Origin of the sequence: Candidatus Ponderosibacter sp. Uisw_141_02, from assembly GCF_048087665.1 — a bacterium.
Taxonomy (GTDB): domain Bacteria; phylum Pseudomonadota; class Alphaproteobacteria; order Puniceispirillales; family Puniceispirillaceae; genus UBA3439.
This window is the reverse complement of record NZ_CP159807.1, coordinates 1,954,387-2,012,057: the sequence shown is the minus strand read 5'-3', so window position 1 is coordinate 2,012,057 and position 57,671 is coordinate 1,954,387. Positions and strand designations below refer to the sequence as shown.

Sequence of the window (57,671 nt, the reverse complement as noted above, 5' to 3'; positions counted from 1 at the left end):
GGTAACAGCCTGTTCGAACGTGAAAATGCCCGCATCTCAGCCTCGCTTGACAAGGTCTATGAGGGAACAAGGCCAGCGGTTCTGAAACGGTTTGGCGAAACTGATGACCGAAGCGATGAAATGATCTGATCACGCCGATATCAGGCTGAAAGGCAATAAAGGGACTTGGCCGTGACAGATCAAAAAATTCTGATAATTGGCAGTGGCTTTGCCGCCGCGGCAAATCTGATTCATCTTGTCGAGGCGGGCATTAAGCCGTCAAAAATCACAATTGTTGGGCCGGGCCAGCTTGGCAGGGGCAATGCCTATGGTTGTGATGATGATGATTTCCGGTTGAATGTGCGCGCCAATCTGATGTGGATATGGCCTGACCGGCGTGATGATTTCGGCAATTGGGCCAAAACCCATATCAAAGATGACAAAGATGCGATGCGCCGCAGCGGCATGTTTTACCGCCGCCGCGATTTTGGGCGCTATGTGGCAAGCCGTGTTGATGCCGTCTTGGCCGGTGCTAACGAGCACGATAATACCATCATCCATTATCCGCAAATCGTCACAAAGCTTGGCAGGATGGATCAAGGCGGCTGGCAGGCCGAATGTTCAGACGGGCGTTTGATCAAGGCTGATCTGGTGTTGTTGGCAACGGGTAATCCGCCGCCGCAATGGCCATGCCCAATTCATGGCGAAAAGGCGCAATTGCTCGAATTGGAAAATCGGCTTGTGCAAAATTCGTGGAATGGTCAATGGCTTGATCATTTGCCAGCGCAATCACGCCTTGCCATTATTGGCGGCGGGTTAACCGCGCTTGATGCCGTCATTGCCTTGGCACGGCGAGATCATCAGGGGTCGGTTTTCTTGCTGGCACCGCATGGCAGCTTGCCACCCGAACAGGCCGATTGGGTGAAACAGGCACCGCCAACATGGCCAGATGCGCCGCGCCCGTCAAAAATCTTGCGCCGGTTTCGAAGCTATCTTCCCGGTTTGCCACCCGAAGATCCCGTTTGGCAGCAGGCATTTGAAGAATTGCGCATTGATATCAACCAACAATGGCAGGCCTTAAGCGATCGTGACCGGCGGGGGCTGATGCGGCGGCTTGGCTGGCTATGGTCGCGCTATCGCTATCGGGCGGCACCGCAAACGATTGCCGCGGCAAACCGGTTACAGCAAACTGGCATTCTTGAAATCTGCCATGCCAGACTTGGTGCCATTCATCTGGAAATGGCTGGTGATGATGCGCCTTTGCGGCTGGAGTTGCATGATGCCAAAACCGGCGCACGCCACCTCGCTGTCGATCATGTGATTAATTGCACCGGTGTTGGGCATGACCCACTTTTTGCCAATCTTGTGGCAGATGGCATTGGCCAGCCCGATGCGTTTGGACAGGGGCTTCGGGTGAATCAGCAAAATGAAGTAATTGATCCCAAAGGTCAGGCGATTACAACGCTGTTACTGGTTGGCCCCGCAATGGCAAGCAGTCTTGGTGATGTTGTCGCGGCGAGTGAAATCTCACTCGCCAGCATGCGGGTGGCGGCACGGCTTGCTAGTTAGATTCGCTAGCTGATCAGCGATTTTGCCAGTCTGATTTTACCAGTCTGATTTTGCCAATCTAATCTTTTGGTGCGCCAAATCTTTTGAAACCATTTTAATCGGCGGCGGCAAAGGTCATGATGGTTGCATCGACGCTCAGGATATCGCCTTCGCCTGAAAACAGCTTTTCAATTTTGCAGCGTTTTTCGGCGATCAGCGCATTTTCCATTTTCATCGCTTCAACAATACATAGCGTTTGACCAGCCTCGACAATTTCGCCTTCGGCAACAAATAATTTAATCAGGCTTCCGGGCATGGGGCAAAGCAGCATATTGGATGTATCGGGCCGCTCAACCAGTTTCATGTGATGGGCAAGCGCGGCAATATGCGGCGCTCGGACATGCGCACAAAGGCTGATTCCCCGATAATATAGATGCCAGCGATCTTGCTGCCGCCATAATTCACATAAATATTCACTCGTTTCGCCATCTTCAGTCAGCACAACATGCAGGCGCGGATGGCTTGGGTCGCGGTCAAAAACCAGATGAATATTGGTTTCGACCTCTGGCGGTGCGGTGATGTTAAAGCTGCCATCATTTGCCCTGATGATGCCAATCTCAAGATCTTCATCTGCGTCATGCGCGCCGGTGTCGGCATTGGCAAATTGCACGATCTGGCGGTTTGAATTGTCATCATGGCGGGGATGTGTCGGGGCGGTTTCAAGACTGGCAAGCCGGTACATCTCGTCATATGCCGCCGCCGCCATGATCATGCCAAGATGGCGTTTGCGGGCAGGCGAAGCGGTGACGCCGCAAAACCCGTCTTGATATTCTTCATCAATGAAGGCGGTGGTGATGTTTCCGCTGATAAAACGGTCATGTTCCATCACGGCTGATAGAAACGGAATATTATGCCCGACTCCGCGCATGGTAAACGCATCAAGCGCGGTTTGCATGCGGCCAATAGCGGCGTTGCGGTCACACCCCCAGCTGCATAATTTGGCAATCATCGGATCATAATAGATTGAGATAACATCGCCTTCGCCAACGCCGGTATCATTGCGGGTGATCGTGCCATCATCATGCGTCTGTTCGGCAGGCGGGCGATACAGCGATAACCGGCCAATGGCTGGCATGAAATTACGATAGGGGTCTTCAGCATAAAGCCGGCTTTCCATCGCCCAGCCATGAATGCCGATATCGATTTGTTTGTGGCGAAGGGTTTTACCGGCGGCGATCAAGATCATTTCTTCAACAAGATCAAGGCCGGTGATCATTTCGGTTACTGGATGTTCGACCTGAAGACGGGTATTCATTTCCAGAAAATAGAAATTGCGATCACCATCAACGATAAATTCGACCGTACCGGCACTGTAATAGTCAACCGCCGCGGCAAGCCAAATCGCTTCGGTGCCCATTGCCTGACGGGTGGCATCATCCAAAAAAGGCGATGGTGCTTCTTCGATGATTTTCTGGTTGCGGCGCTGGATCGAACATTCGCGTTCGTTCAAATGGATGCAATTGCCGGATTTGTCGGCCAGAATTTGAATTTCGATATGGCGTGGGCTGGTGATGAATTTTTCGATAAACACGCGATCATCACCAAAGCTGGATGCAGCTTCGCGCATGGCGGTGGCGTAACCATCAGCCACTTCGCCAGATGAATGGGCAATCCGCATGCCTTTGCCACCGCCACCAGCGCTTGCCTTGATCATAACTGGATAGCCGATTTCATCGGCAATTTTGACCGCTTCTTCGGCGGTTGCGATCACCCCGATATGGCCGGGGACGGTGCTAACACCGGCAGCCTTTGCCAGTTTTTTGGATTCGATCTTGTCGCCCATTGCCGCAATGGCATTGGCTGGCGGCCCGATAAAGGCAATATCGGCTGTCTCAAGCGCAGCCGCAAAACCGGCTTGTTCAGACAGAAATCCATAGCCCGGATGCACCGCCTGTGCGCCGGTTTCGTGGCAGGCTGCGATAATCTTGTCGGCCTGAAGATAGCTGTCTTGTGCGGTCATGCCGCCAAGGGCGACGGCTTCATCGGCAAGCTGCACATGTTTGGCTGCCCGATCAGCATCGGAATAGACTGCAACAGTGGCAATGCCCATTTTGCGGGCCGTATGGATGATCCGGCAGGCGATTTCGCCACGATTGGCAATCAGGATTTTTTTAAACATGGCGAACTCTCTAAATGAATTGCGCGGCAACCAACCACAGGTTAAAGCGGAATATTGCCAAATTTCTTGGCAGGATTTTGTTGGCGTTTGCCGCGCAGCTTTTCAAAAGCCTGAATGATGCGAAACCGGCTGTTCTGCGGAATGATAACATCATCAACAAAACCACGCTCAGCCGCGATAAATGGATTGGCAAACCGCGTTTCATAATCAGCCGTACGCGCCGCAATTTTTTCAGCATCGCCAAGCTCGGACCGATAGAGAATTTCAACCGCACCCTTTGCCCCCATCACCGCAATTTCGGCGGTTGGCCATGCGTAATTTGCATCGCCGCGAAGATGTTTTGAACTCATCACATCATAGGCACCGCCATAGGCCTTGCGGGTGATCAGGGTCACTTTGGGAACGGTTGCTTCGGCATAGGCAAATAATAGCTTGGCACCATGTTTGATGATGCCGCCGTATTCCTGCGCGGTTCCAGGCATGAATCCCGGAACATCGACAAGCGTAAGAATGGGAATGTTAAACGCATCACAAAACCGGACAAATCGCGCCGCTTTGCGGCTGGAATCAATATCCAGACAACCGGCAAGAACCATCGGCTGATTGGCAACAACACCAACTGGCGATCCGTTCAGCCGGACAAAGCCGGTTAGGATATTTCTGGCAAAATCTTCCTGCAATTCAAAGAAATCACCATGATCGGCAAGGCTTGTCACAAGCTCGCGCATATCATAGGGCATATTTGCATTTTCGGGGATCAGGCTGTCGAGCGCTGGAGTGGTACGCGCTGGATTATCATCGCACGCCAATTGCGGTAAACCGGCAGCGTTATGCGATGGTAAAAACCCTACAAGACGGCGAATTTCGGCAAGCGCTTCAAGGTCATTGTCAAATGCGCCATCGGCAACCGAAGATATTGTTGTATGGGTTTCGGCACCGCCAAGCTGTTCGGCAGTCACCTCTTCACTGGTCACGGTTTTGACAACATCGGGGCCGGTAACAAACATATAGCTGCTGCCCCGAACCATGAAGGTGAAATCGGTCATTGCCGGCGAATAAACAGCACCGCCAGCACATGGCCCCATGATCACGGAAATCTGCGGCACAACGCCTGACGCAAGCGCATTTTGCAAAAATACATCAGCATAGCCACCAAGCGAATCAACACCTTCTTAAATCCGCGCCCCGCCACTGTCATTCAGCCCGATGACCGGCGCGCCATTCTGAATTGCCAATTTCAAAACCTTAACAATCTTGCTGGCATGGGCAGCTGAGAGCGAGCCGCCAAAAACGGTAAAATCTTGCGAAAATACATAAATGAGACGGCCATTGATGCGGCCTGATCCGGTAATCACACCATCACCGGCAATCGTATTGCCATCCATGCCGAAATCGCGGGTGCGATGCACGACGAACATATCAATTTCTTCAAACGATCCGGGGTCAAGCAGAACATCAATGCGCTCACGCGCGGTTAGCTTTCCGGCGGCGTGCTGGCGGTCAATGCGGGAAGTTCCGCCGCCAAGTCGCGCCTGTTCGCGGCGATCCTGCAATTCTTTGATAATGTCCTGACCTGTATGTTTCATGTTCTATCCAATCGTTGCGCCCTGCGGCCATCGCATCGGTGATGTGATGGCGGCCATTGATCACAATGGAGTATGACAATACAAAGCCAAAAGCCAAACGTCACCAGCTTATATTCTGATTTTCCACCAAGCGGCCGAACAAACAGGTCAGATTGATTGATTTTCGCCGGTAAAAGCGGCATTCTCGGCCGGTCTTTTGAGGAGCTGCTATGCTGCGATTTTCTGCCAATCTTGGGTTTTTATGGACTGAACTGCCCCTGCCGGCCGCCGTTATGGCCGCGGCAAAGGCCGGATTTGACGCGGTTGAATGTCATTGGCCTTTTGACGTGCCGCGATCCGAAATTCTGGCAGTATTAACAGCGACAAAATTGCCGATGCTGGGGCTGAATACGCGGCGCGGCAATGTCGATGCTGGCGATTTTGGCCTTGCCGCCTGCGTTGGGCGCGAAGATGAGGCACGGCGCTATATTGACGAGGCGGTTAATTATGCTGCCGCGATTGGCGCTGGGTCGGTTCATGTGATGGCGGGGCGAACCGATGGCGATGTTGCGGCTGAAACCGCCTATTGCGATGCGCTTGCCTATGCTGGTGCTGCTGCTGCGCGCCATGATATGATGGTTTTAATTGAACCGATCAATCAGCGTGATGTTGCCAATTATCATCTTTCAACGGTCGAAGCTGGCGTTGCCACGATCAAACAGGTTGGACTTGGCAATATCAAATTGATGTTTGATTGCTATCATATCCAGATCATGCAGGGCGATTTAATCCGCCGGATCGAGGCCAATCTGGATTTTATTGGCCATATCCAAATTGCAGCTGTACCTGACCGCGCCGAGCCAGATCATGGCGAACTTGCCTATAAGGATATTTTGCTGGCGCTTGATGCAGCTGGATACGACGGGTTTATCGGTGCCGAATACCGTCCGGCACAATCAACCGAGGCCGGACTTGGCTGGCTTGAAACGGCAAAAGGTTGGCAGAAATGACTCGGCTTATCGCTGATATTGGCGGCACATCGCTGCGGTTGGCGCATCAGAATGGTGATGATCCGGCGCTTTGCGACCCGGCCATTATGGCCTGTGCTGACTTTGCCACAGCCGAAGATGCATTTGCCGGTTATTGCGCCAAACATAGGCTTGATATCGATATGCTTTGTCTGGCGGTCGCCGGCCCGGTAAATGGCGGAAAGGTCGATATCACCAATAATCATTGGCAATTTGATGTCGGCAAGCTGGCGGCGGCGATAAATCTACGTGCCTATTTGCTGATCAATGATTTTACCGCGCAAGCAATGGCGCATCGTGATCTGTTGCAAAATAATAGATCAATGCCGGCAGACCGCCGGCAGATTTTGCGCGATGGAACGGCTGATCAAACCACGCCTTTGCTTGTAATTGGCCCTGGAACCGGTCTTGGTGTGGCGGCGTTGGTACCCGCCGGTGATGATATTCAGGTGATTGAGGGCGAGGGTGGTCATGTCAGCTATGCCCCGCGCAACCCTGCCGAATTTATGGTTCTGGCGCATCTGGCAAAAGAATTTGGCCATGTTTCGGCTGAACGGATTGTCAGCGGGCCCGGCCTTGAATCGATTTATCACTGCCAGACAGGTGATCATAAATCAGCGCCGGACATTGGAGCTTTGGCACTTGCGGGTGATGCGGCGGCTTTGTCGGCGGTTCGATTGATGCTGCAAAGCCTTGGCACAGTTGCAGCGAATGCGGCGCTCAGCCTTGGCGCGCGCGCTGGCGTGGTGATTGCTGGTGGTATTGCTGGTAAATTATCGGCGCTTCTTGGCGATAGTGGGCTTATTGACCGGTTTGACGATCATGGTCGCCGCCGGTCTTGTCTTCATGCATTGCCAATTTATCTATCGATTGATCCGCTTGCCGGATTGCGCGGTGCAGCGGCGGCATTTGATAATCGCTATCTGGCGCGGCGCACCACTTTGCTTTAATTCAGATCCATTACCGCAAATCGTCCAATCAGATTGCGTTGCTTTATGATGGCACGCTTGCCATGCCTGACCCAACGCCCTAGATTATATCTAACCTTCTTTTTACAGGAAGGTTAGGCTTGTCAAAAGAAGGTCTGGCCTTCTGGCGATCGGCGGCAATGGGATAAACCAAAACAGAGGCGATCATGTATAAAATCAGTGATGCGGCACGGCGCGCGGCTTTAACGGTGAAAACCGTTCGTTATTACGCCGATATCGGACTTGTAAAACCGGCAGGCCGATCGGCAGCCGGATACCGGCTTTATGCCGAATCAGACATTGCCAAGCTGGGATTTATTGGGCGGGCACGCCGCTACAGCTTTTCGATTGAGCAATGCCGTGATCTTCTAAGCCTTTATGAAGATGACCAGCGGCCAAGTGCCGAGGTAAAGCAAATCACTCTTGAGAAAATTGCTGAAATTGATCGCAAGCTTGGTGAATTGCAGGAATTGCGTGACGAATTAAGCCATTTAGCCGGAAACTGTCATGGTGATTCACGCCCTGATTGCCCGATTATTGGCAATCTTGCCAGCGGTTTGACGGTTCAATGATGGCACAATACAGCCAAGATAATATTTGAAGTTTGGCTTTTGTCATATTTCTATAACAATTCAGCAGCATGATATGGTCAGATGTCCGTCCACCAGAAATGTAACGAAATGAAAAGCAAAAAAACCGATCCGATCATTGACGGGTCAACCGAAGATGAGAGCTTTTTTAACCGCGAGCTAAGCTGGCTTGCGTTTAATGAGCGTGTTTTATCTTTGGCCGAGGATGACGATAAACCGCTTGGGGAACGCATTCGGTTTCTGGCCATTTCGGCAGATAATCTAAATGAATTTTTCATGGTGCGCGTTGCCGGTCTTCGCCAGCTTGTGGATCGCGGTTTCAAGCGTTTGCCAAAAGATGATGTTGATATTGATCAATTGCTGACGCAGATCATGGCGCGAAGTGCCAAATTGATGGCGCGCCAAAATCAGGTTTTGCCCGAATTGATTGGCTGTCTTCGCGATGAAAATATCCATGTTATGTCGGATATTCCCGATGATGAGCAAGATCGGCTTTGGCTTGAAGATTGGTTCATTGATAATGTTCTGCCATTAATCACCCCGACAACGCTTGACCCATCTCACCCGTTTCCGTTTTTCCATAATGACGGCAAGGGAATGATGCTGGAATTGACCAGCCCGGACAGCAAGCCGATGCAAAGTGTGATTTTGCTGCCGGCGAATTTGCCGCGTTTTGTCAAATTGCCCGGTGATGGGTTGCGGTTGCTTCTGGTCGAGGCGGTGATCCGTGCCAGCATTGTTAAAATCTATCCGCGCCATCAGTTTGTGTCGGCAGCGATGTTCAGCATTTTGCGTGACTCTGAAATCGAAATTGATGATGAAGCGAATGACCTGATTCATGAATTTGAAAATGCGCTTCGGGCGCGTCAACGTGGCAATGTGGTTTTATTGACCCTGTCAAAAGATGCGCCAAAACCAATCCGGCGTTTGCTGAAATCAGCAATGGGTATTGATGAAAATAACTTCTTTAATACCGATGGGCCAGTGGCGTTGAATAATTTTTCCGAATTGCTGCATTACATTCCCAAACATTTGCTGTTTCCGGCTTTTACGCCGCGCTTTCCCCAGCGAATCAGGGATTTCAATGGTGATTGCTTTGCCGCAATCCGCAATAAGGATATTATCGTTCATCATCCTTATGAAAGTTTTGAAGTGGTGGTGCGCTATCTCCAGCAGGCTGCAACTGATCCTGATGTTTTGGCAATTCGCCAGACACTGTATCGAACCACGTCAAATTCACCAATTGTAAAGGCGCTGATCCAAGCGGCCGAAAATGGCAAGACCGTTACGGCCGTGATTGAATTAAAGGCACGGTTTGACGAGCGCAATAATATTCAGCTAGCGCGGGCGCTTGGCCGTGCTGGTGTGCAGGTTGCCTATGGTCTGACTGATCTGAAAATTCATCTTAAAATGTCGCTTGTTGTAAGGCGTGAACATGGCAAGCTGGTATCTTATACGCATGTTGGCACTGGCAATTACCACCCGATCACCGCTGGCATCTACACGGATCTGTCCTATTTCACCTGTGACAAGGATGTGGGGCGCGACGCCTATGAAATTTTCAAATATCTGACAAGTCATGTGCAGCCAGATAAATTGAAACGCAGCTTTATTTCGCCGCATCAATCATTTCCCCAATTAAAACTTATGATTCGTGCCGAGATTGAAAATTGTAAAAATGGTCTTCCCTCGGGTATCTGGCTGAAATGCAATTCGCTTGTCGATCATCGCTTGATCGAATTGTTGTATGAGGCCTCGCAGGCAGGCGTGCCGATTGAAATTTTGGCGCGTGGCATTTGCTGTTTGCGACCGGGCGTGGCTGGCTTGTCTGAAACCATTACGGTTCGGTCAATCATTGGCCGGTTTCTCGAACATGGGCGGATTTATGTTTTTGCCAATGGTGGTGAATTTCTATCTGACAAAAACATCGTGATGATTTCTTCAGCCGATTTGATGCCGCGTAATCTGCGCCGCCGTGTTGAGTGTTTTATGCAGCTGGAAAATCCGACCATTCGCAAACAGGTGCTTCACCAAATTATGGTGGCGCTTCTTCGTGATGAAAAAAACGCTTGGTACTTGCAGCCTAATGGAAGTTATGTGCATCCTCAAACCGATGAGACAAGCTTCTCATGCCATGATTATTTCATGTCAAACCCCAGCCTGTCAGGGCTTGGCAGTTTGTCAGCCACGCAGGATAATGGTTAGGGAATTGGGATCGAAGCAATGAGCTCTTCTGCAAATCAATCACCCATGACTGTTGCCGAACGGCTGTCGCATATCGCCTATCAAGATGCTGTGCCACCAACCGCGCGCATTGCGGTGATTGATATTGGCTCAAACTCGGTTCGGCTGGTGATCTATGGCAAGAATGGTGCTTATCCGGCACCATTATTTGACGAGCGATCAAATTGCCGGCTTGGTGCGGGGCTTGATGAAACCGGCATGCTTGCCAGTGACCGTATTGCGGTTGCTCTTGAAACCTTGGCGCGGTTTGCCGCCATCATTCGTGCGATGAAGGTTGATAGCTGTTATCCGGTAGCAACCGCGGCGGTTCGACGGGCTGGCAATGGTGATGAATTTCGCCGTCCTGCCGAGATTATTCTTGGCCAGCCGATTCAGGTTTTGTCGCAACAAGAAGAAGCAACCCATGTGGCGCGTGGCCTGACCTTGAACGTGCCTGAGGCGAGTGGGTTGGTCGCCGATCTTGGCGGTGGCAGCATCGAAATTGTGGCACTGAAAAAAGGCGAGATTCGGCATTCGGTCAGTTTGAATTATGGCCATTTATCAAATGCCGATGAGGCCGAAATCATCGCAGCATTCACGCAAATTGGCTGGATCAAAAGCTTTGCCGCCAAGCAGCTATTCGGCGTTGGTGGTAGTTTTAGAGCGCTCGGATTGGCTTTTATCGGACGCGAGGATTATCCCCTGCCGGTGCTTCATGGTCTCAAGATCAGTAGCGAGATGGCGATGACGCTATGCGATGATTTTATCCAGCCCGACTCAGCGCTTGACGGTGTGCCGATGGCGCGGCAACGCACCATGCCGATGGCGGCAAAAATCATTCGGGCGCTGGTTGATATTGCGGCGGTGCGTCGGGTAGTTGTCAGCGGCACCAGCATTCGGGATGGTGTTGTTGCCATCAATGAGTTGAACGAAACCCAAAGAGCCGATTTTCTGGTGGCGATCAGTCAGGAAATTGCTGGAGCTGGCGGCCGGTTTGTTGGTGTGTCGGATGCGCTGAAACAGTTTTTGCAGCCCTTGACCATTGGCCGCAAACCCGGCTTTGCGCGGTTGCTTGATGTGGCCTGTAATCTTGCTGATATGTGTTGGCACGAACATAGCGATATGCGCGGTGATCTTGCCGCACGGCGGGTGCTTGGTCTGCCAGTGAATTGCATGACGCATAAGGAACGTATCTGGTTGGCGATGGTGCTGTATCACCGCTATGTTGGGCTAAAGCAGAACAAGCCGCATCCTGAAGAAATGGATAGCCTGCTTCGCGCGAAACGGCGTGGCGAGGCGTTGACCGTTGGGCTTGCCTTGCGCTTTGCGCTGATCTTCAGTGCCGGAACATGCGAATCTCTGAAAAATATCCGGCTTGAATGCCAACCAGATGTGATGCAGTTGCATATTGATCCATCGGTGCGTGGCCTGTTTGATTCGCATTGCCAACGCCGGTTCGTTGATTTTGCAGCATCGGCAAATTGCAGTACCGAAGTGATTTATGACTAGGTTTTTGTGGCTTGTCGATGACCCGTCCAATACCCCCGGCTCAACACCAAATGAGAAATGATCATGTCACAAGATAGCCATACGCAATCGCCTATCAGCCAGATTGGTGACATGCTTGATGATGGGTTGATCCTGACTAATCTTGATGGGGTTATCCGGTCGGCAAATCCGGCGGCGGTGCGCTGGTTTGGCGAAAATCTGACCGGACAGATGATCTTTGATGTGATCAATCACCCCAATATTGGTGACTTGTTTACCAAGGCAGCGGATGATGCTAAGCGGTGCGAAATGCGCTATGAGCCAACCAATATCATACAGCGCGAATTTCGAATGCGTCTGCAGCGGATTGGCGATCAATCGGTTGCGCTATTGTTTCTGGATATGACCCTGCAACGCAATCTGGAAAAGGTGCGGCGTGATTTCGTTGCCAATGTCAGCCATGAATTACGCTCGCCGCTCACCAGCCTTGCTGGGTTTGTTGAAACCATGCTGTCGGATGAAGTGCCCGATCCGGCGATGCGGATGCGGTTCTTGACGATCATGGATGAAGAAGCCAAACGCATGTCGCGGCTGATTGATGATCTATTGTCATTATCGCGCGTCGAGGTGGATGAACATATCATTCCCGACAATCGGGTGAATCTAGCTGAATTGCTGCATTCGGTCGGCGATAGCATGAGTGGTCGCGCGATGAAAAAGAATATGAATATCAAAATTACCCAGCCCGATGATGCACAATCGCAAGCCGCGCTGCCGGTGATTTTCGGCAAACATGATGAGATTACCGAAGTGTTTGTTAATCTTTTGGAAAATGCGATCAAATACGGGTTTGATGGCAGTGATATTACGCTTGCCATCACGATGGTGGCACCGCGTCATGTGCGTATTGACGTTACCAACTTTGGTGAGGGAATCGAAGAGCGCCATTTGCCACGCTTGACCGAACGTTTTTACCGTGTTGATAAAGCCCGATCACGCCAGATTGGCGGTACGGGTCTTGGGCTTGCCATTGTGAAACATATCGTCAACCGGCATCGCGGCAGCCTGTCAATCACCAGCACGCTTGGTGAAACAACAAAATTTTCGGTTGATTTGCCGCTGGCACCTGTGGTGACCCCGCAGTGATGATCCCGCAGTGATGATCCCGCAGTGATGATCTCCGTTTAACGCCCCGATCATGCTGCTAATCGGCACTAAATTTTCAAAAAAACCGACTTTGTCATAAAACTGTAACATCGCTGTCATTTAACTGTCGCACTTAGGCGCTAAATCTGAACGCGATCAGACGATATGGATCGTTTGACGGATTGTGTATATAGGAGAATGAGATGCGTTTCACCCCTTTGATTGCAGGCATGATTGCCAGCCTTGCCCTGTCAACCGCAGCGCAAGCAAGAGACCAGATTTCAATTGTCGGCTCGTCAACTGTCTATCCGTTTTCAACGATCGCTGCCGAAAAATTCGGTCAATCAAGCGGTTTTAAAACACCGGTTATCGAATCCACTGGGACTGGCGGCGGCATGAAGCTGTTCTGTAAAGGGATTGGTGTTGAATATCCCGATGTAACCAATGCATCGCGCGCAATCAAAAGCAAAGAAGCCAAGATGTGTGCTGACGCTGGTGTCGCTTTTCAAGAATTTATCGTTGGCAATGATGGAATCGCTTTTGCCAACAGCCTAAAGGGACAGCATTTTAAGATCTCGATTGCACATGTTGCCGCCGCATTGGCCGCTGAATTGCCATTTCAGGCCGATGGCGCATCAGATGCAACCCCGAACCAGCTAGAGACTTGGGCCGATGTTGATGCCTATACCGCCAAACGAATTGGCGGCGATCTTGCCGGTTTGCCAAATATTCCGGTTTCAATCATGGTTCCTCCGCCAACCTCAGGCACCCGTGATGCGATGGGCGAATTATTCATGAAACATGGCTGGAAAAAGCTTGGGCTTGACGGAAGCGGATATAAAAAGCTGCGCGAGGACGGTGCCGCCATTGAAGTTGGCGAAAATGATTCACTGATCATTGAAAAGCTTGTCGCTGACCAGAATATGTTTGGTGTCTTTGGCTATTCATTCTTTGATCAGAATCGCGACAAGGTGCAGGCCGCCCTTCTTGATGGTGTTGAGCTGAATTTTGAAAATGTTGCCTCATACAAATATCCGGCAGCTCGCCCGCTATTTTTCTATGTGAAAAAAGCACATGTTGGCGTGATTCCGGGTCTGAAAGAATTCATCAATGAATTTGTTTCGGAAAAAGCGATGGGACTTGATGGCTATCTGTTCCCAGCAGGTCTGGTGCCTCTATCAGAAGATGATTTTGCCAAGCAGGTTGCGGCGCGCGACGCGCTCTAGGCAAAGCCTAAAATAAAAACGGCATGCTACAAACGATGTTTCAGTTTGTGGCATGTCTTTTGTTTTGACCATTGGCATGCTAGGCAAAGATAGACGCTTGCCTGCCGTCAATGACCCAGGGTCTAGATGGTAATGCGGGCATTGTAAAATAGGGTAGGCGCCGGAATAGGCATGTTTGATTTTAGGTTATGTAGGGCAGTATGAGTGATTTTCTTTCACCAAAACTCGTGGTTTTTGCGGCGACAATTGCGGCCGCATTTCTGTCATTTTATCTGGCAACTGGACGTGTTCGCAAACAAGCTATTGCCAGCCAGACCAAATCGCACTCGCTAAATCAATATTACGGATTCTATGTATCTCTATGGGTTCTGGTGCCGGCAATTTTACTGGCGTTGATCTGGATGTTTGCCGCTGATCCGATGCTGACAAGCGCGGCCAAGGCGCGGATGGTTGCCGCCTATCCGAATCTGCCGGACTCGTTTTTGAATTTGAAAATGGCACAGCTTGTCAATATCGCTTCAGGCTATATCAAAGCACCTGACGCGGTGATGGCTGCGCAGGCCGAATTGCTTCGTGCCGCGCAGGCCTCGGCTGACCGCGCCCGTAGCCTGACTTTGGCGGCGGTGATGTGTGTCGGCTTTTTCTATGCCTTCCGGCGGGTGTCGCCCGAATTGCGCGCCCGCGTGCTGTGTGAGGCATTTTTACGCCGCTTATTCTTTTTATCGGCAGTTGTGGCAATTCTGACAACGATTGGCATCGTGGCGTCACTGCTGTTCGAGGCCGTTCGGTTTTTCCGCGAAATTTCGCTGTTTGATTTTTTCTTTGGCACGCATTGGTCGCCAATGACCGCGCTTCGCCCGGCTGACGCTGCGGCTGCAGACGAATTTGTGGCCGGATCAACAGGGTCATTTGGCATGGTTCCGGTGATGGCTGGCACCTTGCTGGTGGCGGTAATTGCGATGGCGGTGGCGGTGCCAATCGGGTTGTTTTCAGCCATCTATACATCTGAATTTGCCTCGCGGCGGGTGCGTAATATTGTCAAACCAACGCTTGAGGTTCTGGCCGGTGTGCCAACCGTTGTTTACGGGTTTTTTGCGGCGCTTACGGTGGCTCCTTTTTTCCGCGATCTTGGATTGTTTGTCGGGCTTGATGTGTCATCGCAAAGTGCGCTTGCCGCTGGCGGTGTGATGGGAATCATGATCATTCCGTTCATTTCCTCATTATCGGATGATGTGATTACGGCGGTGCCGCAATCATTGCGCGATGGTGCTTATGGGTTGGGAAGCACGCGAGGCGAAACCATCATAAGGGTTGTTTTGCCGGCCGCGTTCCCTGGCCTTGTCGGTGCCTTTTTATTGGCCATCAGCCGTGCGATCGGCGAAACCATGATTGTGGTCATGGCGGCAGGTGTTGCGGCAAATATGACGATAAACCCGCTAGAATCCGTGACCACTGTGACCGTTCAGATTGTCATGCTTTTGACTGGCGATAACGAATTTGACTCGGTGAAAACATTATCGGCCTTTGCGCTTGGCATGACCTTGTTTGTGATTACTTTGCTGCTGAATATTGCCGCGCTGACCGCGTCACGCAGGTTAGGACAACGTTATGAATAACCCTATCGAAATGATCCAGCCTGATGCCGAAACCCAAGCGCGATTTGAAAAAATTGCGCAAGGCTTGAAAAAACGTCATGCCGCATCACGGCGGCTGAAAACCTATGGCATTATGGCGATTGTGACGGCGATCAGCTTTCTTGCGATCCTGCTGACAACGATCATCAGCAATGGCTATACCGCAATCCAGCAGACCGAATTGCAGATTGCGCTGACCATTCCAGCCGAAAAACTGCAAAATGATAATGGTACAATTGATCCGGTGAAGGCGCGTAAATTTAACTGGAACGGCCTGATCAAAAAAGCGTTCCGCGCCGAATTTCCAGATGTGACAGCGATGCTTGACCAGCGTGCGCTTGTTGAGATTCTGTCGAAAAATGCAGGCTATGACCTTCGTCGCCAAATCGAGGCAAAGGGGTCTATCCCCATAGGCGAGACAAAGCTGTGGATCAAAACATCGGATGATGTCGATATGCTTATGAAGGGCCGGCTTGACCGCAACCTTCACGAATCCCAGCGCCGGTTATCCGATCAGCAAATTGGCTGGATTGATAATCTTGTTGCGGATGATCGTATCCGGCTTGTGTTTAATGATACATTTTTCACCGCGGCAGATTCGCGTGAGCCAGAAAGCGCTGGCGTCCTTGGTGCGACGGTTGGGTCGGCAATGGCATTATTCGTGACGGTGTTGCTGGCTTTGCCACTAGCTGTTATGGCGGCTGTCTATTTGGAATATTTTGCCCCGCCTGGCCGCGTGACCGATTTTATCGAAGTGAATATCAATAATCTGGCAGCGGTACCGTCAATCGTTTTTGGCCTTTTGGGGCTTGCGGTCTTTCTTGGGTTTTTTGGCATGCCGCGATCAGCCCCGCTGGTTGGCGGGATGGTGCTGGCGCTGATGACCTTGCCGACCATTATCATTGCCACACGCGCGTCAATTCGTGCGGTGCCAACCTCGATCCGTGATGCTGCGCTTGGGCTTGGGGCGTCACGCATGCAGGCCGCAATTGATCATGTTTTGCCGCTTGCCGCGCCGGGGATTTTAACCGGAACCATCATTGGCATCGCGCAGGCGCTTGGTGAAACCGCGCCGCTGATCATGATTGGCATGGTTGCTTTTATCGTTGATGTGCCAGCCACCCTAACCGATCCGGCAACGGCATTACCGGTACAGATTTACATCTGGTCAGATAGTGCCGAACGCGCTTTTTACGAACGGTCGTCACTGGCAATTATGGTGCTTTTGACCTTTTTGATTACAATGAATATTTCGGCGGTTCTGTTGCGCCGGAAATTTGAGAAGAAGTGGTAACAAATTCGATGGATCCAGTCGTGGATATGGCAAATGCCATCAAGATTCAGGCCAAAGATGTCAATGTGTTTTATGGTGAAAAACAAGCCTTGAACAATGTGTCGATTGATATTGAAGATCGGTCGGTAACGGCATTTATTGGCCCGTCAGGTTGCGGCAAATCAACCTTTCTGCGCTGTTTTAACCGCATGAATGATGTCATCCCTAGCTGCCGTGTTGAAGGGTCGATCATGATGGGTGATGTTGATGTGAACAGCCCACAAACCGATCCGGTTTTGCTTCGGGCGCGCATCGGGATGGTGTTTCAAAAACCGAACCCCTTTCCCAAAACAATTTTTGAAAATGTGGCCTATGGGCCGCGCATTCATGGGCTGGCACAAAGCAAAAGCGAGCTTGATGACATGGTTGAAGACAGCCTGAAAAAAGCCGGTCTTTGGGGTGAGGTTGCTGACCGGCTCGCCGATCAGGCAACCGGCCTCTCGGGTGGCCAGCAACAGCGGCTTTGCATTGCGCGTGCGATTGCGGTTGGGCCGGATGTTCTGTTGATGGATGAGCCTTGTTCGGCACTTGATCCGATTGCCACCTCGGTGATTGAGGAATTGATCAGTGAATTACAGCAGCGCTTTACCATTCTGATTGTCACCCATTCGATGCAGCAAGCGGCAAGGGTGTCGCAGAAAACCGCTTATTTCCATCTTGGAACGCTGGTTGAATATGGCGATACCAAAGACGTGTTTACCTTGCCGAAAAACGAACAGACCGAAGCCTATATCTCTGGTAAAATTGGTTAGGAAAAATTATGGATACACAAAAACATATCAGCTCGGCTTTTGATCAGGATTTGATGATCCTGAATGACGCATTGCAACAGCTTGGCGATTTGGCATGCCAACAGCTTGAAGGCGCCATCGAAGGGCTGGCAATGCAAAATCAAGCCAATCTTGATAAGGTTATTAAAGGCGATGCCGCGCTTGATGCGCTTGAGGCCGAAATCAATGAAAAGGCGATTGAGGTCATTGCAATCCGCTCGCCGCGTGCCAAGGATTTGCGCTATGTTTTGGTGGCGTTGAAAGTGGCAACGATTCTTGAGCGCATGGGTGATTATGCCCGCAATATCGCCAACCGCACCAAGGTGATTATGACCGCTGGCAATGAAAATATTCCGGGTGTGAATATTGGCCGTATGGGTCAGGTGACGCAAGAAATGGTGCGGGATGCAATGAAGTCCTATCAAAATCGCGATGCGGAAATGGCGCTTGCCGTTTGGCGCCGTGATATCGAGGTGGATCACATGCATACCGCATTCCATAAAGAGGTCTTGGCCTCGATGTCGCGCAACCCGAATATGGTTGGTACTGGCGCACATCTTTTGTTTATCGCCAAAAACATTGAACGGATTGGTGATTATGCGACCGGCATAGCCGAACAGGTGCATTTCCTTGTTGAAGGCGCAATGCCTGATGAAGACCGGCCAAAAGCCGATAAAACCAGCAAGGTCGTTGGAACCTGATTTTGAGATAGAGATTGATGCCGGTAAAAATCCTGATTGCCGATGATGAGCTGAACCAGCTGGAGCTTTTGTCCTATAATCTGGTGCAGGCCGGTTTCGACGTTGCGCAGGCGCATGATGGTCAGGCCGCGATGACAATGATTGAGGATTGGCACCCTGATTTGGTAGTTCTTGACTGGATGATGCCGCATATGTCGGGTATCGAACTTTGCCGGATATTGCGGTCACGCGCCGATACGAAATTACTGCCAATCATCATTCTCAGCGCCCGCGGTGAAGAAGGCGACCGCACGCTTGGGCTGGATACCGGGGCTGATGATTATATGTCGAAACCCTTTTCACCGCGCGAGCTGGTGTCGCGGGTCAAGGCGCTTTTACGGCGATCGCGCCCCGCCTTGATGAATGATGTTCTGGAATTCGAGGATTTACAGCTATTCCCAAGCCGGATGGAAGTGTTTCGTGGCGGCGTTCGGGTGGCGCTTGGGCCAAAGGAATATCAGCTTTTGTCGGTCTTGATTGAACGTCCCGGTCAGGTGTTTAGCCGATCCCAGCTTCTTGACATGGTTTGGGGGCATGGCGTTTATGTTGAAGAACGCACGGTTGACGTTCATTTAAGCCGGCTTCGCAAGGCGCTTGATCAGGCAGGTGATGCACCTTTGCCAAATCTGATCCGCACCGTGCGCGGCAGTGGCTATGCCCTTCAATCTGGATGATTGAAAATGCGGGGTGATTGCCAATCCTCGATAAAAACATTAGCAAGATCATCAGAATATTGTATCACCGGTCTAGACGGCGTGATGACAGGCCAACCAGAGATCAGCACCCGCCAGATTAGTATCGCCAGATCGGCAAATAACAAGGTTTGAAAATATGGCAAAGACAACAAAGCGCGGCGCATCACATCACTATAGCGACGCGCCAGCGCATTTCGTGCCGCTGGCGGTGATCATTGATGAATATGATGGCGTTCTTGACCAATATATCAGCGCGACTGGTGCGGGTGATGTTGTGGTGACAATGCCGGTTACGGTTGATGTGGCACGCGAAGGCAAACAGAAATTTTTTGTCGCGGTTGCGGTTACAACGGCATTTGATGACCCCGAAGCCTTGTCGGATGAAATTGAACGAACCGCCCCAAAGGGGCATCGGCCAGTGTTTGCATGGGTTCCGGCCAATCTTTTCGGCCGCGATGATTTTGGTATTTTTATTGATGAAGTGCCAATTGGCGAAGTGTTGAAAAACAGCCTTGTGAATGAAGTGATCGAACAGGCCGCGATTGAAGCAACTGTTGTTGCACTCAGCAAGTAACCAACAATTGGCCGTTGCGTAATAACCTGTCATCCTTGGGTCATGTGAAAGAGCGGATGAAAATGCCAACCATCTATATTGATGCAGATGCTTGTCCGGTAAAAGCCGAAGCCGAAGCGATTGCCAGTCGTCATCAGCTTCGTCTTGTGATTGTTGCAAATGGGGGCATTCGGCCATCGGCAAACCCGCTTGTCGAGCTGGTGATTGTCAGTGAAGGTGCCGATATGGCTGATAAATATATTGCTGATCAAGCGCATGAAGGCGATATCGTGATTACGGGGGATATTCCGCTTGCGGCCAAGGTGCTTGGCAATGGCGCGGCGGCAATCCGGCATAATGGCGATATCTTTACCAGTGCCAATATTGGTGGCCAGTTGGCAACCCGCGATTTGATGGCTGATATTCGGGCGGCTGATCCCTTTTTGGCGCAATCTGGTCGCAAAGGCGGCAATGCGGCTTTTTCAGCCAAAGACCGGTCGCGGTTTCGCAATGCGCTTGAGGCGGAAATTCGCAAAGCCCAATCTTTAGCCTTGCGGCGACCGTGATGATGGCGCGGCACCAACGCCTTGACAGCGTTTCGAGCAATAGCGCACCTGTTCCCAATCACGCGCCCATTTTTTGCGCCATTGAAATGGCCTGCCGCAGCTAGCGCATATTTTTTCTGGCAGATTGGCTTTTTTTAACATTTTTGTCATATTCACAGGCTATGCATCGTTGCGGTTCGCGGCAAGGCCTATCATGCTCACTCATGGTCATTAGAGCCCATCACGCTCATAAGGAAAAACAATGTCATCCATGCCGTTACATGTTTTATTTCTCTGCACGGGGAACTCGGCGCGGTCATTGATTGCCGAAGGCGTGCTGCGCGCGTTAGGTCATAATCAATTTCGTGCCTATTCGGCTGGCTCGCAGCCAACGGGAAAACCAAACCCCTATGCGCTTCTGATTCTTCAAGACCATGATATTGACGTTGATTTTGCCGCGTCGAAACGATGGGATGTCTTTGCCGGCGATGATGCGCCGAAGATGGATTTGATTGTCACGGTTTGCGATAATGCGGCTGGCGAGACCTGTCCTATTTGGCCGGGCCATCCGCAGGTGGCCCATTGGGGCGTTGCCGACCCTGCCGCCATTGATGGCAGTCATGAAAAGATTGTTTCGGCCTTTCAAACCACCTATGAAGAAATGAGCAGCAGGATTCGTGCCTTGATCGCCAGCAACCCCACGGCTGAAACAATTGGTGATCTGGCGCGGTCAATCGGCCAAAGTGAGGCAGGGCATAATGACCCGAAATGATCTTTCAAAACGGCTATTTGCTGAATGGTTTGGAACATTGGCCTTGGTGGCGACGGTTGTTGGTTCGGGAATCATGGCCGAAACCTTGGCAAATAATAATGTTGCGCTGGCGTTGCTTGGCAATACCATTGCAACTGGCGCCATTCTTGTGGTGCTAATAACCATGCTTGGGCCGGTATCTGGCGCGCATTTCAATCCGGCGGTTAGCGCTGCCTTTGCCCTGAAAGGGGCCTTGTCAGGCAGGGTGGCACTCTTTTACATCACCTGTCAGGTTGCTGGTGGCGTTTGTGGCACCTTGTTGGCGCATTGGATGTTTGCCGCGCCAATCTTGCAGGACGCAACGAATTTGCGCAGCGGGATTCATCAATATGGATCTGAATGGGTTGCCACTTTTGGCCTGTTAATGGTGATTTTTGGCGGCATCAGGCACCGGCCGGATGCGGTGGCATGGATGGTTGGACTTTATATTACCGCCGCCTACTGGTTCACCGCCTCAACAAGCTTTGCCAATCCAGCCGTTACCATTGCGCGGTCATTGACCGACAGCTTTTCGGGCATCGCTGTAGGCGATATGCCGTTTTTTATTCTGGCGCAAATGCTGGCTGTTTGGCCTGCTTGCCGTCTTGCTGGCTGGTTATTTGCACCGCATGAGCAAAGCGATGGTAAAGCCGCTTCGTAAAATAATGCTTTCCATTCGGGCGCATTGGCTATAGGAATGCGGCGCGGATAGAAATCGCCAACCCAAGAGACATTATATGACCCAAGAGCTACGCAATATAGCCATCATTGCCCATGTTGATCATGGCAAAACAACGCTAATTGATTCGATCATGAAACAAAGCGGCATGTTCCGCGAAAACCAGCAGGTCGATGAACGGCTGATGGATTCAGGTGATCTTGAAAAAGAACGCGGCATCACCATTCTTGCCAAACCAACATCTGTTACTTGGAAAGATGTGCGTATCAATATTATTGATACGCCTGGCCACGCTGACTTTGGCGGAGAAGTCGAACGCGTTCTCAGTATGGCTGACGGGGTGATTTTGTTAACCGACGCTGCCGAAGGGCCAATGCCGCAGACAAAATTTGTTCTTGGCAAAGCTCTGGCGCAAGGGCTGCGCCCGATTGTGATTATCAACAAGATTGACCGAAGCGATGGCCGCCCTGAAGAGGTGGTCAATGAAGTGTTTGACCTGTTTGTTGCGCTTGATGCATCAGAAGAACAGCTTGATTTTCCAATTCTCTATGCATCGGGTCGCAGTGGTTGGTGTGTTCGTGAACTGGAAGATCCGCGTGACAATTTGCACCCACTTCTTGATGTTATTCTCGAGCATGTTCGTCCACCGCAAGTCGATCAGGACGCGCCTTTTGCGATGCTGGCAACTTTGCTTGATGCTGACCCCTATCTTGGCCGCTGCCTTGTTGGGCGGGTTGCGCAGGGCAGTGCTTCAGTCAATGACAGTGTTCGGGGTTTGAACCTTGATGGTAAGGTTATTGAAACAGGCCGTTTGACTAAGCTTCTTAAATTTGAAGGTGCATCCCGTATTCCTGTTGACAAGGTCCAAGCTGGAGACATCATCTGCATTGCTGGTTTGGCCAAAACATCTGTTGCAGATACGATTTGCTCACCTGAAGTGACCGCACCATTGCTGGCAACGCCAATTGATCCACCAACGATGTCAGTTACCATTATGGTAAATGACTCACCGTTAGCGGGTCGCGAAGGCAAAAAAGTGACATCAACTGTCATCCGTGAGAGGCTTTTGGCTGAAGCGGAAACCAATGTGGCGATCACATTTGCCGAAAGTGGCGGCAAGGACTCTTTTGAGATTGGTGGCCGCGGCGAATTGCAATTGGGTGTGTTGATCGAAACCATGCGCCGGGAAGGGTTTGAAATGACCGTCTCGCGGCCCAAGGTCTTATATCAAAAAGATGAGTCTGGCCAGAGGTTAGAGCCGATGGAAGAGGTGACGATTGATGTTGATGAGGAGTTCTCCAGTGGTGTTGTTGACAGTTTGAACCGCCGCAAGGGGGAGATGCTCGATATGCGGTCTGCTGGTGCCGGGAAAACCCGTCTTGTATTTCGCGCACCGTCGCGTGGTCTGATTGGCTATCAAAGTCGGTTTTTGACCCAGACACGAGGCACTGGTGTTTTAAACCGCATTTTTGACTCCTATGCGCCGCACAAAGGTCCTATAGAGAGCCGTCGCAATGGCGCGTTGATCTCGACTGACTCAGGGGTTGCTGTTGCCTATGCTTTGTTCAATCTTCAGGATCGCGGGCAAATGTTCGTGACGCCCCAGACACCGGTATATCAGGGCATGATTGTTGGTGAACACAACCGTGACAACGATCTTGAAATTAATGTCCTCAAAGGGAAACAGCTTACTAATGTTCGTTCATCTGGCACAGATGAGGCTGTCAAGCTTGTGCCGCCGCGTCGTATGTCTCTTGAACAGATGATGGCCTATATCAACGAAGATGAATTGCTTGAAGTCACGCCGCTGAATTTGCGGCTTCGCAAGATGTATCTTTGCCCGCATGAGCGCAAGCGGGCAGCGCGCGCCTAAAGGCTTTGCCCGACCATGATGGTTGACGGCGTGCCGCGTATTGGTACGCCGCGTCAACTGGCATAATGACAAGCCGCGAATTAGCCGATATGATTCCATCCCAATAAACTGGTGGCTTGTCTTAGCCAAGATTAGCCGCTTGTTGCTCTATTTTTTAAAAAAAACAGACCGAGGATAAGATGATGGCAGGTGACGGTTTCAAGCATGTTTATGACAAGGCTGCGATGGCTCGGTCGGTGGCACGGATGCTTCTTGAAATTGACGCGGTTCTGTTTCGTGCGGATGAGCCGTTTAAACTGACCTCTGGCATGATGAGCCCCGTCTATATTGATTGCCGAAAGATCATTTCTTTCCCGCGGATGCGGTCGGCCATGATGGATTATGGCGCAACGGTCATTTTAAATGATATCGGCTATGAATCACTTGATGCCTTGGCGGGCGGCGAGACAGCTGGTATTCCGTTTGCGGCATGGCTTGCCGAGCGAACTCATCTGCCGATGCAATATGTCCGCAAAAAGCCAAAAGGCTTTGGCCGTGATGCGCGGATCGAAGGCTATATTGCCGAAGGCCAGCGTATTTTGCTTGTCGAAGATCTGACAACCGATGGCGGCAGCAAGCTGAATTTTGTTGAGGCCATGCGCACCGCCGGTGCAGAGGTCGCGCATACATTCGTGATTTTCTATTACGATATTTTCAAAGATACACCCGCCCGCCTTGCCGAAGGTGGCATCAGCCTTCACTATCTGGCAACATGGTGGGATGTTCTTGCCGAATGCAAGGATTCAAAAAGATTTGATCCAAAAACATTGGCCGCTGTCGAAGATTTCCTGAATAATCCGCGTGAATGGTCAAAGGCACATGGCGGCGTCTAACTAATTTGATTTATCTTGCGCCTGTTTTGCATTTCCATTTGCAACCATGGTTAAATCAAGCCAATGCTTTGCTGAGATTTTTTGCTAGCAACCAAAAGTGATTGTGCAGAATAATCGGGCAAAACGGGCGGGAACCTTTTTCCCGCTGCAAGCATATTAGGTGCGGCCAATGGCGGATTTCGATTATATCATTATCGGTGCTGGATCGGCGGGATGCGTTCTTGCTAACCGCCTTAGCAGTAGCGGCAAATTCAAGGTGTTGCTGATCGAGGCTGGGCCGACCGATAACCGCTTTTGGGTCAAAACCCCGATTGGTTATGGCATGACCTTCCATGATGAAACGATCAATTGGGCTTATCATACGATTCCTGAAACCGGCCTTGGCAATCGCCAGCTATATTGGCCGCGTGGCAAAATTCTTGGCGGGTCAAGCTCGATCAATGCGCTTGTCTATCATCATGGCCAACCAGCCGATTATGATGATTGGGCGGCGGCAGGAAATCCGGGCTGGGACTATCATGCTATCAAACCGGTCTATGATGCGTTTGAAGATATTATCCGCGTCGATATTCAGCCCGCACGAATGGGCAAATTGACGGTTAGTGATGTTGCCGATGAATATCACCCGCTAAAATCATATTTCTTTGCAATGGCAAATGAGATGGGCTTGCAAAGCGAAGCTGCCTGCCAACTGAGTGGTGTGGGCATCTATCCCTATTTTATCACCACCCGTAAAGGCCAGCGTTGTTCATCATCACAAGCCTTTTTGACGCCAGCCCGTGGCCGCCCAAATTTAACCATTATGACCGACTCGATGGCAACGCGTATCGAAACTGCCGATGGGCGGGCTGTTGCGGTGCATGTGATGCAAAAGGGCAAGGCGATCCGTTTGGCGGCATCATGTGAAATCATCTTGTCGGCTGGCGCGGTAAATTCGCCGCAGATTCTGCAATTATCCGGCATTGGTCCGGGCGCGATCAGCCAACGCCATGGCATTGAAGCTGTTCTTGATCAGCCAAATGTAGGGCTGCATTTATCTGATCATCTTGGTATCAATTATTACCAAAAGGCGAACCAGCCAACGCTGAACGCCATTCTTGGCAGTTGGCCGCGGGTGGCACTTGCTGGATTACAATATCTTTTGCAGAGAAAAGGCCCGTTATCGCTTGGCGTTAACCAGCTTGGTGGGCTGCTTTGTGCGAAACCCAACGCGCCAAGACCCGATATGCAGATCTATATCAATCCCATCACCTATCGCCCCAACCCGCAAGGCGGGCGTCAGCCCATTTTGCCCGACCGTGAATCAGGCTTTGTTTTCAGCTTTAACGCATGTCGTCCCTTTAGTACTGGCCAGATTGAAATTACCAGCCCTGATTGGCGGCAACCGCCGCGCATTGATGGCAATTACCTGTCAGATCAGCGTGATGTGGATGATGTGGTGGCGATGGCGCGTTTGATTGGCAAGATGCAGGATAGCGCCACAATAAAGGGGCTGTTGGCAGCGCCGTGTGAAACCGGACTATCGGCCATGTCAGGTCAGGCCATCATTGATGATTTTCGGGACCGAAGCGGCACGGTTTTTCATCCTTGTGGCACTTGCCGGATGGGGCCAGATGCAGCGCATGCTGTTGTTGATCCATCATTGCGGGTACATGGCATTGACCGACTGCGCATTGCTGATGCTTCGGTGTTTCCGAATATCACCTCGGCCAATTTGAATGCGCCAACGATCATGCTGGCGTATAAGGCCGCCCAGCTAATCCTTGCGGCACAAACCGGCTGACAAGACCAAGATTATTGGCAAAACTTGTTTAACGCTGGTTATTAAGGGTTGTTGGATGATGGTTTGGCTCAGGCGGGTCACCTTGCGACAAAGGTAAAATACGCCTATATAAACCCCATTGATAACTCTCGCGGGTGCCGCGAAAAAAGCAAGGCTTTAACAATGAAATTAAAATCCTCTTACCTGTTGGCAGGCGCGGTCGCGCTGGCGGTTGCTGGCTGGATGCTGTCGGGTGATTTGTTTGGCAAGGCTGATGGCACCGCATTACAAGATTCGGCATCGGCCACGTCAACGATTACTGCGCCAACGGTAACCACCGAATCTGGATCACCAGAAAAGGGGTTATTGGTGTCGGCTGTAGAGGTCAAGAATCAACCAATCACCCGCATTATTCGGGCAAGCGGTGTCAGCAAGGCCAAATTTGAAATGACCGTTTCGGCAAAGGCTGATGGACAGATCATTTCGCTTGATGCGATTGAGGGCAATGATGTTGCCGCTGGCGATGTTTTGGTGCGGCTTGATACAGGCACGCTTGCCGAACAGATCAACGCTGCCAAGGCCAATCTTGAAGTTGCCAAACGCCGCCGCGAAGTGACCGAGCGTCTTGCCAAGGAAAATTTCAGTGCGCCGCTTGAGCAGGCCGAGCGTGCGGCAGCCTATGCCACGGCCAAGGTCAATCTTCGGAAACTTGAAGAACAATTGAGCGATACGGTGATTGTTGCGCCGGTCTCGGGTCTTCTTGAAACCTTGCATGTCGAAAAGGGCGAGCGCGTGCGTCGCGATACTGCTACCGCAACGATTCTTGGCCTTGATGTTTTATCGGTAGTTGTTGCGGTTCCGCAAAATGAAGTGAGCCGGATCAAAATTGCCAGCAAGGTGAAAGTGCAAATCGCGGGCAATGGATCGCGTCACGGAACCGTGTCAAAAATTGCGTCAAAGTCAAATCCAGCAACCCGTACATTTGATGTGACGATTGATCTGCCGAACCAAGACCGTAAATTACGCGCCGGAATGAGTGTCGAGGCAACAATTGATGCTGGCATTTTGCAGGCGTTTGCCATGTCACCAGCGCATTTATCAGTTGCTGAAAATAGCATTTTAACAGCCAAAATTGCCGTTGATGGCAAGGCGGTGGCATTGCCTGTCGAGGTTGTTCGGGCCGGGGCGGAAACTGTGTTTGTATCTGGTCTGCCGGATGGTGCCATTTTGCTAACAGTTGGTCAGGGCTTTGTCGAGGATGGCGGAGCGGTCAATTACAAGCTTGCGAGCGCATCATGAATCAAATCATCGAGGCGGCATTTTCACGCGCAGGCGCCGTTTTGGTGGCGATGGTGATGCTGTTTGCCGTTGGTGTTTCTTCTTATCTCAGCATCCCCAAAGAAGCCAAACCCGACATTGATATTCCCGTAGCCTATGTGTCGGTATCTTATGATGGCATTTCGCCTGAAGATGCTGAACGGCTTTTGGTCAAGCCGCTAGAAAAACAGCTTCGTTCGGTTGAAGGTCTAGATAAAATGACTTCGGTTTCAGCTGAAGGCTATGGGTCGGTATCGCTGGAATTTGCCGCTGGTGAGGATATTGACAAAGCCATTGCCGATGTTCGCAAGGCGGTTGATGACGCCAAACCTGATTTGCCGCCGGATGCTGATGAACCAAAAGTGGTCGAAGTTAGCCTGTCGCTATTTCCAGTTTTGACGGCTGCTCTTTACGGGCCGGTTCCTGAACGCGAAATGGTACAGGCGGCACGCCGTATTAAAGATCGGCTCGAATCCTTGCCGGGTATTTTGAAAGTCGATATTGGCGGTGACCGCAAAGAGGTTTTGGAAATTCTGGTCGATGCGGCAGCGATGGAAGCCTATGGGCTTGATCCGGCAGCGGTAACCCAGCTTGTTCGCAATAACAACCAGCTTGTGACCGCCGGTGCAATTGATGATGGCGGTGGACGTCTTGTGGTCAAAGTCCCGGGCATTTTGGAATCGGTTGATGATCTGATTAATATGCCGATCAAGGCAAAGAACGGAAACAGCATCCGGTTTGGTGATGTTGCCGTTGTGCGCCGGACATTCCAGCAGGCGCAAGGCTGGTCACGGGTCAATGGCGAAAAAGCCATTGTTCTTGATGTTCGCAAACGGGTGGGGTCAAACGTCATTGAAGTGGTTGAGGCGGCGCGTACGATCATTGATGCGGCTGCCCCGCAAATCAGCCCCGAAGTGAAAGTCAGCTATTTATTTGATGATTCAAAACAGGTTCGCAATCTGCTTCGCGACCTTGGAAATAATGTTGGCGCCGCGGTCATTATCGTGATGGTTGTTGTTCTTGCCACTTTGGGGCTTCGCAATGCAACCCTTGTTGGTCTTGCCATTCCCGGATCATTCTTTGTTGGCATCACGGCGCTAAATGCGCTTGGCATCACGATGAATATCGTTGTTTTGTTCTCTTTGATTCTTGTTGCCGGCATGCTTGTTGATGGGGTGATTGTCACCACCGAATATGCCGATCGACAAATCGCCATGGGGAAAAACCGGCGCGAGGCCTATAAGATTGGCGCGCAACGCATGGCATGGCCGATTATTTCGTCAACAATCACCACCTTGATGGTGTTTATGCCCCTATTATTCTGGCCAGGCATTGTTGGGCAATTTATGCAATATCTGCCAATGACGGTGATTGCGGTGTTGATTGCATCACTGCTGATGGCGCTGATTTTCATTCCGGTGCTTGGTGGTTTCATTGGAAAAAAGCGCATTGATTCAACTGCGATTTCAGCAACGGCACCGCGATTTTATCGGGCGATTTTGAAATTTGCCATCCACCGGCCAGCCATTGTGATGGTTAGTGTTGTTGGGTTTATGGTTGTGTCATTTTATGGCTATGCTTTGGCTGGTCTTGGTGTGTCTTTCTTTCCTGATATCGAGCCGGATCAAGCACAGGTACAAGTGCTGGCGCGCGGTGATTTGTCAGCCAAAGAACGCGACAAGCTGGTCAAAACCGCCGAAGACAGCATTTTGACGCAGCCCGGGATTCGTGATTTCTATGGCAAATCTTTCCGGTCGGGCGGGGCTGGTAATCAGGCACCGCGTGATTCAATTGGTACGATCCGTACCGTTTTCGCCGATTGGCAGGAGCGCGACAAGGCCGAGGTTCTAATTGACGAGATGCGGGCGCGTGTTACCGCGCTTGCTGGTGCCGATTATAATATCCAGAAACAGCAGCAAGGCCCGGGGTCATCCCAGCCAATCCGTATTGATATTGTCGGCATTTCACTTGATGAAATCGGCGCGGCGACAAGCGATATGATCGCCAGAATGAATGAAATTGGTGGTTTCATTGATGTAACGGACAGTCGTCCCTTGCCCGGAACCGAATGGTCACTTGTTACTGATCGCGACGCTGCCAGCCGTCATGGTGTTTCCATTTCCGGCCTTGGCATGATGATTAAAATGCTGACCCGCGGCATGCGCATTTCAGATTACAGGCCAGATGATTCAGAGGACGAATTGGATGTCGTCATGCGCTTTATGGGCGATCAGCGTAATCTTGACCGGTTAAAAGAATTGCGCGTGCCAACAATTGATGGGTCTTATGTGCCGCTTTCAGTATTTGCTAGCCTTGAACCACGAATCAAGGGCGGTGATATCGAACGCAAAGATGGCCAGCGTTACATGTATATTCAATCGAGCGTAAAAACCGGATTATTGCCTGCCGATATGATTGAAAAATTGCGCCAGTCCTTGGCGGAAAATCCGATCAAGAATGCGGTTGATGTCCAATTTGGTGGCGAGGGTGAAGATATTGCCGAAACGCAGAGTTTTCTTGGCAAGGCGTTTGGCATTTCACTGTTGTTGATGGTGATCGTGCTGATGGTTCAGTTCAATTCGGGCTGGCAGGCGATTGTCACAATGTCGGCAATCATCCTATCGACAGGCGGGGTGTTTTTGGGGCTGTGGATTAGTGGCCGCCCCTTTGGTATTGTTATGTCGGGGCTTGGCGTGATCGCGCTTGCTGGTATAGTAGTGAATAATAATATCGTGTTGATCGACACGTTTAACGAATATCGCAAACGCGGCTATTCCCCGTCTGAATCGGCGTTCCGGTCAGGGCTGGTTCGATTCCGGCCAGTTATTTTGACCGCGATTACGACCATTCTGGGTTTGATTCCGATGGTGTTTGAAATGACCATTATTTTGGTTGATCGGGAAATTCTGATTGGTGCGCCATCATCGCAATGGTGGACACAGCTATCAAGCACGATTGCTGGCGGCCTGACCTTTGCCACCATGCTTACTTTGGTGGCGACACCGGCAATGCTTGTTCTTGGCGCAAAACTGCCTGTTCTGCTTGACAATGGCGCGCGCTTTTTCCAGCGCCAGCCAAAATCGGTATAAATCGACCCTTAATGTGATTTAGCCGCGGATGATCGACTCGCTTGCGGCGGCAATCGCCAATAGCCGGCGGTCATGCTGGCGTGATCCGACAAGCGAAACACCGACAGGGCCAGTGCCTGCCGGATGGCAGGGAATGGTGATTGTTGGCCGGTCAAGATAGTTAGAGATGGCCGTATTGCGAAGGCATTTGGCATTTTGCGTGGTCTTGGCCTGAATATCACTTAGCGATGATAAGGCTGGTGGCAGTGCTGGTGATGTTGGCAGGATAAGCGCGTCATAACCTCGAACAGCCGTTTGCACAGCCGCCCATATCCGTTTGCGTGTTGCGAACATCTCAATATATTCACTTGCCAGAATATCTTTTCCGCCTTGAATGCGAAAGGCGATCAGCGGGTCATATTGGTCGCCCTTGCCAGCTTCAAGATTTGACTGATGAAGATGATAGGCCTCGGCAGCGACAATGCTTTTGGTGTTGTTGCTTGGGCGCAAGGCTTCGATTTCGGCAAGGGTGATATCGCTGATATCGGCGCCCGCAGCAGATAACCGGTCAATTGCCGCGGCAAAGCTGCTGGCGACATGCGGGTCAAGATCTTCAAACAGATATCCTTTAGGAAGGGCAAGCCGAAGCCCCTTCACCGCAAAAGCCGCCTCATCTTCGCCCAATCCGCCAGCCATTAAACTGTCTAAAATGGCGCAGCACGATACCGTATTTGCCATTGGCCCCGCCGCGTCAAAAGACCGTGATAGCGGAAAAATACCATCAGATGGCATGCGTGTTGTTGTTGGTTTCAGGCCAACAATACCGCAAAAGGCGGCTGGGGCGCGGGTCGATCCGCCAGTATCTGATCCAATCGTTGCTGGCGCCATACCATCGCTGATTGAAACGGCGCTTCCAGATGATGACCCACCCGCTACACGGCCTTTGGTGATGTCATTCGGATCGCGTTCAAACGGGCAACGCGCATCACCATAATGGGCATTGGTGCCAAGACCAGAAAAGGCAAATTCGGTCATATTGGTGCGGCCAATCACGATAAATCCGGCGGCCTTTAATCGGGCCAGAACGGTTGCGTCACTGTTTGCCGGGGTGGCATCTTGCAAAATCTTTGATCCGGCGCGGGTGACAATGCCCGCCTCATCAAACAGATCTTTGATCGACAGCGGAATCCCGGCAAAGGCCGGAAGGCTCCATCCCTGTTTGCGGGCATGATCAACGGCATCAGCCTCTTTGCGCGCGCGGTCGTGATAGACCTCGATAAAGCTGCGCTGGCCTTCGCCATTTGGGTCATCAATCGCGGCCAGACAATCTTCGACAAGGGCGCGGGCGCCTTGTGAACCGGTTTGAAGCTGGGCGGCAAGGTCTTTTATAGAATAGGTCATGGCAAGATATGGCTTTGCTGAAGGTGAAAATCACGCAATTTCTGATGCGGATGGGTTTTGTGAAACGCACTTGTGTTAGGTAAGTTTATTATGCCATCGTTTTGCGAGGCAAGATGTAAAATCAAAAAGGCCGATCGGGCCTGTAAAAGGGGAATCATTATGAAAACACGCGCCGCAGTTGCAGTGGCAGCAGGCCAGCCGCTGGAGATTATGGAAGTTGATCTTGATGGCCCGCGCCAAGGTGAAGTGCTTGTTGAAATCATGGCAACTGGCATTTGTCATACTGATGAATTCACCCTGTCAGGGGCTGATCCTGAAGGCATGTTTCCGGCCATTCTAGGCCATGAAGGGGCAGGGATTGTCCGCGAGATTGGCACTGGTGTAACCAGTGTTGCCGTTGGTGATCATGTGATCCCACTTTATACGCCTGAATGTCGCGAATGTGATTACTGTCTTCACCCGAAAACCAATCTTTGTCAGGCCATCCGCAGCACCCAAGGCCAAGGGGTGATGCCCGATGGTACCAGTCGCTTTTCGCTAAAGGGCAAACCGATCCTGCATTATATGGGAACATCGACCTTTTCAAATTTTACGGTTCTGCCGGAAATTGCACTTGCCAAGGTGAACAAGGCCGCGCCGTTTGACAAGATTTGCTATATCGGTTGCGGCGTTACAACCGGCCTTGGCGCGGTGATCAATACGGCCAAGGCTGAACTGGGCTGCGCTGCGGTGGTTTTTGGGCTTGGCGGTATCGGGCTGAATGTGATTCAAGGGCTTCGCATGATTGGCGCGCGGATGATCGTTGGCGTTGATATGAATGACAGCAAAAAAGCCTGGGGCGAAAAATTTGGCATGACGCATTTTGTCAATCCGTCAAAGATCAAAGGCGATCTTGTTGGCCATCTTGTCGAATTAACCGGTGGCGGTGCTGATTATTCATTTGAATGTATCGGCAATGTCGAGGTTATGCGTCAGGCGCTTGAATGTGCGCATAAAGGATGGGGTGAATCGATTATCATCGGCGTTGCGGGTGCGGGTCAGGAAATCAGCACCCGCCCGTTCCAGCTGGTGACTGGACGAAGCTGGCGTGGCACCGCCTTTGGAGGGGCGCGTGGCCGAACTGATGTGCCGAAAATTGTTGATTGGTATATGGATGGCAAGATCGATATTGACCCGATGATCACCCATACGCTGTCGCTTGATGAAATTAATAAGGGATTTGATCTGATGCATGCTGGCGAGTCAATTCGCTCGGTTGTGGTTTATTGATGGGCAAAGGCGCGGCCATTTGACTGCGGCCAAAAACGCCTTTGACTGGAAATTTGCGTTTTGGAACCTCGATGCCCATAAAGGCGGCGTGCATATCGAGACAATGGAGGCATGATGGTACCAGCATTTTCGAAGGCCGAATATGATGATCGGCTGCGCCGTGTTCGCCATGTGATGCGGGATCGTGGTCTTGACGCCATCATCATTGGTGACCCATCAAATATAAATTGGCTATGTGGTTATGACGCTTGGTCTTTTTATACGCCGCAAATGATGCTTGTCGATCTTGATCACGGCCCGTTCTGGATGGGGCGCGAAATGGATGCAGGGGCTGCCCGCTTTACCAGCTATCTAACGGCTGATCAAATCATCCCCTATCCCGAAACTTTGGTTCAACGTCCCGATACGCATCCGGCGGTATTTCTGGCCGATTGGATGACAAAGGCTGGTTTTGCCAATGCAAAAATTGGCTATGAAAGCGATGTTTATTATTTATCGCCGCGCGCGCTTGCTGGTTTGCAGGATGGGATGCCAAAAGCGGTTTGGGTTGATGCTGATTTGCTGGTCAATTGGGTTCGGCTTGTCAAAAGTGATGCCGAAATTGCCGTTATGCGCGAGGCGGCGCGCATTGCCGAAATCGCAATGCAAACCGCATGGGACGGGGCGCGCCCTGGTGTGCGGCAATGCGATCTGATGGCCGATGTGATGGCAGCACAAATTCGCGGCACCCCCGAATTTGGCGGCGGCCAGACCGCAATTCACCCGTTGATTTTGGCTGGCGAGGCGGCGTCAACCGCGCACCCACTTTGGAATGATAGCGTTCTTGAAGAGGGGCAGACCGTGGCATTTGAACTTGGTGGTTGCCGCAAACGCTATAATGTTGGGCTGGCGCGAACGGTGCATCTTGGCACGCCGTCGCAACAGCTTCAAGAAACCGCAAAGGCGGTTGAAGAGGGTATGCACGCGGTAATGGTGGCTTTGCGCGCAGATGTGTTTGCTGGTGATGTTCATGCGGCATGGCAAAATGTGCTTGATCGTTACGGGCTGGAAAAGAAAAGCCGCATTGGCTATTCGATTGGCGCTGCCTATGCCCCTGATTGGGGCGAACATACGCTTAGTTTCCGGCCAGATGAAAAAGTGCCGGTTCCCGAAAATGCCGTTGTTCACATCATTCTTGGCATGTGGATGGATGGCTGGGGCATGGAGCTTAGCGAGACCTTGCATGTGACCAAAACCGGCTGTGACAAGCTGGCTGATTTTCCACAGCATGTTCATCTGGTGCAGCGATGACTGACCGGCTTGCCGCTGCTGAGGCGCTTTTGGCCGATCTTGTTGGCTTTGCCTCAATCAGTGGCCAGCCAAATGGCGAAATTGTCAATTACATCAAAACCTATCTTGAATCCTATGGCGTCATTGTGCATCTGGATTCGCATGAAGATGGGCAAAGATTTAGTCTGTTTGCCAGCATTGGCCCGCAAATTGATGGTGGGATTTTATTGTCGGGTCATCTTGATGTCGTGCCAGCCAATCCGGTGGGCTGGTCGCGTGATCCATTTGTTTTGTACAAACAGGATGGGCGGCTTTACGGGCGCGGCGCGGTCGATATGAAAGGGTTTCTGGCGATTGCGCTTGCGATGGTGCCTGCTTTTCAAGAGGCGGCAAGCCAGCTTGCCAAACCTGTGCATCTTGCTTTTACCTTTGATGAAGAGGTTGGCAGTTTCGGTGCGGCGCAAATGCCGTCGTTGCTGGATAGGCTAGGCGTCAAACCGGCGATTGCCGTGATTGGTGAGCCAACCGGGATGAAACCATTTATTGGCCATAAAGGCGGGCTTGAACTGATTGCCGATATCCGCGGAACGGCGGGGCATGCCTCTGATCCGCGTGGTACGGTGAATACGCTTTATTACGCGGCGCGGCTGATTAGCCATCTTGAGGATAAGGCGCGATCATTGGCAAGCCAGCCGCGGCGTGACACGCCATTTGACCCGCCCTATACCACCATTTCGGTTGGTCATATCAAAGGCGGTGAAGCGCGAAACATCATTGCCGATCATTGCCGGTTTCTGTGGGAAATTCGCCCGCTTCCAGAAGATGATCCCTATGCCATTCTCGGCGAAATCCAGCAATTTGTTACCACAGAGCTGTTGCCGGAAATGCAGGCGATCCACGCGGATGCGGGCATTGATCTGATTGTCGAATCATGGTGTCCGGGCATGCAGGCGCGAGCTGGGTCACCGGCGGCCAATTTGGTGGCGCAGCTCTGGACAAATGAAACGCCCGATGTGGTGTCTTTTGGAACTGATGGCGGGCATTTTCAGGCGGCCGGGATTGAAACGATTGTGTTTGGGCCGGGCGGTATGGCGCAAATGCATCAGCCTGACGAATTTATCGAAGTGACGGCACTTGGCGATGGGCTGGGGTTTCTTGACCGGCTTTTAACGCATATGAAAGCGCCGCATTAACAGGAATCACCGATGCAATTTCGCCATATTCTGATCGCCCTGATCGTGCCGCTGACATGGGGCTTTGGCTTTACCTTTGCCAAGGCCGGGCTTGGGCATTTTTCGCCATTGCTGTTAATGGGTATGCGGTTTGTGCTGGCAGCAATCGTGCTGGCATGGTTTGTGCCCCTGCCACGCGGGCATTTCTGGACCTTGTGCTGGATTTCGTTTATCGCCGCGACCTTGCAATATGGGCTTACCTTTTCCGGTTTGGCGCTGATGGCGGCAACGCCAGCGGTGTTGCTGGTGCAAAGCGAGGTGATTTTTGGCGTGATCATCGCCGCCATTCTGCTTGGCGAGCGGCCAAGCCTTCGGCAAATTCTCGGCATTGTCATGGCGTCTTGCGGGGTTGTTGTTATTCTTGGTGCGCCCGCATTGGCGGGGCAATGGCTTGGCATCGGACTAGTGCTGTCGGGGGCGCTTGTTTGGGCATTTGGTCAGGTTCTGATCCGCCGCCTTGACGGGGCTTTGGGCGGGTTCCAGCTTACCGCATGGATTGGGGTTATGGCTGGTCCACAAATGCTGCTGGCATCCTGTCTGTTTGATGGCAATCCGCTACCCGCCATTCAGGCAGCGCCAATCGAAGCATGGCTTACGGTGATCTATCTTGGCGTGGTAATGACCGCGATTGGCTATTCGGCTTGGTATTATGTGTTGGCGCGTTATCCGGTGCCAATGGTGATGCCGGTCTTGCTTTTGCTGCCGGTTGCGGCAATTTTTGGTGCTGTGACGATGCTTGGCGAGGTGCCTGACCCGATGGTTCTTGCTGGGGGGATAGTGGTGATTTTTGGTGTTGGCGTGGTGGTGGTTGAGCCGGCCTATCTGCTGACATGGTGGCGCAAAAAAACGGGCTAGACCCTCATCAGGCCATGCCGGTTTTTAACTGCCAAACATTATCTGTTTGGATTTATATGCTTTGCCCTTATCAGGCGCCGGTAAAGGCCTGCAATCCAGTTTGTGCCCGTCCTAGAATAAGCGCATGGACGTCATGCGTGCCTTCATAGGTGTTGACCGTTTCCAGATTAATCATATGCCGCATGATGTGATATTCCTCGGCAATGCCATTGCCGCCATGCATGTCGCGCGATGTCCGCGCAATGGTGAGCGCCTTGCCACAATTATTGCGTTTGATCAGCGAAATATTTTCCGGTGCGCAGTTATTTTCGTCAAGCAAGCGGCCAACCCGAAGCGCGGCTTGCAATCCGAGGGTGATTTCGGTCTGCATATCGGCAAGCTTTAGCTGGATAAGCTGATTGGCGGCGAGAGGCCGGTTAAATTGTTTGCGATCAAGCGTATATTGACGCGCTGCGTGCCAGCAGAATTCAGACGCGCCCATCACGCCCCAAGCAATGCCATAGCGCGCTTTGTTCAGGCAGGAAAACGGCCCTTTTAATCCGCTAACATGCGGTAAAAGATTATCCTCAGACACAAAGGCATTATCCATCTGGATCGAGCCGGTAACCGACGCCCGAAGCGACAGCTTGCCCTCGATTTTGGGTGTGCTAAAGCCGCTGCCAGCCGTTTCACGCTCGACGATAAAGCCGCGGATCGCGCCATCAAGCTTGGCCCAAATAATGGCGATATCGGCATAGGGGGCGTTTGAAATCCAGGTTTTCGACCCTGACAAATGATAGCCGCCATCCGTTTTGACCGCCTTGGTTACCATGCCGCCCGGGTCTGATCCGAAATCAGGCTCGGTCAGGCCAAAACAGCCAATCATCTCGCCGGTTGCCAATTTTGGCAGGAATTTATGTTTTTGCGCGTCACTGCCAAAACTATAGATTGGGTGCATGACAAGTGATGATTGAACCGACATGGCCGAACGATAACCAGAATCCACCCGTTCAATCTCGCGAGCAGCAAGACCATAGGCAACATGATTAACGCCAGCGCCGCCAAATTCTTCGGGGATTGTCGAACCAAGAAGGCCAAGCACGCCCATATCTTTCAGCAAAGCTGGATCAAAAGCTTCATCGCGGAAATCGCCAATGACGCGTGGCATCAGAATGTCATCGGCAAATGCCTTGGCGGCATCGCGAACCATACGTTCTTCATCGCTAAGCTGTGCCTCAAGGAAAAAAGGATCGTCCCACTGAAATTGTGGCTTTGAAGAGGTCATGTTTCTGTCCTTGGAAGTCGGGGTTTGTCGTCGGAAAGGAGAGATAAACTTACCCTATTTCAAAAGGGTTTGTCATCGTCTTATCAGCTATATTTTGACGCAGGTGGAAAAAATATGGTCGGTTGGCGTCATCGGATGCTGGGCATGGGGCTGGTGAATAGCTTGTAATTTGATGTTATTGTCATTAGATAAACTTTGTAAAGCGCCAAATTTGCGCGAAATACCAGCATGAATTCACCATGATTGGGACTGGATAAAATGACTGATGATCTGATTATTGCCCCGTCGATTTTGGCCGCTGATTTCAGCCGGATTGGCGACGAAGTGAAAGCTGTTGATACGGCAGGTGCCGACTGGATTCACCTTGATGTCATGGATGGTCATTTTGTGCCAAACCTGACCTTTGGCCCGCCTTTGATCAAGGCTTTGCGGCCGCATAGTCAGAAATGTTTTGATACGCATCTGATGGTGTCAAACCCTGATGCGCTATTGGCCGAATATGCCGCTGCCGGATCGGATATCATTACCGTTCACGCCGAAGCTTGCCCGCATCTTGACCGCAGTCTTAGCCATATCCGCGAGCTTGGTTGTAAAGCTGGTGTTTCGGTGAATCCGCATACGCCGATTGATGGTTTGCAGCATGTTCTTGACCGGTTGGATCTTATCCTTGTGATGACGGTCAATCCCGGATTTGGGGGGCAAAGCTTTATCAATGCTATGATCGACAAGATTGCCGCCACCAAAGCGATGATTGGTCATCGTCCGATCACCATCGAGGTTGATGGCGGTGTCACGGCGGATAATGCTGGCAAGGTGGTGGCCGCAGGTGCGTGCGCGCTTGTTGCCGGTTCGGCCGTATTTAAAGGTGCATCCTATGCCGAAAATATCGCGGCAATTCGCGCTGCGGCTGGCTGATTTCGCATCGCCAATGATATTGCCGATGATATTGCTAATGATTAGCGGGCGTGATGCGGCGGCCTGAACAAGCTTGTCATCGCTTTCGACCATGGAGAATCCAAATGGGGTTATTAATTGACGGAAGCTGGTCAACGGCTTGGTATGATACCGAAAAGACCGATGGCAAATTTGTTCGTGAAGATGCTGGATTTCGCCATTGGATAACCGCAGACGGTGCCGCTGGGCCAACCGGTAAGGCTGGTTTTAAAGCCGAATCAGGACGCTATCATCTTTATGTGTCGCATGCTTGCCCTTGGGCACACCGGACGATGATTTTTCGTCATCTAAAGGCGCTTGATACGCATATTTCAGTTTCGGTTGTGCATCCGCTGATGTTGGATAATGGCTGGAGCTTTGTCACTGATGAATTTGCCACTGGCGACACACTCTATCAAAGTGATTTTCTTTATCAAATTTACCAGAAATCCAAGCCAGATGTGACGGGGCGGGTAACGGTGCCGGTTTTATGGGACAAGCAAACCGAACAGATTGTTTCGAATGAATCATCAGAAATTATTCGTATGTTCAATTCGGCATTTGATGCGATTACCGGCAATCGGCTGGATTTCTGGCCAGCGGCACGCCGCAATGCCATTGAGATGATCAATGATGATATTTACCAGCATATCAATAATGGCGTTTATCGCGCTGGATTTGCGACAAAGGCACTGGCTTATGATGAGACGGTAACGGATCTGTTTGACGCGCTTGACCGTATCGAGGTGCGTTTGGGTGAAAACCGTTATCTGCTAGGGGACGATATCACCGAAGCTGATTGGCGGCTTTTCACCACATTGGTTCGGTTTGACCCTGTTTATGTTGGCCATTTCAAATGCAATTTACGGCGTATTGCCGATTATCCGGCCTTGTCGGGCTATCTTCGCGAGCTATATCAAATGCCCGGGATCGCCGAAACGGTGGTGATGCCGCATATCAAAACACATTATTATGCAAGTCACCGCAATCTGAACCCAACAGGCATTGTGCCAAAAGGCCCCATTCTTAATTTTCTAACGCCGCATGGACGCCAGCGCTAGTCGCTTTGCGGCGCGGATGGTGATGTTTTTTTGCGGCGCGGGTCTATGCCAAGATGCGCCTCACCTCGTTCAGCGGCAAGTCGCATTTGTTTTTGCCGCTCGGCAAAACGCGCTGCGCGGTCAGGATCAAGGTCGGGTTTGCAATGCGGACAGCTAATGCCATTTTCAAAATCGGGATGCGCCAGATCATCGGCCGATAGCGGCATACGGCAAGCATGACACATATCATAGCTTCCGGGCTGTAAATCATGATCAACCGCCACGCGCCCGTCAAAAACGAAACATTCGCCTTGCCATTGGCTGTTGGCGGCGGGGACATCTTCAAGATATTTCAAAATGCCGCCCTTGAGATGATAGACCTCGTCAAAACCTATATCCTGCATCAGCGCGCTGGCTTTTTCGCAGCGAATGCCGCCAGTGCAATACATTGCAATTTTCTTGGGACGTCGGTCGGCAGGCTGATTGGCAAGCGAATGCGCCCATTCGGGAAATTCGCGAAAATTTGTTGTCATGGGATCGACGGCGCCAGCAAACATGCCAATCGCAGTTTCATAGCTATTGCGAGTATCAACAAGCAAAACATCGGGATCGGCAATCAGCCCGTTCCAATCTTTTGGGTCAACATAGGTGCCGGTGCGTTTGGCTGGATTAACCTCAGGACAGCCCATTGTCACAATTTCGCGCTTGGGACGCACTTTCATCCGCAGGAAGGGCTGATCAGGGCTAAATGAAAATTTAAGCGATAACTCATCAAACCGGCCATCAGCCTCTAACCAATTCAAAAATCGCGTCATGCCGTCCCGCGGTGCGGCAATCGTGCCGTTGATGCCTTCTTCAGCCAAAAGAATCGTGCCAAGGATCTGGTTTTTATCGCAAAGCTGCTGCAAGATCTGGCGCAACCCGTCGATATCGTCAAGCGAGACGAATTTATATAATGCCGCAACCACAAAGCCATCATTGGCGGTGCCGAGGCAGTCAAGCATCGCGTTCATTTCAGCGGTAAACGAAGTCATGGCGGCTCTTTAATGCAGTCATTTATGGGCTGTAAGGGCGCAAATTAACATTCTGCGGCGAACAAACCAACATCATTATTTTCATTGTTTTTTTGCCTTGGCCAATTTTTTTATTGAGGCAAACTCGAAACATGCTAGCGTTCCGGATGTATGTAGGGTGGTGTGCCAATCGCCATGTTTCAGTAACATCTTTACAAGGCAGATTTTTGCCATCGTTAAGGGAGATTAATATGAAGAAAACGACAAAAAATATTGTATCAGCCAGCGTTGCAGCAGTTATGATGGGGGGCGCAAGCCTTGCGCATGCAGCTGATAGCGTCAATGTTGCGTTTTTCCTGGAATGGGCAACACCAAACCAGATCGCCAAAGTCGACAAGGCTTATGACGACGCCATGGGTGTTGACGTCAAATGGACAAATTTTTCAACAGGCGTTCAAATGACCGAAGCCATGCTTGCTGGTGACATTGATATCGCCTATTCACAGGGCCTTGCCCCATTTGTGACCGCGATCCAGCAGGGCGCGCCAATCAAAATGGTGTCGGTTGCGGTGATTTATGAAGCAAATGATTGCTTTGTGAAAAACGGTCTTGGCATCAATTCGTCAAACGCATCTGAGCTTGAAGGCAGAACCGTTGCTGTGCCGTTGAACACAATGGCAGATTTTGCGTTCCGCAAATATATGCAGGTTCTCAATGTTGATACATCAACAATGAAGATTGTTGATCAGGCACCTGCTGATGGCGCGGTATCACTGGCCGAAGGCTCAGTTGATATGGCATGTATCTTTGGCGGTGACTCAGCTAAAAAAGCTGGCGAAGTCGGAGCCCCAATCATGTCATCACAGCAAAAGCGTGATGCCGGTATTGGCTCGTTTGACGTTGTGTCAGTGACTGAAAAATTCGCCACCGAAAATCCGGGCTTGTTGCGCACCTTCCTTGAGGTCACACATGAGGCAAACGCAAGCTGGACTGCAAGCGATGCGCAGTTGAAGAAAGTTGCTGCGGATGCCGGTATGGATGTTTCGACAACAAAGAACCAGATGTCTGGCTTTATCTTCCCAACAGCAGCCGAGCAGAAGGAACAATTCTTCGGTTCTGACGGTGTTGCGGTTGCGGCTGCCGAGTCACTTGGTTTAGTCTTTAAGAAAGCTGGTGCATGGAATGTTGATCAAAAGATCGGCAAAGTCATCACCGGCGAATATCTTGACTAAACGCGAATTTTGAAAACAGGAAAAACAAGGCTTTTGCGAGCCTTGTTTTTCTAATTTGATAAAGGGGGTCACGCTTGGCTGATCTCAAATGCACAGATTTATGCATGACCTTTGCAAACCAGCAAACTGGCGCCAAGGTTGAAGCTCTAAAAGACATTAATTTCACTTTAAAAAAGGGTGAGTTGCTAAGTGTTCTTGGCCCGTCTGGCTGTGGCAAAACGACATTGCTGAATATGGTTGCCGGTTTCATCACCCCAACCAGTGGCCAGATTGCTGTTGGCGACCGCGTGATTGATGGCCCGGGTGCCGATCGCGGTATGGTGTTCCAGCAGGGCGCGCTTTTTGAATGGCTGACCGTTGCCAAAAATGTTGATTTCGGGCTAAGGATGCAAGGGGTTAGCGAGGCCGAGTCGCGTGATCAGGTAGAAAAATGGCTGGCAACTGTCGGCTTGCAGGGGTTTGCCGATACGCCAACATATCAATTATCAGGTGGCATGCAGCAACGCGTGGCACTGGCGCGCTGTTTGGTGAATGATCCAGATGTGATTTTGATGGATGAACCGCTTGGCGCGCTTGATGCGCTGACACGCGAAAAAATGCAATCACTGGTTCTGGAATTATGGAAGAAAACTGGCAAGACCATCATCATTATCACGCATTCGGTTGAAGAGGCTTTATTGCTTGGCGAGCGTTTGTTTGTGATGGCACCGCGTCCAGGTCGAATTCACAAGGAATATCAGCTTCCCTTTGCGGAATGGGGGCTGAAACGCTCATTGCGCGATATTAAATTAGAGCCTGAATTTTCCACAGTTCGTGAAGAAATTCTAACCATGATCTGGAATATGGAAGAGGAGATTATGGGCGGTGCTTGATTGGCTTTCAGATAATCGCGCCTTGGTCGCGGCAGTCATCATCCTATGTTTGGTTGGCAGTTTTTTTGCCTCGATCTTTTATGGGTTAAAACAAACTCGGCTTCGCGAAAAGGATCAGGTTTTTGGTGATCCGGAACGAACCGTTGGTGGCTGGTTCTGGGCGGTTTGCGGTGTGTCAACATTGCTTCTTGTTTGGTTCTATTTTTCATGGGGCTCAGCGCGGGCATTTTTTCCGCAAGCGGCCAATGAATTATGTCAGGTTGCCAAACTGCATGAGGCGGTATCGCCGGTTACATCGTCGTTAGCAATTGAGTCACGCTATTCCAAATCTAAAACCTTGCTGGTGCGTAATTCACGCCAGCTTGATGAATTGCAGGCGCGGCTTCCGGTCAACGCCTTTTCGCCAGCCGATGCGGCGCGTGTGACGCTGGTCATGCAAAACACCCAGCAATTGATCAGCATGATGGCAACGCCAGATTTTGTTGATCAGAAAACGATTGCCGAAATTCAAGCCATCAAGGCTGGTTATGCCGCAATAACAAATGAATTGGCCAATCCAAAATTGGGCTGGACAGCACCAGCTGAGGCGTTGGCGCAGCCGTCATGGGGGATTACCGAGCCGGAAATTCCGATGCTTCCGGTTTCGGCAAAAGGCGCGATGTATGATGCGCTTGCCCGCGATGCCGCTGCCATATCAAAAGATTATTTGAAAATTCGCAATTTGGCTCCAGCAGCAAAAGCGCTGATTGCCGAAACAAAGGCAATGATTGCCGCGTTGAAAAAATCACCATCAATGGATGATGGCGATCCACAAATTGTCAAAGAACGCGCCGATTACATGAAAGCGGTTGATCGTATTTTTAAGCGGATTGACGATGGCAAGATTTTCCCGTCTGTTGTCATGGCCGAAATGCAGGTTGCTGTTCAGACGATGCTTGATCAGGCCGAACGGTCAAAGGGCAGTCTTGGTATTGTTGAAATGCTGTTTTTCCCGGCTGGCGATATTGTGAAATCACGCACGCAATGTACCGAGCAGGGGCCGGGGCGCTGGCTGCCAAAACCAACCGATGTTGTTGCCACGTTTTTTGCGCTTGCCAATCCTGATGTGGAAAATGGCGGCGGTTACAAAGGCACCACCTTATTATGGTGGAAATGGCTGCCGATTTCAGATGTTGTGTCCTTTGTGATTCCGGATGCGCTGATTGATCTTCTTCCCGGTGATTATGGCCGGTTAAATGATGAAGGGCGGTTCGAGCCGAATTATAAAGACTGGATGTTGGCGCTGGCGCAAGGCGATGTTTATCTTGGTGCGATTCCAATGCTGGACGGTCATATCTGGGACTCGCTTTTCCGCGTTCTGGTTGCGATGTTCTTTGGTGTTTTGCTTGGTGTGCCGCTTGGCATCTATATGGGGGTTTCGCGTTTTTGCAAATCTTTCTTTGACCCGATGATAGAGCTTTACCGGCCAGTGCCACCCTTGGCATGGGCGCCATTGATCCTGACCATTTTTGGCATTCAGGATGATGGTAAAATCTTCCTTTTGTTCATGGTTGCGTTTGCCATTATGGTGATTTCGGCACGAACCGGCGCATCAGGGGCGCAATTGTCAAAAATCAGGGCATCACATTCGCTTGGTGCCAGTGACCGGCAGATCTTGCGCTATGTGATTTTGCCAAATGCCTTACCTGAAATCATGACAGGTATCCGCATTTCGATTGGTGTTTGTTGGGGTACGCTTGTGGCGGCTGAAATGCTGGCTGGTACAACGGGTGTTGGCTTTATCGAAAATGTCGCGCGAACGGTTTCAGATTATGAATTGATCTGGGTCACGATTTTGATCATGGGCAGTTTAGGTTTGATTTTCGATCTGATGATGCGCTGGGTTATTGGGCGGCTTATCCCATGGCGCGGCAAAGGCTGATCGCGGCTTTCACTTGTAATGATTTAGCGATGTGGCAAAGGCCAGCTGGTGTCGCCTAGGCCGCCGCCCAGACCTCGGCAAGCCATGCGTTTAGCATTGGCGCACCACCAAGGCCAATAAGCGTGCTTCGCGCCGTTGCGCTCGTGCCGTCAAGCGCCATGATTTTGCTGCTTACCGCGGCTTTTTTGAAAATCACGCCAACCGCTTTTGATCTTTCGCGCGCATAGCCTGACAGGGCCGAATCAAGATCATCATCTGCCATCCAGCGCAAAAGGCTGGCCGCATCAACAAGGCTTTGTCCGGCACCTTGTGCCAGATTAGGCGGGATCGGATGGGCGGCATCGCCCGCCAGCACTGTTCGGCCACGTCGCCAGCAATCATGATAGGGATGCGCAGGAAGGGCTGTTTTGACCCATTTGATATCGGCATGGTCGCAAAGCTGGCCAAGAATGTCATTGCGCCCAAGATAGCGTTGCTGCCAATCATCACGAGCTTTGGCCGCATCCAGCGTTAGCACCATATTCACATCTTTGCCGCCATGTAGCGGGTAATGCACGAAATGTGCGCCCTGACCAAGCCATAGATTGCAAAAGGGTTGGGAAAAAATGCGTGACAAATTGGTGGTTTTGGCAACGGCGCGCATCGCAACGCGTCCTTTGTCGGGGGCGGTGTCCATGCCGCTATCCGTGCCATTGACATAATGGCGGCCAAAACCAGAAACGCCATCGGCGGCGATCAACGCATTGACAATATGCCGCCCACCATCATCGGTTAGCATATGCACCGCCTTGCCCTGATCGGGGCCGCGCTGAACCGCATGGGTGATATTGGCGGCGATATCGGTCATGCCGCTCAAGGCGCTGATTTCGGCTCTTAGAAGGCTGGCAAGATCGGCACGTGACAGGCTGGCATAGGGTGACGCGCTTAGATCAAGGCTGGCAAGGGTTGCCGCTGACCGCATATTGCGAACCGTAATTGCCTGTAAAGTAGTCGCCCGTGCGCGCGCCACATCGCCAAGCCCTAGTTGGTCAAGGGCGGCCCAGCCATTAGGGGCGATTTGCACCCCGCCTTGAAGCGTTGTTGCTGGCGTCTGGCCAGCAACAAGCAACAGTGGTTTTTGGTTGCGAAGAACGGCAAGTGCGGCCGCTAGGCCAGCGATGCCGCTGCCGCTTACCGCGATCATTAGACGCTGGCTTCTAGGGCTTCGTCCAAGGTTTTGCGGAATTTATCGACAATCTCGTCAATATGTTTGCGCTCGGCAACAAAGGCCGGTGCAACAATCGCATTATCGCCAGTCCATTTCACATGAAGCCCGTTCCAGAACATATCCTTTTGCATTTGCCCACCGCGCCGTCCAGGAACGCCGTCAGAATGAACCTCGACACCGGCCATCAGGCCAATACCGCGGATGTCGGCAACAAGCGGATGATCCTGAAGCGTCCAGACGGCATCAAGGAAATAATCCTCAAGCGCTGCTGAGCGTTCAAAAATGCCTTCGCTTTCATAGATTTTCTGGGTTGCAATGCCCGCAGCACAGGCTGCCGGATGCGCCGAATAGGTATAACCATGGAAAAATTCAATGGCATTTTCTGGTGCAGCATTGGTGATGGTGTCATAAATTTCATCGGTCACGGCAACGCCGCCCATTGGAATCGATCCATTGGTCAGTGCCTTGGCCATGGTGATGATATCGGGGCGCACATTGAATTTCTGGGTGGCAAATGGGGTTCCCATACGGCCAAACCCGGTGATGACCTCATCAAATACCAGCAACAATCCATGCTTGTCACAAATCTCGCGGATTTTTTCCAGATAGCCAACTGGCGGAACCAAAGTTCCGGTTGATCCGGCAACAGGCTCGATAAAGACTGCAGCCAGTGTTGAGCCACCAAGATTTTCGGCAATCCGCTCAAGATCCATCGCAAGTTCGGCACCGGTTTTTGGCTGGCCTTTGGCAAAGCGCTGATCTTCTTGCCATGTATGGCGAATCAGCGAGATATTCGGCAAAGTCAGGCCAAAGGTTTCGCGGTTGCGAACCATACCGGCAAGCGATACACCGCCCATATTTACGCCGTGATAGGCACGTTCGCGGCTGATCAACCGGTTCCGCTGGGCCTGGCCTGCGGCACGCTGATAGGCCAGAATGACCTTGATCGCGGTCTCGATTGATTCGGATCCCGAATTAGTGAAAAATACATGGTTAAACTGATCGGGAAGCAGCCGGCAAACACGCTCGGCAAGATCAAATGAGCCTGGATGGCCAAGCTGGAAATGCGGCGTATAGTCATTGGCCAGCATTTGCTGATAAACAGCTTCGGCAATTTCACGGCGGCCATGGCCAAGCGGTGTGCAGAACAAGGCCGATGATCCATCAATGATCTCGCCGCCCTTGTAATCCCACATATACATGCCTTCAGATTTCACAACGATACGCGGGTCTTTTTTGAAGTCGCGATTTGCCGAAAATGGCATCCAATGCGCTTCGAGTGAATTGACGTCATACGACATTTAGCTGCTCCTTCTAAAAGCTGCGTCTAGCGCGGCATAATCATTTGTCTGACGCAATAGCGGCAATAACGGCTATCGGCCTAAAAACCTTCTAACTCGGTGTATCACTTCTGGTGATAATTGAAACTGCAATTTATTCGGCAATGTGCAAAGACAGAAATATCCCAAAATGCCCTGCCGAATAAATCATAGTCTGACAAAAGCCATTATCGACAGCAAGCCTTGTCTATGGAGCCAGTTGCGGCATTGATTGGTACCAGTTATATTGGTCTCAGCGTCAAATCATGGTGCCCTTGCCAATAATATTGCCAATGATATTGCCGATGAAATGGGAGGGCATTGCGAAAACTGTCAGGATAGGTAACGTTTTAATGAATGAAAATCTAACCATTGCGTTGGATCCGTCATCAGGGATCAGCCTTCAGGCGCAAATAAGGCAATCAATTGTTGAATTGATTCTCAATCATTCGATTTTGCCGGGTGACAAATTACCATCAAGCCGGATGTTGTCGCAGCAACTCAAAGTATCACGCAATACTGTAATTTTCGCCTATCAGGCGCTTGTCGATACGGGCTATTTACAGCCGCGCGAACGGTCTGGTTATGTTGTCAGTGACGATGCGCCAACGACGCGGCTTGTTGATACGCCGGGTGCCCAGCAGCTTGACCATCAATTGGGTGATGATCAATTGGGCGATCATCTCAACCCTGCGAGACAAGATGATTCCGTGAATGGCAAAATTGATTGGAATACCAAGTTGGTGCAATCTTGCAGCTATATCCGGCCGGTGCAAAAGCCAGTCAATTGGCGTGAATATCGTTATCCGTTTGTCTATGGGCAGGTGGATGATGAATTATTTTCACATTCTGAATGGCGTGATTGCGCGCGTCAGGCCCTAGGCATGCGTAATTTCAGCACGATGGTTGGCGATTTTGGTCAGCATGATGATCCGATGTTGGTCAATTACATCTGTTCACGAAGCTTGCCACGGCGGGGGATTAAGGCACGACCCGAACAGATTTTGGTAACTTTAGGCGCGCAAAATGCGCTTTATCTTGTTGCCCAATTGCTTGTCGACGCATCCAAACATGTGGTGATTGAAAGCCCGTTTTATCCTGATTTGCGGGATATTTTATTACAGCGAACCCAATCAATCACGGCCTTGCCTGTCGATTCAGGCGGGTTGATTCTTGACGAAGAAGTGCTTCGCCATGCGGATTCGGTTTTTATTACCCCGTCACATCAATGTCCGACAACACATACGATGTCTCCATCGCGCCGGCGGCAATTGCTTGATATGGCGGCGCAGCATGATTTGTTGATTATCGAAGATGATTACGAATTTGAAATGAATTTTCTGGAATCGCCAACACCGGCGCTAAAGGCCCAAGATACGGATGGCCGCGTGATCTATGTTGGCAGCTTGTCAAAATCAGTTTTTCCGGGATTGCGGCTTGGCTATATGGTGGCACCTGAAGGGTTGATCCAGCAGGCGCGCGCGCTTCGCCATTTGATTTTACGGCACCCGCCCGGTCATGCCCAGCGCACGCTGGCCTATTTTATGGCGCTTGGCCATTATGACGCGCAAATTCGCCGTCTTCGCCGCCATCTGGCTGAACGGCGGCGGGTGTTGCAAACCGCAATTGACGCTGAAGGGCTGTTTTCGCATAGCGCCGCGCATTTTGGCGGGACCAGCTTTTGGGTCAGTGGCCCTGATTGGCTTGATTCTCGTATTTTGGCCGAGCGTGCCATGCAGGATGGCGTGTTGATCGAGGCTGGTGATGTGTTTTTCGATCGTGATACATCGCCGCTTAATTATTTCCGGCTTTCCTATTCGGCAATTTCGACAGACCGTATTCCTGAAGGCATCGCAAGGCTTGCGGCAAGCATGCGAAAATTGAAACCCTGATCAGTAAGCACCTGCGCCACTGCAATAGGGGTTGGCGAAACTGGTACCAGAAATAGCGTGATCTGGTTCCAATCGGCGCTTTAAGATCGGCGGCGAATATGGCATATAGAAATGGCTGGCAGGCATTGCGCTGTTCGTCCAGCACCGCTTGTCGAATCTTGATCTTGTAAAATCCAAAAAGACGATGTCGCTGGATAAAAATTTATGCCTGTTTTGCAGGTGGTTTAAATGGGAATTGAATGACAAACCACGCCGAAACTTCCGGCCCAACAGCTAGCCGTTTTCTGGCCACTGGCGATATGGCCTGTCCGCCGGAACTGCTGGAACTGGCCGCGTCACCTGCCCCAAAACCATTTGGATTTGTGCGCGCCATTGGCCAAGCAACATTGGAAACAGCACGCGCTGCCGCGGCGGCAAAATTGGCAGTGCCAATCCTTATTGGTGAAGTTGATATCATTAAACAAGATGCGGCTGCCATTGGCTGGGATCTTGGTGGTGTTGAAATCATACCGGCCGAAGGCGAAGACGGGGCAATTGCCGCGGCGATTGCGCTTTTTGGCGAAGGGCGGGTTGCCGGTCTTGCCAAGGGTCAGCTTCACACTGATGTGTTTATGGGCGGCATTGTAAAACGCGCCGCTGGCATCCGCACTGGCAAAAGGCTGGTGCATTTATTTGCCATGCTGCCGCCAGCAGGTGGCCGCCCCTTGCTGATTAGCGATGCTGCGGTCAATGTTGCCCCGGATATCGAAACCCGCGTCGAAGCGGCCTTGCATATGGCCGAAATTAGCCGCCGCCTAGGCCAGTCGCGGCCACGCATTGCCGTTTTATCGGCCACGGAATCGGTTTTGCCAGCGATGCCATCAAGCGGCGAGGCGGCCAAAATTGCGCTGCGGGCAAGTGCCATTGATGCCAAGGCTGATTTTGCAGGCCCATTATCATTTGATCTGGCGGTATCGCCAAAGGCGGTTGCCATCAAGGGTGTTGACGGACCCGTTGCTGGCATGGCCGATGGTCTTGTTGTGCCGGACATCGTGTCGGGCAATATCCTGTTTAAATCACTTGTCTGGTTTGGTGGCGGCCTTGCTGCCGGACTGGTTCTTGGTGGGACAATCCCGATTATTTTGACAAGCCGGTCTGATCCGCCCTCCGCGCGGTTAGCATCTTTGGCATTGGCGGCAATTGCCGGTCGCGACGACGACTAATTTTATGGAGCGAAAATATGAGTGTTGAACCAATTGTCGAGCGTTCGCCGAAAGTCGCGGATGAGGTCAAGAAAACCACATGCTATATGTGCGCATGTCGTTGCGGTATTAATGTTCATCTTCGTGATGGCAAAGTGCGCTATATCGAGGGCAACCGCGACCATCCGGTGAATAAGGGCGTTTTATGCGCCAAGGGGTCGGCTGGCATTATGCAGCATTATTCGCCGGCAAGATTGCGAAGCCCGCTTAAACGTGTTGGCCCGCGCGGCAGTGGCCAATTTGAAGAAATTAGCTGGGAAGAGGCGCTGACAACAGCGACTGGCTGGCTTGCCCCAATCCGCGAAACTGACCCGAAAAAACTGGCCTTTTTTACTGGCCGTGACCAATCACAAGCTCTGACCGGCTGGTGGGCGCAGCAGTTTGGCACGCCAAATTTTGCCGCGCATGGTGGCTTTTGTTCGGTCAATATGGCGGCTGGCGGAATCTATACAATCGGTGGCGCTTTCTGGGAATTTGGTTCGCCTGACTGGGACCTAACCGAAATGTTCGTGTTGTTCGGTGTTGCCGAGGATCATGATTCAAACCCCATCAAAATGGGTCTTGGTAAATTGAAAAACCGTGGCAAGCGGGTGGTGTCGGTCAATCCGGTGCAAACGGGCTATGCCGCGATTTCCGATGATTGGTATGGTGTCACGCCGGGAACTGACGGCTTGTTGATCCTGTCACTCATTCGCGAATTGATGCTGTCGGGCAATATCGATGTTGATTATCTGCGCCGCTATACCAATGCGCCATGGCTGGTTATCCGCAATCCGGGGGCAGCCGATGATGGATTGTTCCTTCGTGATGATGATGGCAAGCCGCAGATCCTCGATCGCAACAGTGGCAAGCCAGTTGCCAGCAATAGCCGCGGTGCTGCGGCGCAATTGCAAGGTGAGGTCAAGCTAGATAATGGCGCGGTTGCCGTACCATCATTCATGTTAATAGCCCAAGCCTATCTTGATGATGCCTATAATCCTGATGTGATTGCTGGCAAGGTTGGCATTCCTGCAGCGCGTATTCGCCAGCTTGCGGCTGATCTGGCCGAGGCCGCTTTTGCCAAGGAAATTGTGATTAACCAGCCTTGGACTGACTGGAAGGGCGAACATCATGAAACGATGATTGGCCGTCCGGTTTCAATGCATGCAATGCGTGGTATCTCGGCGCATTCAAACGGGTTTCAGACCTGCCGTGCGCTTCATGTGTTGCAGTTGATTCTGGGATCGGTTGAAGTGCCCGGCGGTTTCCGCTTTAAGCCGCCCTATCCAAAACCAGCCGAAGTTCACCCAAAACCGGCAGGTAGACCCGATCAGGTTACCCCGGGCAAGCCAATGGCTGGTGCGCCGCTTGGCTATGTTCTGGGGCCAGATGATTTGATCATTGGCAAAGATGGCGCGCCGCAGCGGATCGACAAGGCCTATAGCTGGGATGCACCAATGTCGGCACATGGCCTGATGCATATGGTGATTTCCAACGCCGTTGCCGGTGACCCTTATCCGGTGGATGTATTGTTCATGTATATGGCCAACATGGCGTGGAATTCATCAATGAATACGCGTGGTGTCATGGATATGCTAACCGCAAAAGATAACGAAAGTGGCGAATATAAGATTCCAAAAATCATCTATTCCGATGCTTATCAATCGGAAATGGTTGCCTATGCTGATCTGATCCTTCCCGACACAACCTATCTTGAACGGCATGATGCAATCTCGCTTCTTGATCGGCCGATCTGCGAGCCTGATGGTGTTGCCGATGCCATTCGCTGGCCGGTTTTGCCGCCTGATCGTGATGTGCGCGGATTCCAATCGGTGCTTCTTGATATTGGCGCGCGGCTTGGCCTGCCCGGTATGGTGAATGAAGATGGCAGCGCAAAATATGCCGATTATGGTGATTATATCGTCAATCATGAGCGCAAGCCGGGGATTGGTCCATTGGCCGGTTTCCGTGGCGAAAATGGCAAGGCTGAAGGGCGCGGATCACCCAATCCGGCGCAGCTTGATGCCTATATCGAAAATGGTGGTTTCTGGCATACTGAAATTCCTGATGCGGCGAAATATTATAAGATGGCAAATATGGCCTATCAGGATTTTGCCGTTGAAATGGGCTTTTTCGACAGCCCACAGCCATATGATTTCCAGATCTATTCCGAAGTGTTGCAGAAATTCCGTCTTGCTGCCGAAGGACATGGTGACGTTCAACCGCCCGAGCATTTGCGGGCGCGGGTCAAACAATGCTTTACGCCATTACCAAGCTGGTACCCGCCATTTGAAGGCAGTGCCATTGACGAGGATGAATTCCCGATTCATGCGCTGACCCAGAGGCCAATGGCAATGTATCATTCATGGGGATCGCAAAATCCATGGTTGCGGCAAATTCATGGTTATAACCCGATGTTTCTGTCGCAAACGCTTGCCAGCAAAGTTGGTGTTGGCGAAGGCGATTGGATTTGGGTGACATCGCATCATGGAAAAATTCGGGTTCCCGTGGCCATCATGGAAGGCGTCAACGAACATACGATCTGGACATGGAATGCGATTGGCAAACGCAAAGGTGCGTGGCAATTAGATGCTGATGCGCCTGAGGTCAAAAAGGGCTTTTTGCTGAATCATCTCATTCACGAATTGTTACCACCAAAAGGCGATGGCATGCGCTGGGCAAATTCGGATCCGATTACCGGACAGGCCGCTTGGTTTGATTTGCGCGTCAAAATCGAGGCTGCTGCTGCGGAAGAGCCTGCTGAGGTTGCCCCGCAATTTGATCAGATTGCATCACCGCCCGGCCTGACCAAACCCGAAGCAATGCTTCGTTATGGTCTTGAATGGACCAAATCGGCCACCAAACAATCAAAGAAAGGCCAGTGATATGACAAGTTTACCTGAACCATCGGCCATTAAGCTTGGCCTTGTCATCGACCTAGATATCTGTGTTGGCTGTCAGGCTTGTGTGGTGAATTGCAAAGAATGGAATACATCGGGCTATGGTGCGTCGCTGTCTGACTCGGATGCCTATGGCGCCAAGCCAAGTGGGGCATGGCTAAACCGCGTTCATGCTTTTGAGGCTGGCACAGGTGCCGATGCCAAGGTGGTGCATTTTCCAAAATCTTGCCTTCATTGCGAAGATGCGCCTTGTGTTACCGTCTGCCCGACAGGTGCCTCGTTCAAACGCAGTGAAGATGGCATTGTTCTGGTGAATGAAGATTGGTGCATTGGCTGCGGTCTTTGTGCATGGTCATGTCCTTATGGCGCGCGTGAAATGGATCCGGCCGAAGGGGTGATGAAAAAATGCACACTTTGCGTTGACCGGATTTATAACGAAAATCTGCCAAGCGAGGATCAGGTGCCAGCTTGTGTTCGCACTTGCCCAACCAATGCGCGTCACTATGGCGATCTTGGTGATCCAAATTCAGAAGTCAGCCTGCTTGTCGCTGCGCGTGGCGGGGTTGATTTGATGCCCGAACAAAACACCAAGCCGGTGAATAAATATCTACCACCACGGCCGCGTCGTGCGGCCAATGATACCCCGATGTCACTATTGGCAATGGCCGATGAGGCAACGCCGTCCGGTTTCTGGAAATGGGTCGATTCAACTTTGGAAAAGCTGGGGTAAGTAAGATGCGTCCTGCCTGGTCAATTATTTTCTTTACGTCGATTTCTGGTCTTGGCTTTGGCCTTGCTGCCTGGGTGGTTCTTGGGTTTATCGATCTTGTTCATCCGCAACAGATTTTTGGTGTTTGCGGTCTGGTAATGCTGCTTATCGGTGCGGGGCTGCTTAGCTCGACATTGCATCTTGGGCATCCTGAACGCGCTTGGCGTGCGCTTAGCCAGTGGCGTAGTAGCTGGCTGTCACGCGAAGGCGTGCTAGCGGTTCTGGCGATGCTGGCACTTGCGGGTTGGGGATGGCATGTTTTTGCCATCGGGACGCCGCCATTATGGGCGAATATCGCTTCGGCCTTGCTGATGGCGGTAACGGTCTATGCCACCTCGATGATTTACGCATCATTGAAAACTGTGGCGCGTTGGCATCACTCGTTGACGCCGATTTGCTATTTGATGTTTGCTGCGGCTGGTGGTCTTTTGGCGATATTATGGCTTCAAGCCTTTTTGGGTCAGGGGCAAAGTGACGCTTTTGAACTGGCGGTATTGCTGGCGCTCGCCTCAGCGTGGGGGGTCAAGCTTGTTTGGTGGCAGGTCGCTGGTGCCAATGGATCGGGAAGCACGCTGGCGTCGGCAACTGGTCTTGCTGGGCTTGGCGAGGTGCGAAGCATTATGCCGCCGCATACGTCAGAAAATTATCTTCAGCATGAAATGGGCTTTGTCATTGCGCGTAAACATGCCAACCGTTTGCGGCTAGTCGCCCTTGGCCTTGGTGGCATTTTGCCATGTCTTTTGGTGATTATGGATGGCGGTTCGGCGATGGGTGTTGGGCTGGCTTTGTTGCTTCATATGGCAGGCGTGTTTGTCGAACGCTGGCTGTTTTTTGCCGAAGCCAAACACACGGTCAGCATCTATTATGGCCATCAGCATTAAGCCGAATATCGGCAAGCCGTAACATCACGGCGATAACAGATATTAAAACCGGCCTTGGGCCGGTTTTTTTATGGCCATATGCTTATCCGCTGCCGGTGACTTTCTGCTTGTGCCTATCCGCTTGTGCCTTTCGACTAGCGCATGGCAAGTGGCAGCATCGCTTGCCCCCACAGGATTGGCTCTCATAAGATTGGCTCTCATAAGATTGAGCATCAGGGGTTTGTGGGGGCGTCATCATATGCCGGTGCTATGCCAAGCGGCAGATTGATGCGCGGTGATGTGCGGTGATGTGAGGCGGCTGGGTTTGGGGTGCTGTTGTGCCGAACCACAACCCCAAAGATCATCACTTCAAAAATCATTACCACCAAAACCCTTCGTTACGGGGGGCGGTGCCGTTGCCCTAATCCGCGTCAATGGCGCCCATAAAAAAACCGGCCCTGTTGCCAGAGCCGGTTTGATATTTAGTGATCTACGGCGATCACACCAGAAGCGGTGCAATCACAAGGCTAACAATAGCCATCACATTGATCAGGATGTTCATCGCAGGGCCTGAAGTGTCTTTCAGCGGGTCGCCGACTGTATCGCCAACAACGGCCGCTTTATGGACGTCAGAACCTTTGCCGCCAAGGTTGCCCTTTTCGACATATTTCTTTGCGTTGTCCCAAGCACCACCGGCATTGGCCATCATCAGCGCCATCATCACACAGCAAACCAATGCACCAGCAAGCGTGCCGCCAAGTGCCTTTGGTCCAAGACCAAAGCCGATAACAACAGGCGCTAACACAGCCATTGATCCCGGAAGGATCATTTTGCGCAGCGCAGCGCGGGTCGCAATGTCAACACAGCGTGCTGTATCTGGCTTGGCAGTTCCTTCGAGAAGACCCGGGATTTCTTTGAACTGACGGCGAACTTCGACAATCATGTCAAACGCTGCATCACCAACCGCAGTCATTGTCATCGCGCTGACAAGGAATGGGAAGATGCCGCCAATGAACATGCCGCAAAGCACCATCGGGTCATTGATCGCGAGAACAAAATCCGGATCACCATTGCTGATCTTGGCGATATAGGCACTGATCAGCGCCAGCGCGGCAAGCGCCGCAGCACTGATGGCAAAGCCTTTGCCAATCGCCGCAGTTGAGTTGCCAACTTCGTCAAGTGAGTCGGTGATTTCACGGGTTTCTTTACCCATATTTGCCATTTCGGCGATACCACCCGCATTATCGGCAACCGGGCCATAGGCATCAATCGCCATGGTGATACCAACGGTTGACAACATGCCAACCGCAGCAAGACCAACACCATACAGGCCAGCGGCCGCATTGGCGCAATAGATGATGGCAGCAATGGTCAGAGCCGGAATGGCAACCGACTGCATGCCTGTGGCCAAACCTGAAATCATCACTGTTGCTGGGCCAGTTTCACCGTCTTTCGCAATTTTACGAACTGGTGCACCGCCTGTGTAATATTCGGTAACGAGACCAACGACAATGCCGCCGATCGCACCAACCAGAACAGCGACCCAAATACCATTGGCACCGCCCATGGCTTGGATGAGGAAATAGGCACCGCCGATAAAGATAACGGCCGAACCGATTGTACCAAAGCGCAAGGCAACATCGGCACTTTTGTTGGAGAATAGCTTCACCGCAAAAATACCAGCAAGAGAACAAAGCAGGCCAAGTGACGCAAGCGCCAAAGGCATGAATTGAAGAACCGCCTGGTTACCACCTAGGCGGGCGATGTTTTCAAATGACATCGACGCGGCAAGCGCGATCGATGCAATCATTGCACCACAATAGGATTCAAAAATATCCGAGCCCATACCAGCGACGTCACCAACATTGTCACCAACATTGTCGGCGATAACCGCTGGGTTGCGAGGATCATCCTCAGGAATGCCTGCTTCAACTTTACCAACAAGGTCGGCACCCACATCGGCGCTTTTGGTAAATATACCACCACCAACACGGCTAAACAGGGCGACTGATGAGCCACCCATGGCAAAACCCTCGATGGCTTCAATGCCATGCACAGTGCCGCCCATGAAGAAGTAAAGTGTGCCAATGCCAAGGAGACCCATCGATGCCACGGTAAGACCCATGATTGAACCGCCAAAAAAGGCAATGTTCAGGGCAGCGGCTGCACCTTTTGTATTCGCGGCAACGGCGGTTCTGACATTTGCCTTGGTTGCTGAATACATACCAATGTAACCAGCTGTACCAGAACAAAGCGCGCCGAGCGTGAAGGAGATAGCCGTGTCAGCACCGAGGCTGGCATAAAGGGCGATAATACAGATAAGGCAGAAAATTGCCAAACGCTTGTATTCGCTGGCCATAAAGACCATTGCGCCGAGATGAATTTCATCGGCAATTTCTTTGACTCTGCCTTCGCCCGAGGGTGTTTTGAGAATATTGACGTAAATCAATAAGGCAGCGATCATACCGAGTGCACCAAAGGTGATCGGCAGAATTGCATTTGTAAGCATGAAAGGATCCTCTTGCTTGATAAAGATGTGCGCGATGCCCGGCATAAGCTGGGGCGGCGCGAAACCGCCGCGTTTATAACGGTAATGAAGCATAGTGTAAACCATAGAATATTCTTGGTTTGC

At 51.4% G+C, this 57,671-nt stretch carries 46 protein-coding genes and 1 pseudogene (1 of these 47 running past the window's edge); 37 read left to right on the top strand and 10 right to left on the bottom strand.

The window, feature by feature from the left end:
• A protein-coding gene (locus ABXT40_RS09940) for a fumarate hydratase C-terminal domain-containing protein (RefSeq protein ID WP_443645447.1) crosses the window boundary here: on the top strand, positions 1 to 129 show its final stretch. It extends 549 nt beyond the left edge of the window; only the last 129 of its 678 coding nucleotides appear in the window; its start codon lies beyond the left edge, outside the window; the stop codon is at positions 127 to 129.
• 42 nt (positions 130 to 171) lie between these two features.
• Positions 172 to 1,548 (top strand): FAD/NAD(P)-binding protein, encoded by a 1,377-nt coding sequence (locus ABXT40_RS09935; protein ID WP_443645446.1) that lies wholly within the window; start codon positions 172 to 174, stop codon positions 1,546 to 1,548.
• Positions 1,549 to 1,642: 94 nt separating this feature from the next.
• On the opposite strand, the gene ABXT40_RS09930 is transcribed toward ABXT40_RS09935, so the two are convergent.
• Positions 1,643 to 3,706, bottom strand: a complete 2,064-nt coding sequence (locus tag ABXT40_RS09930) for an acetyl/propionyl/methylcrotonyl-CoA carboxylase subunit alpha (RefSeq protein WP_443645445.1) — start codon at positions 3,704 to 3,706, stop codon at positions 1,643 to 1,645.
• Positions 3,707 to 3,747: 41 nt separating this feature from the next.
• Positions 3,748 to 5,292: pseudogene (locus tag ABXT40_RS09925) on the bottom strand (acyl-CoA carboxylase subunit beta).
• Between the two features lie 209 nt (positions 5,293 to 5,501).
• On the opposite strand from ABXT40_RS09925, the gene ABXT40_RS09920 reads away from it, so the two are divergent.
• From ABXT40_RS09920 to ABXT40_RS09855, 14 genes are all read left to right on the top strand, one after another.
• Positions 5,502 to 6,281 carry a hydroxypyruvate isomerase family protein gene (locus tag ABXT40_RS09920; protein WP_443645444.1) on the top strand — a complete coding sequence of 260 codons (780 nt, stop codon included), beginning with the start codon at positions 5,502 to 5,504 and terminating at the stop codon, positions 6,279 to 6,281.
• Complete coding sequence (locus ABXT40_RS09915; protein ID WP_443645443.1) at positions 6,278 to 7,249, top strand: glucokinase; 972 nt, start codon at positions 6,278 to 6,280, stop codon at positions 7,247 to 7,249. The genes ABXT40_RS09920 and ABXT40_RS09915 overlap by 4 nt, the downstream gene beginning before the upstream one ends.
• Before the next feature lie 185 nt (positions 7,250 to 7,434).
• Complete coding sequence (gene cueR, locus ABXT40_RS09910) at positions 7,435 to 7,839, top strand: Cu(I)-responsive transcriptional regulator (RefSeq protein ID WP_443645442.1); 405 nt, start codon at positions 7,435 to 7,437, stop codon at positions 7,837 to 7,839.
• A 108-nt stretch (positions 7,840 to 7,947) separates the two neighbouring features.
• Complete coding sequence (locus tag ABXT40_RS09905; protein ID WP_443645441.1) at positions 7,948 to 10,062, top strand: RNA degradosome polyphosphate kinase; 2,115 nt, start codon at positions 7,948 to 7,950, stop codon at positions 10,060 to 10,062.
• An 18-nt stretch (positions 10,063 to 10,080) separates the two neighbouring features.
• Complete coding sequence (locus ABXT40_RS09900) at positions 10,081 to 11,589, top strand: Ppx/GppA phosphatase family protein (protein WP_443645440.1); 1,509 nt, start codon at positions 10,081 to 10,083, stop codon at positions 11,587 to 11,589.
• 63 nt (positions 11,590 to 11,652) lie between these two features.
• Positions 11,653 to 12,714, top strand: a complete 1,062-nt coding sequence (locus tag ABXT40_RS09895) for an ATP-binding protein (protein WP_443645439.1) — start codon at positions 11,653 to 11,655, stop codon at positions 12,712 to 12,714.
• A gap of 203 nt (positions 12,715 to 12,917) precedes the next feature.
• A complete protein-coding gene (locus ABXT40_RS09890) occupies positions 12,918 to 13,940 on the top strand; it encodes a substrate-binding domain-containing protein (RefSeq protein ID WP_443645438.1) in 1,023 nt (340 codons plus the stop codon).
• 200 nt (positions 13,941 to 14,140) lie between these two features.
• Complete coding sequence (gene pstC, locus ABXT40_RS09885; RefSeq protein WP_443645437.1) at positions 14,141 to 15,556, top strand: phosphate ABC transporter permease subunit PstC; 1,416 nt, start codon at positions 14,141 to 14,143, stop codon at positions 15,554 to 15,556.
• Positions 15,549 to 16,868: a phosphate ABC transporter permease PstA gene (pstA, locus tag ABXT40_RS09880; RefSeq protein ID WP_443645436.1), complete on the top strand. Its 1,320-nt coding sequence runs from the start codon at positions 15,549 to 15,551 to the stop codon at positions 16,866 to 16,868. The genes pstC and pstA overlap by 8 nt, the downstream gene beginning before the upstream one ends.
• A 26-nt stretch (positions 16,869 to 16,894) precedes the next feature.
• Positions 16,895 to 17,659, top strand: a complete 765-nt coding sequence (pstB, locus tag ABXT40_RS09875; protein ID WP_443647006.1) for a phosphate ABC transporter ATP-binding protein PstB — start codon at positions 16,895 to 16,897, stop codon at positions 17,657 to 17,659.
• A gap of 8 nt (positions 17,660 to 17,667) precedes the next feature.
• Positions 17,668 to 18,378: a phosphate signaling complex protein PhoU gene (gene phoU, locus ABXT40_RS09870; RefSeq protein ID WP_443645435.1), complete on the top strand. Its 711-nt coding sequence runs from the start codon at positions 17,668 to 17,670 to the stop codon at positions 18,376 to 18,378.
• 17 nt (positions 18,379 to 18,395) lie between these two features.
• A complete protein-coding gene (locus tag ABXT40_RS09865; protein ID WP_443645434.1) occupies positions 18,396 to 19,091 on the top strand; it encodes a response regulator in 696 nt (231 codons plus the stop codon).
• Between the two features lie 157 nt (positions 19,092 to 19,248).
• Complete coding sequence (locus ABXT40_RS09860) at positions 19,249 to 19,686, top strand: hypothetical protein (RefSeq protein ID WP_443645433.1); 438 nt, start codon at positions 19,249 to 19,251, stop codon at positions 19,684 to 19,686.
• 62 nt (positions 19,687 to 19,748) lie between these two features.
• A complete protein-coding gene (locus tag ABXT40_RS09855) occupies positions 19,749 to 20,231 on the top strand; it encodes a YaiI/YqxD family protein (protein ID WP_443645432.1) in 483 nt (160 codons plus the stop codon).
• Here ABXT40_RS09855 and ABXT40_RS09850 read toward each other — a convergent pair.
• Positions 20,211 to 20,381 (bottom strand): DUF2256 domain-containing protein, encoded by a 171-nt coding sequence (locus tag ABXT40_RS09850; protein ID WP_443645431.1) that lies wholly within the window; start codon positions 20,379 to 20,381, stop codon positions 20,211 to 20,213. The two genes, ABXT40_RS09855 and ABXT40_RS09850, sit on opposite strands and share 21 nt — an antisense overlap.
• Before the next feature lie 91 nt (positions 20,382 to 20,472).
• Between ABXT40_RS09850 and ABXT40_RS09845 the strand changes: the two genes are divergently transcribed.
• From ABXT40_RS09845 to ABXT40_RS09815, 7 genes are all read left to right on the top strand, one after another.
• Positions 20,473 to 20,982, top strand: coding sequence for an arsenate reductase ArsC (locus ABXT40_RS09845; RefSeq protein ID WP_443645430.1), 510 nt, complete (start codon positions 20,473 to 20,475; stop codon positions 20,980 to 20,982).
• Positions 20,969 to 21,661 carry an aquaporin gene (locus tag ABXT40_RS09840; protein WP_443645429.1) on the top strand — a complete coding sequence of 231 codons (693 nt, stop codon included), beginning with the start codon at positions 20,969 to 20,971 and terminating at the stop codon, positions 21,659 to 21,661. The genes ABXT40_RS09845 and ABXT40_RS09840 overlap by 14 nt, the downstream gene beginning before the upstream one ends.
• Positions 21,662 to 21,737: 76 nt before the next feature.
• Entirely contained in the window at positions 21,738 to 23,552 is a 1,815-nt protein-coding gene (typA, locus tag ABXT40_RS09835) for a translational GTPase TypA (RefSeq protein ID WP_443645428.1), read from the top strand.
• A gap of 182 nt (positions 23,553 to 23,734) precedes the next feature.
• Positions 23,735 to 24,424 carry an orotate phosphoribosyltransferase gene (locus ABXT40_RS09830; RefSeq protein ID WP_443645427.1) on the top strand — a complete coding sequence of 230 codons (690 nt, stop codon included), beginning with the start codon at positions 23,735 to 23,737 and terminating at the stop codon, positions 24,422 to 24,424.
• A 169-nt stretch (positions 24,425 to 24,593) separates the two neighbouring features.
• Complete coding sequence (locus tag ABXT40_RS09825) at positions 24,594 to 26,207, top strand: GMC family oxidoreductase (protein ID WP_443645426.1); 1,614 nt, start codon at positions 24,594 to 24,596, stop codon at positions 26,205 to 26,207.
• A gap of 162 nt (positions 26,208 to 26,369) precedes the next feature.
• Positions 26,370 to 27,485 carry an efflux RND transporter periplasmic adaptor subunit gene (locus tag ABXT40_RS09820; protein ID WP_443645425.1) on the top strand — a complete coding sequence of 372 codons (1,116 nt, stop codon included), beginning with the start codon at positions 26,370 to 26,372 and terminating at the stop codon, positions 27,483 to 27,485.
• Positions 27,482 to 30,592 carry an efflux RND transporter permease subunit gene (locus ABXT40_RS09815; RefSeq protein WP_443645424.1) on the top strand — a complete coding sequence of 1,037 codons (3,111 nt, stop codon included), beginning with the start codon at positions 27,482 to 27,484 and terminating at the stop codon, positions 30,590 to 30,592. Before ABXT40_RS09820 ends, ABXT40_RS09815 begins: the two co-directional genes overlap by 4 nt.
• An 18-nt stretch (positions 30,593 to 30,610) precedes the next feature.
• On the opposite strand, the gene ABXT40_RS09810 is transcribed toward ABXT40_RS09815, so the two are convergent.
• Positions 30,611 to 31,972 carry an amidase gene (locus tag ABXT40_RS09810; RefSeq protein WP_443645423.1) on the bottom strand — a complete coding sequence of 454 codons (1,362 nt, stop codon included), beginning with the start codon at positions 31,970 to 31,972 and terminating at the stop codon, positions 30,611 to 30,613.
• A 159-nt stretch (positions 31,973 to 32,131) separates the two neighbouring features.
• On the opposite strand from ABXT40_RS09810, the gene ABXT40_RS09805 reads away from it, so the two are divergent.
• The 4 genes from ABXT40_RS09805 to ABXT40_RS09790 all read left to right on the top strand — a co-directional run bounded on the left by ABXT40_RS09805 (position 32,132) and on the right by ABXT40_RS09790 (position 36,597).
• Positions 32,132 to 33,241: an S-(hydroxymethyl)glutathione dehydrogenase/class III alcohol dehydrogenase gene (locus tag ABXT40_RS09805; RefSeq protein WP_443645422.1), complete on the top strand. Its 1,110-nt coding sequence runs from the start codon at positions 32,132 to 32,134 to the stop codon at positions 33,239 to 33,241.
• A gap of 114 nt (positions 33,242 to 33,355) precedes the next feature.
• Positions 33,356 to 34,531, top strand: a complete 1,176-nt coding sequence (locus ABXT40_RS09800) for a M24 family metallopeptidase (RefSeq protein WP_443645421.1) — start codon at positions 33,356 to 33,358, stop codon at positions 34,529 to 34,531.
• Complete coding sequence (gene argE, locus ABXT40_RS09795) at positions 34,528 to 35,703, top strand: acetylornithine deacetylase (RefSeq protein WP_443645420.1); 1,176 nt, start codon at positions 34,528 to 34,530, stop codon at positions 35,701 to 35,703. Before ABXT40_RS09800 ends, argE begins: the two co-directional genes overlap by 4 nt.
• 12 nt (positions 35,704 to 35,715) lie before the next feature.
• Positions 35,716 to 36,597, top strand: a complete 882-nt coding sequence (locus tag ABXT40_RS09790; protein WP_443645419.1) for a DMT family transporter — start codon at positions 35,716 to 35,718, stop codon at positions 36,595 to 36,597.
• A gap of 70 nt (positions 36,598 to 36,667) precedes the next feature.
• On the opposite strand, the gene ABXT40_RS09785 is transcribed toward ABXT40_RS09790, so the two are convergent.
• Positions 36,668 to 37,861: an acyl-CoA dehydrogenase gene (locus ABXT40_RS09785; RefSeq protein ID WP_443645418.1), complete on the bottom strand. Its 1,194-nt coding sequence runs from the start codon at positions 37,859 to 37,861 to the stop codon at positions 36,668 to 36,670.
• Positions 37,862 to 38,119: 258 nt separating this feature from the next.
• On the opposite strand from ABXT40_RS09785, the gene rpe reads away from it, so the two are divergent.
• Together rpe and ABXT40_RS09775 are read left to right on the top strand one after the other, a co-directional pair.
• Positions 38,120 to 38,776, top strand: coding sequence for a ribulose-phosphate 3-epimerase (gene rpe / locus ABXT40_RS09780; RefSeq protein WP_443645417.1), 657 nt, complete (start codon positions 38,120 to 38,122; stop codon positions 38,774 to 38,776).
• Between the two features lie 104 nt (positions 38,777 to 38,880).
• Positions 38,881 to 39,855 carry a glutathione S-transferase family protein gene (locus ABXT40_RS09775; RefSeq protein ID WP_443645416.1) on the top strand — a complete coding sequence of 325 codons (975 nt, stop codon included), beginning with the start codon at positions 38,881 to 38,883 and terminating at the stop codon, positions 39,853 to 39,855.
• On the opposite strand, the gene trhO is transcribed toward ABXT40_RS09775, so the two are convergent.
• Positions 39,852 to 40,868 carry an oxygen-dependent tRNA uridine(34) hydroxylase TrhO gene (gene trhO, locus ABXT40_RS09770; protein ID WP_443645415.1) on the bottom strand — a complete coding sequence of 339 codons (1,017 nt, stop codon included), beginning with the start codon at positions 40,866 to 40,868 and terminating at the stop codon, positions 39,852 to 39,854. The two genes, ABXT40_RS09775 and trhO, sit on opposite strands and share 4 nt — an antisense overlap.
• Before the next feature lie 230 nt (positions 40,869 to 41,098).
• On the opposite strand from trhO, the gene ABXT40_RS09765 reads away from it, so the two are divergent.
• The 3 genes from ABXT40_RS09765 (at position 41,099) to ABXT40_RS09755 (ending at position 44,872) form a co-directional block, all read left to right on the top strand.
• Positions 41,099 to 42,079, top strand: coding sequence for a taurine ABC transporter substrate-binding protein (locus tag ABXT40_RS09765; RefSeq protein WP_443645414.1), 981 nt, complete (start codon positions 41,099 to 41,101; stop codon positions 42,077 to 42,079).
• A gap of 74 nt (positions 42,080 to 42,153) precedes the next feature.
• Positions 42,154 to 42,951 (top strand): ABC transporter ATP-binding protein, encoded by a 798-nt coding sequence (locus ABXT40_RS09760; protein ID WP_443645413.1) that lies wholly within the window; start codon positions 42,154 to 42,156, stop codon positions 42,949 to 42,951.
• Positions 42,944 to 44,872, top strand: a complete 1,929-nt coding sequence (locus tag ABXT40_RS09755; protein WP_443645412.1) for an ABC transporter permease subunit — start codon at positions 42,944 to 42,946, stop codon at positions 44,870 to 44,872. The genes ABXT40_RS09760 and ABXT40_RS09755 overlap by 8 nt, the downstream gene beginning before the upstream one ends.
• A 55-nt stretch (positions 44,873 to 44,927) precedes the next feature.
• On the opposite strand, the gene ABXT40_RS09750 is transcribed toward ABXT40_RS09755, so the two are convergent.
• Together ABXT40_RS09750 and ABXT40_RS09745 are read right to left on the bottom strand one after the other, a co-directional pair.
• A complete protein-coding gene (locus ABXT40_RS09750; RefSeq protein WP_443645411.1) occupies positions 44,928 to 46,055 on the bottom strand; it encodes an FAD-dependent monooxygenase in 1,128 nt (375 codons plus the stop codon).
• The gene (locus ABXT40_RS09745; RefSeq protein WP_443645410.1) at positions 46,055 to 47,380 is read right to left on the bottom strand and encodes an aspartate aminotransferase family protein; all 1,326 of its coding nucleotides are present in this window, start codon (positions 47,378 to 47,380) and stop codon (positions 46,055 to 46,057) included. Before ABXT40_RS09745 ends, ABXT40_RS09750 begins: the two co-directional genes overlap by 1 nt.
• A 371-nt stretch (positions 47,381 to 47,751) precedes the next feature.
• On the opposite strand from ABXT40_RS09745, the gene pdxR reads away from it, so the two are divergent.
• From pdxR to ABXT40_RS09720, 5 genes are all read left to right on the top strand, one after another.
• Positions 47,752 to 49,290: a MocR-like pyridoxine biosynthesis transcription factor PdxR gene (gene pdxR, locus ABXT40_RS09740; protein WP_443645409.1), complete on the top strand. Its 1,539-nt coding sequence runs from the start codon at positions 47,752 to 47,754 to the stop codon at positions 49,288 to 49,290.
• Positions 49,291 to 49,529: 239 nt separating this feature from the next.
• Positions 49,530 to 50,492, top strand: coding sequence for a phosphate acyltransferase (locus ABXT40_RS09735; protein ID WP_443645408.1), 963 nt, complete (start codon positions 49,530 to 49,532; stop codon positions 50,490 to 50,492).
• 17 nt (positions 50,493 to 50,509) lie between these two features.
• Positions 50,510 to 53,395: a molybdopterin oxidoreductase family protein gene (locus ABXT40_RS09730; RefSeq protein ID WP_443645407.1), complete on the top strand. Its 2,886-nt coding sequence runs from the start codon at positions 50,510 to 50,512 to the stop codon at positions 53,393 to 53,395.
• Position 53,396: 1 nt separating this feature from the next.
• Positions 53,397 to 54,140: a 4Fe-4S dicluster domain-containing protein gene (locus tag ABXT40_RS09725; protein ID WP_443645406.1), complete on the top strand. Its 744-nt coding sequence runs from the start codon at positions 53,397 to 53,399 to the stop codon at positions 54,138 to 54,140.
• Between the two features lie 5 nt (positions 54,141 to 54,145).
• Positions 54,146 to 55,060, top strand: coding sequence for a dimethyl sulfoxide reductase anchor subunit family protein (locus tag ABXT40_RS09720; RefSeq protein WP_443645405.1), 915 nt, complete (start codon positions 54,146 to 54,148; stop codon positions 55,058 to 55,060).
• A gap of 212 nt (positions 55,061 to 55,272) precedes the next feature.
• Here ABXT40_RS09720 and ABXT40_RS09715 read toward each other — a convergent pair whose 3' ends face one another.
• Together ABXT40_RS09715 and ABXT40_RS09710 are read right to left on the bottom strand one after the other, a co-directional pair.
• Positions 55,273 to 55,419, bottom strand: a complete 147-nt coding sequence (locus tag ABXT40_RS09715; RefSeq protein ID WP_443645404.1) for a hypothetical protein — start codon at positions 55,417 to 55,419, stop codon at positions 55,273 to 55,275.
• A 119-nt stretch (positions 55,420 to 55,538) separates the two neighbouring features.
• Positions 55,539 to 57,548 (bottom strand): sodium-translocating pyrophosphatase, encoded by a 2,010-nt coding sequence (locus tag ABXT40_RS09710; RefSeq protein ID WP_443645403.1) that lies wholly within the window; start codon positions 57,546 to 57,548, stop codon positions 55,539 to 55,541.
• Positions 57,549 to 57,671 lie beyond the last annotated feature (123 nt).

Bases quoted from the DNA above. Each gene is read 5' to 3' on its own strand.
- ABXT40_RS09810 (WP_443645423.1), bottom strand. From the start codon at position 31,972: ATGACCTATTCTATAAAAGACCTTGCCGCCCAGCTTCAAACCGGTTCA.
- ABXT40_RS09860 (WP_443645433.1), top strand. From the start codon at position 19,249: ATGGCAAAGACAACAAAGCGCGGCGCATCACATCACTATAGCGACGCG.
- phoU (WP_443645435.1), top strand. From the start codon at position 17,668: ATGGATACACAAAAACATATCAGCTCGGCTTTTGATCAGGATTTGATG.
- rpe (WP_443645417.1), top strand. From the start codon at position 38,120: ATGACTGATGATCTGATTATTGCCCCGTCGATTTTGGCCGCTGATTTC.
- ABXT40_RS09820 (WP_443645425.1), top strand. From the start codon at position 26,370: ATGAAATTAAAATCCTCTTACCTGTTGGCAGGCGCGGTCGCGCTGGCG.
- ABXT40_RS09920 (WP_443645444.1), top strand. From the start codon at position 5,502: ATGCTGCGATTTTCTGCCAATCTTGGGTTTTTATGGACTGAACTGCCC.
- ABXT40_RS09735 (WP_443645408.1), top strand. From the start codon at position 49,530: ATGACAAACCACGCCGAAACTTCCGGCCCAACAGCTAGCCGTTTTCTG.
- cueR (WP_443645442.1), top strand. From the start codon at position 7,435: ATGTATAAAATCAGTGATGCGGCACGGCGCGCGGCTTTAACGGTGAAA.
- ABXT40_RS09905 (WP_443645441.1), top strand. From the start codon at position 7,948: ATGAAAAGCAAAAAAACCGATCCGATCATTGACGGGTCAACCGAAGAT.
- pdxR (WP_443645409.1), top strand. From the start codon at position 47,752: ATGAATGAAAATCTAACCATTGCGTTGGATCCGTCATCAGGGATCAGC.
- ABXT40_RS09710 (WP_443645403.1), bottom strand. From the start codon at position 57,548: ATGCTTACAAATGCAATTCTGCCGATCACCTTTGGTGCACTCGGTATG.
- pstB (WP_443647006.1), top strand. From the start codon at position 16,895: ATGGCAAATGCCATCAAGATTCAGGCCAAAGATGTCAATGTGTTTTAT.
- ABXT40_RS09900 (WP_443645440.1), top strand. From the start codon at position 10,081: ATGAGCTCTTCTGCAAATCAATCACCCATGACTGTTGCCGAACGGCTG.
- ABXT40_RS09715 (WP_443645404.1), bottom strand. From the start codon at position 55,419: ATGATTTTTGAAGTGATGATCTTTGGGGTTGTGGTTCGGCACAACAGC.
- ABXT40_RS09725 (WP_443645406.1), top strand. From the start codon at position 53,397: ATGACAAGTTTACCTGAACCATCGGCCATTAAGCTTGGCCTTGTCATC.
- ABXT40_RS09890 (WP_443645438.1), top strand. From the start codon at position 12,918: ATGCGTTTCACCCCTTTGATTGCAGGCATGATTGCCAGCCTTGCCCTG.
- ABXT40_RS09845 (WP_443645430.1), top strand. From the start codon at position 20,473: ATGTCATCCATGCCGTTACATGTTTTATTTCTCTGCACGGGGAACTCG.
- ABXT40_RS09840 (WP_443645429.1), top strand. From the start codon at position 20,969: ATGACCCGAAATGATCTTTCAAAACGGCTATTTGCTGAATGGTTTGGA.
- ABXT40_RS09775 (WP_443645416.1), top strand. From the start codon at position 38,881: ATGGGGTTATTAATTGACGGAAGCTGGTCAACGGCTTGGTATGATACC.
- ABXT40_RS09915 (WP_443645443.1), top strand. From the start codon at position 6,278: ATGACTCGGCTTATCGCTGATATTGGCGGCACATCGCTGCGGTTGGCG.
- ABXT40_RS09720 (WP_443645405.1), top strand. From the start codon at position 54,146: ATGCGTCCTGCCTGGTCAATTATTTTCTTTACGTCGATTTCTGGTCTT.
- ABXT40_RS09865 (WP_443645434.1), top strand. From the start codon at position 18,396: ATGCCGGTAAAAATCCTGATTGCCGATGATGAGCTGAACCAGCTGGAG.
- ABXT40_RS09825 (WP_443645426.1), top strand. From the start codon at position 24,594: ATGGCGGATTTCGATTATATCATTATCGGTGCTGGATCGGCGGGATGC.
- ABXT40_RS09730 (WP_443645407.1), top strand. From the start codon at position 50,510: ATGAGTGTTGAACCAATTGTCGAGCGTTCGCCGAAAGTCGCGGATGAG.
- ABXT40_RS09750 (WP_443645411.1), bottom strand. From the start codon at position 46,055: ATGATCGCGGTAAGCGGCAGCGGCATCGCTGGCCTAGCGGCCGCACTT.
- ABXT40_RS09930 (WP_443645445.1), bottom strand. From the start codon at position 3,706: ATGTTTAAAAAAATCCTGATTGCCAATCGTGGCGAAATCGCCTGCCGG.
- ABXT40_RS09850 (WP_443645431.1), bottom strand. From the start codon at position 20,381: ATGACAAAAATGTTAAAAAAAGCCAATCTGCCAGAAAAAATATGCGCT.
- pstA (WP_443645436.1), top strand. From the start codon at position 15,549: ATGAATAACCCTATCGAAATGATCCAGCCTGATGCCGAAACCCAAGCG.
- ABXT40_RS09785 (WP_443645418.1), bottom strand. From the start codon at position 37,861: ATGACCTCTTCAAAGCCACAATTTCAGTGGGACGATCCTTTTTTCCTT.
- ABXT40_RS09830 (WP_443645427.1), top strand. From the start codon at position 23,735: ATGGCAGGTGACGGTTTCAAGCATGTTTATGACAAGGCTGCGATGGCT.
- ABXT40_RS09790 (WP_443645419.1), top strand. From the start codon at position 35,716: ATGCAATTTCGCCATATTCTGATCGCCCTGATCGTGCCGCTGACATGG.
- pstC (WP_443645437.1), top strand. From the start codon at position 14,141: ATGAGTGATTTTCTTTCACCAAAACTCGTGGTTTTTGCGGCGACAATT.
- argE (WP_443645420.1), top strand. From the start codon at position 34,528: ATGACTGACCGGCTTGCCGCTGCTGAGGCGCTTTTGGCCGATCTTGTT.
- ABXT40_RS09765 (WP_443645414.1), top strand. From the start codon at position 41,099: ATGAAGAAAACGACAAAAAATATTGTATCAGCCAGCGTTGCAGCAGTT.
- trhO (WP_443645415.1), bottom strand. From the start codon at position 40,868: ATGACTTCGTTTACCGCTGAAATGAACGCGATGCTTGACTGCCTCGGC.
- ABXT40_RS09800 (WP_443645421.1), top strand. From the start codon at position 33,356: ATGGTACCAGCATTTTCGAAGGCCGAATATGATGATCGGCTGCGCCGT.
- ABXT40_RS09815 (WP_443645424.1), top strand. From the start codon at position 27,482: ATGAATCAAATCATCGAGGCGGCATTTTCACGCGCAGGCGCCGTTTTG.
- ABXT40_RS09745 (WP_443645410.1), bottom strand. From the start codon at position 47,380: ATGTCGTATGACGTCAATTCACTCGAAGCGCATTGGATGCCATTTTCG.
- ABXT40_RS09805 (WP_443645422.1), top strand. From the start codon at position 32,132: ATGAAAACACGCGCCGCAGTTGCAGTGGCAGCAGGCCAGCCGCTGGAG.
- ABXT40_RS09855 (WP_443645432.1), top strand. From the start codon at position 19,749: ATGCCAACCATCTATATTGATGCAGATGCTTGTCCGGTAAAAGCCGAA.
- ABXT40_RS09895 (WP_443645439.1), top strand. From the start codon at position 11,653: ATGTCACAAGATAGCCATACGCAATCGCCTATCAGCCAGATTGGTGAC.
- typA (WP_443645428.1), top strand. From the start codon at position 21,738: ATGACCCAAGAGCTACGCAATATAGCCATCATTGCCCATGTTGATCAT.